This is a genomic window from Brevundimonas sp. Leaf168, from assembly GCF_001423685.1.
GTDB lineage: Bacteria > Pseudomonadota > Alphaproteobacteria > Caulobacterales > Caulobacteraceae > Brevundimonas > Brevundimonas vesicularis_C.
This window is the reverse complement of record NZ_LMOY01000007.1, coordinates 330,607-384,396: the sequence shown is the minus strand read 5'-3', so window position 1 is coordinate 384,396 and position 53,790 is coordinate 330,607. Positions and strand designations below refer to the sequence as shown.

At 67.8% G+C, this 53,790-nt stretch carries 63 protein-coding genes, 1 tRNA gene and 1 riboswitch (2 of these 65 cut by a window edge); of the genes, 39 read left to right on the top strand and 25 right to left on the bottom strand.

Annotated elements, in window-relative coordinates:
* The 13 genes from ASF81_RS06820 to ASF81_RS06760 form a co-directional block, all read left to right on the top strand.
* On the top strand, positions 1-796 hold the 3' portion of the coding sequence (locus ASF81_RS06820) for a methyl-accepting chemotaxis protein (RefSeq protein ID WP_055806632.1). It extends 1,136 nt beyond the left edge of the window; 796 of the gene's 1,932 nt are visible here — the last part of the coding sequence; its start codon lies off the left edge, out of view; it ends in the stop codon at positions 794-796.
* Positions 796-1,071 (top strand): STAS domain-containing protein, encoded by a 276-nt coding sequence (locus ASF81_RS06815; RefSeq protein ID WP_055806629.1) that lies wholly within the window; start codon positions 796-798, stop codon positions 1,069-1,071. The genes ASF81_RS06820 and ASF81_RS06815 overlap by 1 nt, the downstream gene beginning before the upstream one ends.
* Entirely contained in the window at positions 1,068-1,433 is a 366-nt protein-coding gene (locus tag ASF81_RS06810) for a response regulator (RefSeq protein WP_039246220.1), read from the top strand. Before ASF81_RS06815 ends, ASF81_RS06810 begins: the two co-directional genes overlap by 4 nt.
* Positions 1,434-1,462: 29 nt before the next feature.
* On the top strand, positions 1,463-3,697 hold the full coding sequence (locus ASF81_RS06805) for a chemotaxis protein CheA (RefSeq protein ID WP_055806625.1): 2,235 nt from the start codon (positions 1,463-1,465) through the stop codon (positions 3,695-3,697).
* Positions 3,698-3,700: 3 nt separating this feature from the next.
* Entirely contained in the window at positions 3,701-4,156 is a 456-nt protein-coding gene (locus ASF81_RS06800; RefSeq protein WP_039246217.1) for a chemotaxis protein CheW, read from the top strand.
* The gene (locus ASF81_RS06795) at positions 4,153-5,013 is read left to right on the top strand and encodes a protein-glutamate O-methyltransferase CheR (protein WP_055806622.1); all 861 of its coding nucleotides are present in this window, start codon (positions 4,153-4,155) and stop codon (positions 5,011-5,013) included. The genes ASF81_RS06800 and ASF81_RS06795 overlap by 4 nt, the downstream gene beginning before the upstream one ends.
* Complete coding sequence (locus ASF81_RS06790; protein ID WP_055806621.1) at positions 5,010-6,047, top strand: chemotaxis response regulator protein-glutamate methylesterase; 1,038 nt, start codon at positions 5,010-5,012, stop codon at positions 6,045-6,047. Before ASF81_RS06795 ends, ASF81_RS06790 begins: the two co-directional genes overlap by 4 nt.
* 15 nt (positions 6,048-6,062) lie before the next feature.
* A complete protein-coding gene (locus ASF81_RS06785; RefSeq protein WP_039246211.1) occupies positions 6,063-6,452 on the top strand; it encodes a response regulator in 390 nt (129 codons plus the stop codon).
* Complete coding sequence (locus ASF81_RS06780; RefSeq protein WP_055806618.1) at positions 6,449-6,991, top strand: chemotaxis protein CheD; 543 nt, start codon at positions 6,449-6,451, stop codon at positions 6,989-6,991. Before ASF81_RS06785 ends, ASF81_RS06780 begins: the two co-directional genes overlap by 4 nt.
* 2 nt (positions 6,992-6,993) lie before the next feature.
* Positions 6,994-7,338, top strand: a complete 345-nt coding sequence (locus tag ASF81_RS06775; RefSeq protein WP_045811565.1) for a hypothetical protein — start codon at positions 6,994-6,996, stop codon at positions 7,336-7,338.
* A 4-nt stretch (positions 7,339-7,342) separates the two neighbouring features.
* Positions 7,343-7,933, top strand: a complete 591-nt coding sequence (locus ASF81_RS06770; protein WP_045811566.1) for a response regulator — start codon at positions 7,343-7,345, stop codon at positions 7,931-7,933.
* On the top strand, positions 7,930-8,409 hold the full coding sequence (locus ASF81_RS06765; protein WP_055806615.1) for a hypothetical protein: 480 nt from the start codon (positions 7,930-7,932) through the stop codon (positions 8,407-8,409). Before ASF81_RS06770 ends, ASF81_RS06765 begins: the two co-directional genes overlap by 4 nt.
* Positions 8,410-8,617: 208 nt before the next feature.
* Positions 8,618-8,694 (top strand) — tRNA-Arg (locus ASF81_RS06760).
* Positions 8,695-8,713: 19 nt separating this feature from the next.
* On the opposite strand, the gene ASF81_RS06755 is transcribed toward ASF81_RS06760, so the two are convergent.
* The 11 genes from ASF81_RS06755 to ASF81_RS06715 form a co-directional block, all read right to left on the bottom strand.
* Positions 8,714-9,244, bottom strand: coding sequence for a 2'-5' RNA ligase family protein (locus tag ASF81_RS06755; protein ID WP_055806612.1), 531 nt, complete (start codon positions 9,242-9,244; stop codon positions 8,714-8,716).
* 2 nt (positions 9,245-9,246) lie between these two features.
* Entirely contained in the window at positions 9,247-10,188 is a 942-nt protein-coding gene (locus ASF81_RS06750) for a histone deacetylase (RefSeq protein ID WP_055806609.1), read from the bottom strand.
* Positions 10,189-10,262: 74 nt separating this feature from the next.
* The gene (locus ASF81_RS06745) at positions 10,263-10,952 is read right to left on the bottom strand and encodes a response regulator (protein WP_055806606.1); all 690 of its coding nucleotides are present in this window, start codon (positions 10,950-10,952) and stop codon (positions 10,263-10,265) included.
* Positions 10,952-13,636, bottom strand: coding sequence for a sensor histidine kinase KdpD (locus ASF81_RS06740; RefSeq protein ID WP_055806603.1), 2,685 nt, complete (start codon positions 13,634-13,636; stop codon positions 10,952-10,954). Before ASF81_RS06740 ends, ASF81_RS06745 begins: the two co-directional genes overlap by 1 nt.
* Positions 13,637-14,215 carry a K(+)-transporting ATPase subunit C gene (kdpC, locus tag ASF81_RS06735; protein ID WP_055806600.1) on the bottom strand — a complete coding sequence of 193 codons (579 nt, stop codon included), beginning with the start codon at positions 14,213-14,215 and terminating at the stop codon, positions 13,637-13,639.
* A 10-nt stretch (positions 14,216-14,225) separates the two neighbouring features.
* Positions 14,226-14,942, bottom strand: coding sequence for a TorF family putative porin (locus ASF81_RS06730; protein ID WP_055806597.1), 717 nt, complete (start codon positions 14,940-14,942; stop codon positions 14,226-14,228).
* Positions 14,935-15,090, bottom strand: a complete 156-nt coding sequence (locus ASF81_RS15010; protein ID WP_156363166.1) for a hypothetical protein — start codon at positions 15,088-15,090, stop codon at positions 14,935-14,937. Before ASF81_RS15010 ends, ASF81_RS06730 begins: the two co-directional genes overlap by 8 nt.
* On the bottom strand, positions 15,090-17,156 hold the full coding sequence (kdpB, locus tag ASF81_RS06725) for a potassium-transporting ATPase subunit KdpB (protein WP_055806594.1): 2,067 nt from the start codon (positions 17,154-17,156) through the stop codon (positions 15,090-15,092). Before kdpB ends, ASF81_RS15010 begins: the two co-directional genes overlap by 1 nt.
* Positions 17,157-17,174: 18 nt before the next feature.
* Positions 17,175-18,884 (bottom strand): potassium-transporting ATPase subunit KdpA, encoded by a 1,710-nt coding sequence (kdpA, locus tag ASF81_RS06720; protein ID WP_055806592.1) that lies wholly within the window; start codon positions 18,882-18,884, stop codon positions 17,175-17,177.
* A gap of 18 nt (positions 18,885-18,902) precedes the next feature.
* Positions 18,903-18,977 (bottom strand): potassium-transporting ATPase subunit F, encoded by a 75-nt coding sequence (locus ASF81_RS15640; RefSeq protein ID WP_368731202.1) that lies wholly within the window; start codon positions 18,975-18,977, stop codon positions 18,903-18,905.
* Positions 18,978-19,344: 367 nt separating this feature from the next.
* The gene (locus ASF81_RS06715; protein ID WP_055806587.1) at positions 19,345-19,710 is read right to left on the bottom strand and encodes a hypothetical protein; all 366 of its coding nucleotides are present in this window, start codon (positions 19,708-19,710) and stop codon (positions 19,345-19,347) included.
* 228 nt (positions 19,711-19,938) lie between these two features.
* On the opposite strand from ASF81_RS06715, the gene ASF81_RS06710 reads away from it, so the two are divergent.
* Genes ASF81_RS06710 through ASF81_RS06700 form a run of 3 tightly spaced genes read left to right on the top strand, consistent with a single transcriptional unit; the run spans position 19,939 to position 22,408 of the window.
* On the top strand, positions 19,939-20,274 hold the full coding sequence (locus tag ASF81_RS06710) for a hypothetical protein (protein WP_055806585.1): 336 nt from the start codon (positions 19,939-19,941) through the stop codon (positions 20,272-20,274).
* On the top strand, positions 20,274-20,954 hold the full coding sequence (locus tag ASF81_RS06705) for a response regulator transcription factor (RefSeq protein ID WP_055806580.1): 681 nt from the start codon (positions 20,274-20,276) through the stop codon (positions 20,952-20,954). Before ASF81_RS06710 ends, ASF81_RS06705 begins: the two co-directional genes overlap by 1 nt.
* A complete protein-coding gene (locus ASF81_RS06700; protein WP_082503477.1) occupies positions 20,951-22,408 on the top strand; it encodes a sensor histidine kinase in 1,458 nt (485 codons plus the stop codon). Before ASF81_RS06705 ends, ASF81_RS06700 begins: the two co-directional genes overlap by 4 nt.
* Here ASF81_RS06700 and ASF81_RS06695 read toward each other — a convergent pair.
* On the bottom strand, positions 22,405-23,103 hold the full coding sequence (locus ASF81_RS06695; RefSeq protein WP_055806578.1) for a Crp/Fnr family transcriptional regulator: 699 nt from the start codon (positions 23,101-23,103) through the stop codon (positions 22,405-22,407). The genes ASF81_RS06700 and ASF81_RS06695 overlap by 4 nt on opposite strands.
* 125 nt (positions 23,104-23,228) lie before the next feature.
* The gene (locus tag ASF81_RS06690; RefSeq protein WP_055806575.1) at positions 23,229-23,411 is read right to left on the bottom strand and encodes a hypothetical protein; all 183 of its coding nucleotides are present in this window, start codon (positions 23,409-23,411) and stop codon (positions 23,229-23,231) included.
* 128 nt (positions 23,412-23,539) lie between these two features.
* Here ASF81_RS06690 and ASF81_RS06685 point away from each other — a divergent pair, with 128 nt between their 5' ends.
* Complete coding sequence (locus ASF81_RS06685) at positions 23,540-24,397, top strand: DUF1206 domain-containing protein (protein WP_055807006.1); 858 nt, start codon at positions 23,540-23,542, stop codon at positions 24,395-24,397.
* Between the two features lie 66 nt (positions 24,398-24,463).
* Positions 24,464-25,129, top strand: a complete 666-nt coding sequence (locus tag ASF81_RS06680) for a DsbA family oxidoreductase (protein ID WP_055806572.1) — start codon at positions 24,464-24,466, stop codon at positions 25,127-25,129.
* A 73-nt stretch (positions 25,130-25,202) separates the two neighbouring features.
* On the opposite strand, the gene ASF81_RS06675 is transcribed toward ASF81_RS06680, so the two are convergent.
* The 4 genes from ASF81_RS06675 to thiC all read right to left on the bottom strand — a co-directional run bounded on the left by ASF81_RS06675 (position 25,203) and on the right by thiC (position 29,985).
* The gene (locus ASF81_RS06675; protein WP_055806569.1) at positions 25,203-26,096 is read right to left on the bottom strand and encodes a hypothetical protein; all 894 of its coding nucleotides are present in this window, start codon (positions 26,094-26,096) and stop codon (positions 25,203-25,205) included.
* A 371-nt stretch (positions 26,097-26,467) separates the two neighbouring features.
* Entirely contained in the window at positions 26,468-27,268 is an 801-nt protein-coding gene (locus ASF81_RS06670; protein WP_162237579.1) for a DUF3037 domain-containing protein, read from the bottom strand.
* A 10-nt stretch (positions 27,269-27,278) separates the two neighbouring features.
* Positions 27,279-28,055, bottom strand: coding sequence for a HipA family kinase (locus tag ASF81_RS06665; protein ID WP_156363165.1), 777 nt, complete (start codon positions 28,053-28,055; stop codon positions 27,279-27,281).
* Positions 28,056-28,155: 100 nt separating this feature from the next.
* Positions 28,156-29,985: a phosphomethylpyrimidine synthase ThiC gene (gene thiC, locus ASF81_RS06660; RefSeq protein ID WP_082503487.1), complete on the bottom strand. Its 1,830-nt coding sequence runs from the start codon at positions 29,983-29,985 to the stop codon at positions 28,156-28,158.
* 141 nt (positions 29,986-30,126) lie between these two features.
* Positions 30,127-30,236: riboswitch (TPP riboswitch) on the bottom strand.
* 133 nt (positions 30,237-30,369) lie between these two features.
* Here thiC and ASF81_RS06650 point away from each other — a divergent pair.
* Positions 30,370-30,777, top strand: coding sequence for a BLUF domain-containing protein (locus ASF81_RS06650; RefSeq protein ID WP_055806555.1), 408 nt, complete (start codon positions 30,370-30,372; stop codon positions 30,775-30,777).
* Positions 30,778-30,784: 7 nt separating this feature from the next.
* Here ASF81_RS06650 and ASF81_RS06645 read toward each other — a convergent pair whose 3' ends face one another.
* The gene (locus ASF81_RS06645; protein ID WP_055806553.1) at positions 30,785-31,162 is read right to left on the bottom strand and encodes a hypothetical protein; all 378 of its coding nucleotides are present in this window, start codon (positions 31,160-31,162) and stop codon (positions 30,785-30,787) included.
* A 4-nt stretch (positions 31,163-31,166) separates the two neighbouring features.
* The gene (locus tag ASF81_RS06640) at positions 31,167-31,997 is read right to left on the bottom strand and encodes a TIGR02587 family membrane protein (protein WP_055806551.1); all 831 of its coding nucleotides are present in this window, start codon (positions 31,995-31,997) and stop codon (positions 31,167-31,169) included.
* Between the two features lie 109 nt (positions 31,998-32,106).
* On the opposite strand from ASF81_RS06640, the gene ASF81_RS06635 reads away from it, so the two are divergent.
* The 9 genes from ASF81_RS06635 (at position 32,107) to ASF81_RS06595 (ending at position 41,627) form a co-directional block, all read left to right on the top strand.
* The gene (locus ASF81_RS06635) at positions 32,107-32,637 is read left to right on the top strand and encodes a hypothetical protein (protein WP_055806548.1); all 531 of its coding nucleotides are present in this window, start codon (positions 32,107-32,109) and stop codon (positions 32,635-32,637) included.
* Between the two features lie 95 nt (positions 32,638-32,732).
* Positions 32,733-33,731, top strand: coding sequence for a D-cysteine desulfhydrase (locus ASF81_RS06630; RefSeq protein WP_055806546.1), 999 nt, complete (start codon positions 32,733-32,735; stop codon positions 33,729-33,731).
* Between the two features lie 14 nt (positions 33,732-33,745).
* The gene (locus ASF81_RS06625; protein WP_055806543.1) at positions 33,746-34,006 is read left to right on the top strand and encodes a DUF3253 domain-containing protein; all 261 of its coding nucleotides are present in this window, start codon (positions 33,746-33,748) and stop codon (positions 34,004-34,006) included.
* Positions 34,003-35,208: a chromate efflux transporter gene (gene chrA, locus ASF81_RS06620; protein ID WP_200932899.1), complete on the top strand. Its 1,206-nt coding sequence runs from the start codon at positions 34,003-34,005 to the stop codon at positions 35,206-35,208. The genes ASF81_RS06625 and chrA overlap by 4 nt, the downstream gene beginning before the upstream one ends.
* Positions 35,205-35,882 carry an aspartate/glutamate racemase family protein gene (locus tag ASF81_RS06615; protein WP_055806538.1) on the top strand — a complete coding sequence of 226 codons (678 nt, stop codon included), beginning with the start codon at positions 35,205-35,207 and terminating at the stop codon, positions 35,880-35,882. Before chrA ends, ASF81_RS06615 begins: the two co-directional genes overlap by 4 nt.
* Positions 35,883-35,931: 49 nt before the next feature.
* The gene (locus tag ASF81_RS06610; RefSeq protein WP_055806535.1) at positions 35,932-36,885 is read left to right on the top strand and encodes a nucleoside hydrolase; all 954 of its coding nucleotides are present in this window, start codon (positions 35,932-35,934) and stop codon (positions 36,883-36,885) included.
* On the top strand, positions 36,882-37,727 hold the full coding sequence (locus ASF81_RS06605) for a ribokinase (RefSeq protein ID WP_055806532.1): 846 nt from the start codon (positions 36,882-36,884) through the stop codon (positions 37,725-37,727). The genes ASF81_RS06610 and ASF81_RS06605 overlap by 4 nt, the downstream gene beginning before the upstream one ends.
* Positions 37,728-37,783: 56 nt before the next feature.
* On the top strand, positions 37,784-39,043 hold the full coding sequence (locus ASF81_RS06600) for a hypothetical protein (protein WP_055806528.1): 1,260 nt from the start codon (positions 37,784-37,786) through the stop codon (positions 39,041-39,043).
* Positions 39,044-39,143: 100 nt separating this feature from the next.
* Positions 39,144-41,627, top strand: coding sequence for a S9 family peptidase (locus ASF81_RS06595; RefSeq protein WP_200932898.1), 2,484 nt, complete (start codon positions 39,144-39,146; stop codon positions 41,625-41,627).
* A gap of 4 nt (positions 41,628-41,631) precedes the next feature.
* Here the strand turns inward: ASF81_RS06595 and ASF81_RS06590 are convergent, their stop codons facing one another.
* A complete protein-coding gene (locus ASF81_RS06590) occupies positions 41,632-42,237 on the bottom strand; it encodes a hypothetical protein (protein WP_055806526.1) in 606 nt (201 codons plus the stop codon).
* A gap of 79 nt (positions 42,238-42,316) precedes the next feature.
* Positions 42,317-43,447 carry a zinc-dependent alcohol dehydrogenase family protein gene (locus tag ASF81_RS06585; protein ID WP_055806523.1) on the bottom strand — a complete coding sequence of 377 codons (1,131 nt, stop codon included), beginning with the start codon at positions 43,445-43,447 and terminating at the stop codon, positions 42,317-42,319.
* Between the two features lie 159 nt (positions 43,448-43,606).
* On the opposite strand from ASF81_RS06585, the gene ASF81_RS06580 reads away from it, so the two are divergent.
* Together ASF81_RS06580 and ASF81_RS06575 are read left to right on the top strand one after the other, a co-directional pair.
* Positions 43,607-44,041, top strand: a complete 435-nt coding sequence (locus tag ASF81_RS06580; protein WP_055806518.1) for a thioesterase family protein — start codon at positions 43,607-43,609, stop codon at positions 44,039-44,041.
* A 46-nt stretch (positions 44,042-44,087) separates the two neighbouring features.
* Positions 44,088-44,621, top strand: coding sequence for a MarR family winged helix-turn-helix transcriptional regulator (locus tag ASF81_RS06575; protein ID WP_055806515.1), 534 nt, complete (start codon positions 44,088-44,090; stop codon positions 44,619-44,621).
* Positions 44,622-44,643: 22 nt separating this feature from the next.
* Here ASF81_RS06575 and ASF81_RS06570 read toward each other — a convergent pair whose 3' ends face one another.
* Positions 44,644-45,552 carry a retropepsin-like aspartic protease gene (locus tag ASF81_RS06570; protein ID WP_162237578.1) on the bottom strand — a complete coding sequence of 303 codons (909 nt, stop codon included), beginning with the start codon at positions 45,550-45,552 and terminating at the stop codon, positions 44,644-44,646.
* Positions 45,553-45,609: 57 nt separating this feature from the next.
* On the opposite strand from ASF81_RS06570, the gene ASF81_RS06565 reads away from it, so the two are divergent.
* A complete protein-coding gene (locus tag ASF81_RS06565; protein ID WP_055806509.1) occupies positions 45,610-46,128 on the top strand; it encodes a PadR family transcriptional regulator in 519 nt (172 codons plus the stop codon).
* A gap of 15 nt (positions 46,129-46,143) precedes the next feature.
* Here ASF81_RS06565 and arsC read toward each other — a convergent pair whose 3' ends face one another.
* Both arsC and ASF81_RS06555 read right to left on the bottom strand, forming a co-directional pair.
* On the bottom strand, positions 46,144-46,548 hold the full coding sequence (gene arsC, locus ASF81_RS06560) for an arsenate reductase (glutaredoxin) (protein WP_055806504.1): 405 nt from the start codon (positions 46,546-46,548) through the stop codon (positions 46,144-46,146).
* Between the two features lie 5 nt (positions 46,549-46,553).
* Positions 46,554-46,889 (bottom strand): helix-turn-helix transcriptional regulator, encoded by a 336-nt coding sequence (locus ASF81_RS06555; protein ID WP_055806501.1) that lies wholly within the window; start codon positions 46,887-46,889, stop codon positions 46,554-46,556.
* 81 nt (positions 46,890-46,970) lie between these two features.
* Here ASF81_RS06555 and ASF81_RS06550 point away from each other — a divergent pair, with 81 nt between their 5' ends.
* On the top strand, positions 46,971-48,254 hold the full coding sequence (locus tag ASF81_RS06550; RefSeq protein WP_055806996.1) for an arsenic transporter: 1,284 nt from the start codon (positions 46,971-46,973) through the stop codon (positions 48,252-48,254).
* A gap of 4 nt (positions 48,255-48,258) precedes the next feature.
* Here the strand turns inward: ASF81_RS06550 and ASF81_RS06545 are convergent, their stop codons facing one another.
* On the bottom strand, positions 48,259-48,459 hold the full coding sequence (locus ASF81_RS06545; RefSeq protein ID WP_055753936.1) for a hypothetical protein: 201 nt from the start codon (positions 48,457-48,459) through the stop codon (positions 48,259-48,261).
* Positions 48,460-48,607: 148 nt separating this feature from the next.
* Here ASF81_RS06545 and ASF81_RS06540 point away from each other — a divergent pair, with 148 nt between their 5' ends.
* The 7 genes from ASF81_RS06540 to ASF81_RS06510 form a co-directional block, all read left to right on the top strand.
* Positions 48,608-49,381: a YebC/PmpR family DNA-binding transcriptional regulator gene (locus ASF81_RS06540; RefSeq protein WP_055753937.1), complete on the top strand. Its 774-nt coding sequence runs from the start codon at positions 48,608-48,610 to the stop codon at positions 49,379-49,381.
* Between the two features lie 84 nt (positions 49,382-49,465).
* A complete protein-coding gene (locus ASF81_RS06535) occupies positions 49,466-49,984 on the top strand; it encodes a hemerythrin domain-containing protein (protein WP_055753938.1) in 519 nt (172 codons plus the stop codon).
* 76 nt (positions 49,985-50,060) lie between these two features.
* On the top strand, positions 50,061-50,756 hold the full coding sequence (locus ASF81_RS06530) for an MgtC/SapB family protein (RefSeq protein ID WP_055806497.1): 696 nt from the start codon (positions 50,061-50,063) through the stop codon (positions 50,754-50,756).
* Positions 50,757-50,802: 46 nt separating this feature from the next.
* A complete protein-coding gene (ruvC, locus tag ASF81_RS06525) occupies positions 50,803-51,321 on the top strand; it encodes a crossover junction endodeoxyribonuclease RuvC (protein ID WP_055806494.1) in 519 nt (172 codons plus the stop codon).
* Positions 51,318-51,935 carry a Holliday junction branch migration protein RuvA gene (ruvA, locus tag ASF81_RS06520; protein ID WP_055806492.1) on the top strand — a complete coding sequence of 206 codons (618 nt, stop codon included), beginning with the start codon at positions 51,318-51,320 and terminating at the stop codon, positions 51,933-51,935. The genes ruvC and ruvA overlap by 4 nt, the downstream gene beginning before the upstream one ends.
* 13 nt (positions 51,936-51,948) lie before the next feature.
* The gene (gene ruvB / locus ASF81_RS06515) at positions 51,949-52,980 is read left to right on the top strand and encodes a Holliday junction branch migration DNA helicase RuvB (protein WP_055806489.1); all 1,032 of its coding nucleotides are present in this window, start codon (positions 51,949-51,951) and stop codon (positions 52,978-52,980) included.
* A gap of 57 nt (positions 52,981-53,037) precedes the next feature.
* Positions 53,038-53,790, top strand: the 5' portion of a protein-coding gene (locus ASF81_RS06510) for an alpha/beta hydrolase (protein WP_055806486.1). It continues 714 nt past the right edge of the window; the window shows 753 of its 1,467 coding nt (coding positions 1-753); its start codon is at positions 53,038-53,040; its stop codon lies beyond the right edge, outside the window.

Sequence of the window (53,790 nt, the reverse complement as noted above, 5' to 3'; positions counted from 1 at the left end):
TGAAATCACCGCCACGGTGAACAAGACCGCCTCGGGCGCCCGTCAAGCCTCCGACGTGGTTCAGGCCGCGCGCGGCGACGCCGAGAAGAGCGGCATCATCGTCCGCGACGCCGTCCAGGCCATGACCGCCATCGAAGGCTCGTCCACCCAGATCAATCAGATCATCGGCGTCATCGACGAGATCGCCTTCCAGACCAACCTTCTGGCCCTGAACGCCGGCGTCGAGGCCGCGCGTGCCGGCGAGGCCGGTCGCGGCTTCGCGGTGGTCGCCTCCGAAGTGCGCGCCCTGGCCCAGCGTTCGGCCGAGGCCGCCAAGGAGATCAAGACCCTGATCTCGGCCTCAACGGGTCAGGTCGGCTCGGGCGTCAAACTGGTCGGCGAGACCGGCGAGGCCCTGCAACGGATCGTGGACCGGGTCGCCGAGATCGACAGCCTGGTCACAGAAATCGCGGCTTCGGCCCAGGAACAGGCCGTCGGTCTGGCCCAGGTCAACACCGCCGTGAACCAGATGGACCAGGTCACTCAGCAGAACGCGGCCATGGTCGAACAATCGACCGCCGCCAGCCATTCGCTGGCCCAGGAGGCGGAGAGCCTGCAAGCCTCGGTCGCCCAGTTCCGCGTCGGGGCCTCGTCGCCGCGCGCCGCCGCGCCTGCGCCGGTTCGCACGCCCGCGCCCGTCGCCAAGCCCGCTGCTCGCTCCAGCCACATGGTCGCCGCGCTGAAGACCATCGGCCGTGGCGGCGCCGCGCCCAGGCCTCAAGTCACCGCCGCCGAAGACGGTTGGGAGGAATTTTGATGACTGAAACCCTCATCCTGTCCGATGTGCTGGACCTGAATGCGGCCGAGCCGCTGAAGGCTGAAGTGCTGGCCCTGCGCGGTCATCCGGTGGTCCTTGACGCCTCCGCGGTCCAGCGCCTGGGCGGCCTGTGCCTGCAGATTCTGCTGTCGGCGCGAAAGACGTGGGCGGCCGACGGCGTCAACCTAAGTTTAGGGTCTGTGTCCCAATATTGGACGGAACAATGGGCGGCCTACGGCGCGCCGGACTTCAACACCGAGGGGGCGTTGGCATGACCAAGACCGTTCTGACGATCGACGATTCACGCACCATGCGCGACATGCTGCTGATGGCGCTGGAAGACGCGGGCTATACCGTGATCCAGGCGGTGGACGGCGTGGACGGTCTGGAGACCTTGGCGTCCAAGGGCGCCGACGTCATCATCACCGACATCAACATGCCGCGCATGGACGGCTTCGGCGTCATCGAGGGCGTCCGCGCCGATCCGAACCACCGCACGACCCCGGTGCTGGTGCTGACGACCGAGAGCGACGTCGAGAAGAAGGCCCGCGCCCGCGCCGCCGGCGCCACCGGCTGGATCGTCAAGCCGTTCGACCCTGCAAAGCTGGTGGACGCCGTCCGCCGCGTCGCCGCCTGATCGCCTGAAGCCCGCCGGACCCCGACCTAATGGACGCCTTCGAAGCCATCAAAGCCACCTTCTTCCAGGAGTGCGACGAACTGCTCGCGGACCTGGAAGCCAAGCTGATGCTGCTTGAACAGGGTCAGACCGACCTGGAGACGATCAACGCCGTCTTCCGCGCCGTCCATTCGGTCAAGGGCGGGGCAGGGGCCTTCGGCCTGGAGGCCCTAGTCCGGTTCGCCCACGTCTTCGAGACCCTGATGGACGAACTGCGCGCGGGCCGTAAACCGTGCGACGCCATCACCATCAAGACCCTGCTGCGCGCCTCCGACGTATTGGCCGATCACATTCAGGCCGCGCAAGGGTTGATCCCTCCGGTGGACGAGGCGCGGTCCGCCGCCCTGGTCGCCGAAATGCAGGTCCTGACCCACGGCGGCGAGGCGCCGGTCGAGGTCGAGGAAGACGAGGATGACTTCGGCTTCACCCCCATGGCCTTCGACATGGCGCTGGACGAGCCTGCGTCCCTGCCCATCGCCGACCTGGGCGCGGACGCGCCGTCGGTCGGCTGGCGCATCGTGTTCAAGCCGATGGGCCGGATGTACGTCAACGCCAACGAGACCAGCCTGCTGCTGCGCGAGCTGGGTCGTCTCGGCCCGGTCACGGTCGTCGTGGACGACAGCGAGACGCCGACGCTGGACGCGCTGTCGATCGAGGACGGCTGCCTGACCTGGACCGTCGATCTGGCCGCCGCCGTCGATGAGGCGGCCGTGCGCGAGGTCTTCGACTTCGTCGAAAGCGACTGCGACCTGACCATCACGCCCCTGGGCGCTGGCGGCGCAACCGATATCGGCGCGTTCGACGACGAACCGGCCGCCGTCCTGCCCGCCAGCGACGATCTGGATATCGCCGCCCTGCTGGCCAAGGCTTCCGGCGCCGCCGAGCCGGCGGCCGAAGTGGTGCCCTCCGCCGCCTTGGAGCCCGAGCCGGCCCCGGCGCCGATCATCGCTACGCCCGTCGTTGAGCCCGTCGCCGCACCCGTGGCGGCGACCCCCGCGCCGGCTTCCGCCCCTGTCGCGCCCGCGCCGGTGACGATCCGTGTCGATCTGGACCGCGTGGATCGCCTGATCAACGTCGTCGGCGAACTGGTCATCCAGCAGGCCATGCTGTCGCAGCGCGTCCTGGAAAGCGGCCTTGCCCGGTCGTCCGGCATCGCGCTGGGCCTCGAAGATCTGGAGCTGCTGACCCGCGAGATCCAGGACAGCGTCATGGCCATCCGCGCCCAGCCGGTGAAATCGGTGTTCCAGCGTATGCCGCGCCTGGTCCGCGAAGTCGCCGACATGGTCTCCAAACAGGTCCGTCTGGTCACGGCCGGCGAGGACACCGAGGTCGACAAGACCGTGGTCGAACGCCTGGCCGAACCCATCACCCACATGCTGCGGAACGCCATCGACCACGGGCTGGAAACGCCCGAGGAGCGCGTCGCCGCCGGCAAGCCGGCAGAGGGCACGGTGCGTCTCGCGGCCCTGCACCGCTCGGGTCGGATCGTCATCGAGATTTCTGACGACGGCCGCGGCATCAACCGCGAACGCGTCAAGAAGATCGCCGTCGACAAGGGTCTGATCGCCGCCGACGCCCCCCTGACCGACGAACAGATCGACAATCTGATCTTCGCGCCGGGCTTCTCCACCGCCGCCGTCGTGTCCGACATCTCGGGCCGGGGCGTGGGCATGGACGTGGTCAAACGGTCGATCCAGGCCCTAGGCGGTCGCATCTCCATCAGCTCGGTTCCGGGCAAGGGCTCGACCTTCACCCTCAGCCTGCCGCTGACGCTGGCGGTGCTGGACGGCATGGTCGTCACCGCCGCTGAACAGACGCTGATCGCGCCGCTGCCGGCCATCGTCGAGAGCCTGACCCCGCAGGCCGTGGACCTGCATTTCGTCGGCGGCGTGGATCCCGTTATCCGCTTCCGCGACCGCTTCCTGCCGCTGATCGACGTGGCCCTGATCATGGGCTTCCGCGAACAACCGATGAACCCGACCGAAGGCGTCGCCGTGGTCGTCGAAACCGAAGGCGGCCAGCAGGCGGCCCTTCTTTTCGACGCCATCCAGGGCCAGCGCCAAGTGGTCATCAAGAGCCTGGAAACCAACTACCAGCAGGTCGAGGGCGTCGCCGCCGCCACCATCCTGGGTGACGGGCGCGTGGCCCTGATCCTGGATGTCGATGTGCTGGTCACCGACATGCGCCGCAAATCCGTCCGTCCCGACTTCAAGCTCGCGAGCTGAACCATGACCGAAGCCAAAGATCTCCAGCGTGAATTGATCGCCTTCCGCATCGGCAGTCAGGAATTCTGCGTCGATATCATGTCCGTGCGCGAAATCCGCGGCTGGACGCCGGCGACGCCTCTGCCCCGTTCGCCGGGATACATGAAGGGCGTCATCAACCTGCGCGGCACGGTCCTGCCGATCATCGATCTGGGCGCGCGCTTCGGCCTGACGACCTCGGAACCGACGGCGCGCCACGTCATCATGGTCGCCCATATCGGCGGCCGCATGGTCGGCCTGCTGGTCGACGCCGTGTCCGACATCCTGCAGATGAGCGAGGCCTCGGTCCAGCCGACGCCCGACGTCGCCAGCGATCAGGTCAAGACCTTCGTCAAGGGCATCTTCTCGATCGACGGCCGCATGATCAGCCTGATCGAACTGGATTACATCCTGCCGCAAGTCGAGGCCGAAGCCGCATGACCGCCGCCGCCGGCCGGGGATCCATCGTCGAGGGCGAGTTCGTCTTCACCGCCGAGGATTTCCGCCACATCGCCCAGATGCTGCACGCCCACGCGGGCATCGCCCTGAACGAGGGCAAGGCCGCGCTCGTGTATTCGCGCCTGGCCAAGCGGTTGCGCACCCTGGGTCTGACCAGCTTCCGCGACTACTGCGCCCTGGTCGAGGGCGTGGACGGCGTGGACGAGCGTCAGAAGATGACGGCGGCCCTGACCACCAACGTCACCCGCTTTTATCGCGAGCCGCACCATTTCGACGACCTGCGCGACCGGGTCATGCCCGAACTGGCGGCGCGCGCCCGCGCCGGCGGCCGGGTCCGTCTGTGGTCGGCGGCCTGCTCGAACGGGCAGGAGCCCTATTCGATGGCCCTGACCGTGCTTCAGGCCCTGCCCGAAGCGGCCGAGCTGGATGTGCGCATCCTGGCCACCGACATCGATCCCAACATGGTCGCCCAGGGCCACGACGGCGTCTATTCCGAAGAGGCGCTGGAGCCCGCGCCCGTCACCCTGTGGCGCAAATATTTCGACCGCGCCGATCGCGGCCAGTGGGTCGCCGGTCAGCAGTTGAAGCGTCTGGTCAGCTTCAAGGAACTGAACCTGATCGGCGACTGGCCGATGAAGGGCAAGTTCGACGTCATCTTCTGCCGCAACGTCGTCATTTATTTCGATGATGCGACCCAGGAACGGGTCTGGAAGCGGTTCACTCCGCTGATGAACCCCGGCGCGACCCTCTACATCGGTCACTCCGAACGCGTCTCCGGCCCGGCGACCAGCCAGCTTCAGACCGCCGGCCTGACGACCTATCGCCTGGGGTCTGCATGAGCCGCGTCCGCGTCCTCGTCGTCGACGACAGCCTGACCATGCGCGGGCTGATCTCGGCCGCCCTGAAGTCGGACCCGGAGATCGAGGTCGTCGGCACCGCCGCCGATCCCATCGAGGCGCGCGCCGCGATCAAGGCCCTGAATCCCGATGTCCTCACCCTCGACGTCGAGATGCCCAATATGAACGGGTTGGAGTTCCTGGAAAAGATCATGCGGCTGCGGCCCATGCCGGTGGTCATGGTCTCGACCCTGACGGCGGCGGGCACAGACGTGACCTTGGCCGCGCTGGAAATCGGCGCCGTGGACGCGGTGGCCAAACCGGCGGTCGCCAGCGTCGACGCCTTCCACGACCTGATCGGCAAGGTGAAGGCCGCCGCCCGTTCGCGCGTGCGCGCCCGCGGCGACACGCCCGCCGCCGCCGAGGCGCCGCGCGCCTATCACGCCGATCCCAATCAGATCCTCGCCATCGGTTCGTCCACCGGCGGGGTCGAAGCCCTGCTGACGGTGCTCAGCGGCTTCCCGCTGGATTGCCCGGCGACCGTCATCACCCAGCATATGCCGGCGACCTTCACCGCCAGCTTCGCCGCGCGCCTGGACCGCGTCTGCGCCCCAACCGTGACTGAGGCGGTGGACGGCGCCCCACTGAAGCCAGGCCATATCTATCTGGCCCCCGGCGGCGCAACCCATCTTGAGGTGTCCGGCGGCCTGACGCCCCGTTGCCGCCTGATTGCCAGCGATGCCGTCAACGGCCACCGCCCGTCGGTCGATGTGATGTTCGACTCCGTCGCCCGGCTGAAGCGTCCGATGACTGGCGTCATCCTGACCGGCATGGGCCGTGACGGCGCCAAGGGCCTCCTCGCCATGCGCCAGGCTGGCGGCCGCACCCTGGGCCAGGATGAGGCGACTTGCGTCGTCTACGGCATGCCCAAGGCCGCCTATGAAACCGGCGCCGTGGAGCGGCAGTTGCCGTTGCACCGCCTGTCCCCCGCCATTCTCGAACTGTGCGCCGATCCGGCTGCGCGGTCTGTCGCCTAATCGGGAGCGTAACCTATGCCCGCCGCCGCCTCACTTCACTGCCTGGTCGTCGATGATCAGATGACGATGCGCTCGTTGGTCCGCACCAGCCTGCAACAGCTCGGCGTGCGCGAAATCCGCGAGGCCGCCGACGGCGAAATCGCCTTGCGCGAGATCGTGTCCAAGCCCGCGCACCTGATCATCTCCGACTACAATATGCCGAACCTGGACGGTCTGGGCCTGCTGCGCGCCGTGCGCGCCCATCCCCCCACCTCCAAGACCGCCTTCATCATGCTGACGGGCCGCGCCGACCGCGAGCTGGTCCAACGCGCGGTGCAGTTCGGGGTCAACAACTACTTGGTCAAGCCTTTCACCGTCGCCCAGCTGAAGGGCAAGCTGGAAGCCGTTTTCGGTCCTCTGACATGAGTTTCGCCGCCCTGAAGGACACGGTCGAAAAGCGCGTTCACGTCGGTCAGGGCGAGCACTTCATCACGTCCGATCCCAATGTCGTGCTCAGCACCATCCTGGGGTCCTGCGTCGCCATGTGCGTGCGAGATCCGCTGGCGGGCGTCGGCGGCATGAACCACTTCCTGCTGCCCGAAGGCTCGGGCGCAGGCACCGACGCGGGACGTCGCTACGGCGCCTATGCGATGGAGCTTCTGATCAACGATATGCTCAAGGCCGGCGCCCGTCGCGATCGGCTGGAGGCCAAGCTGTTCGGCGGCGGCCGCATGTTCGACAGCCTGCGCGACGTCGGGCGCAGCAACGCCGACTTCGCCGAGAAATTCCTGCGCGACGAAGGCATTCCCGTCGTGGGCGGCAGTCTGCGCGGCGACGGCGGTCGGCGCCTGCACTACTGGCCCGTCACCGGCCGCGCCCTGCAGCGCGCTGTCACCGACGTCATCGCGCCCAAGCCCGTGCCCGTCATGGCCCCGGTCGACACCGGCGCCCTGGAACTGTTCTGAGCATGAGCGCCCCTCCCGAACACGCCGATCTGCTGGCCGCCGTCGCCGACGAGCTGATGCTGGTGCGCGAAGGCATCGACGGGATCGAGGCCCTGGTCAGCGATCTGGTCCGCCGCGCCCCGCCCGAGGAACGTCCCAACGCCCTGACCCAGGCCCAGGCCCTGGACGCCCTGACCCAGCGCCTCGAGGCTCTGTCCGGCGTCCTGCGCATGCTGGGCGGCGGCGCCAGCCCGTCCGAGGCCGTCAGCCGGCTGTCGCTGGCCGACATGGCCGGCCGCCTTCGTCCCGCCGCCGGCGAGCATCGCCCGCAATCGAACGCCGACGCCGGCGACCTCATGTTGTTCTGACGCCATGGCCAAGAGCGATCGGGTCAATCTGGCGCACACGACGGTCCTTCTGATCGACGACCAGCCCACGTCGCTGGATATGCTGGGTTCCATCGTCCAGGGCTTCGGCTGCAAGGAGCAGATCAAGTGCGCCTCGGCCCAGGCGGCCGTCGAACTGCTGGCGCGCCGCTCGGTCGATCTGATCCTGATCGACTGCATCATGCCGGACATGGACGGGTATGACTTCGTGCGCTGGCTGCGGCGCGACGCCCCCACCCCGACCCGTTATGTGCCCGTCATCATGATCCTGGGTCACGCCTCCCAGGCCAAGGTTCACCAGGGCCGCGACTGTGGCGCCAGCTTTATCGTCGCCAAACCTCTGTCGCCGTCTCTGCTGTTGAAACGGATCATCTGGCTGGGGGGCGAGGATCGGGATTTCGTCGAGTCCGAGCACTACATCGGCCCCGACCGCCGGGTGCACAACTACGGACCGCCTCCCGGCACCGATGGTCGTCGCGAAAGCGACCTGACCGGTGATCTGGGCGAGGCGGTCGAGGAAAACATGGATCAGGACGAGATCGACATGCTGATGAAGCCGATGAAGGTCAGCCTGTGACCGAACCTGTCGCCGCGCCCAAACCCTCCACCGTCCGCCGCGTCCACACCTCGCTCCAGCGTCAGATGGCGCGGCCGGGCGGCCGTCTGATCATCGAGGCCGAGTCGCGCGCCAACCAGGCGCTGGATGAACAGCGCGACCATGTCTTCACCCTGCTGACGGCCAACGTCGACGCCATCGAGGCCCTGTGCGCCACCCGCCCGCATGACGCTCCAGACCAAATCTACGCCTTCGCTTCCGCCATGGTCGACATGGCCGGCTATCTGGACGTCCCGACCTTCTTCGAGGCCGCCTTCAGCCTGTGCGAAATCGCCGACCGGATGAAGGGCGCCGGCGTCTGGTCCTGGCCGTCGGTCGAGGTCCACGTCCGCGCGCTTCGCCTGACCCTGGCCGCACAGGGCCAGACCAGCGCCGATTCCGACCGCCTTCTGGAGGGCCTGCGCGCCCTGACCGCCCACGTTCCGCCGATCGGTTAACGGCCGTTCCGTTCTGGCGGAACAAGGGCGAAACGAATCAGGACCGAATCGCTGACATCGCCCGTTTCGTCTTTTGTTCACCGCGACATCTTGTAGGTTAAGACCCCTTAACCACAAACGCCCGAGCCGCCACTTGCCGCCCCGCCGCCGGACTTTTTCGCCGCCCCGACTTCCCCCCGCCGCCCTGACCCGCTACGGCGTCGGGCGTGGCCCCGTAGCTCAGCTGCATAGAGCAAGGCTTTCCTAAAGCCGAGGTCGCAGGTTGGAGTCCTGCCGGGGTCGCCATCGCACTGTCGGGTGCATTCTAATCGTCGAGGGTCAGATTGCCCTCGAAAAGAATCCGATCAATCGCCTCCCACGGGCCGCCTAGGTAGCGCCAGACGAGCAGGCCTTCAGCGTGAATGTCGAAGGGTTCGAACTCCAGCTGAAGCTGCTCAAGCAGCTGTTTGGCGTCTGCGGGCTCGACCTTGTTCTGGATCGTGATGTGCGGTCGGAACGGGGCCTGGTCCTGGCGGGTTAGCCAGGGCGAAAAGGCCTCCGCGAGTTGTCTACGCAGTCGGTCCAGATCGGCGGACGCCAGGCGGTAGGCCACGCCACGCCCCAGGGGCCACGGGCCGCGCACATCGAGGCGGATGGGCGCCTGGCGTCGGCACGCCGACTTCAGCGTCTCCAACACGAAGTCTTCCTGCGCGCCGGGGAGGGCGTGGAACAGGGTCAGATGGGCCGGGACGACGTTGCGGTGGCGGGGAAAGTGCGCCTGACGCAAGCCGTCGAACCAGTCGAAGGCGCCGTCGTCCAGGGCTGCGGTGATGATGAGCGGCGGCGGGTCTGCCACGCTCAAGCCTCCCGCCGAGCCAGATCGCGCTGCCAAGCCTGGGCGGCCGCGCGGTGGAGTGTCGCGTGGCGGCGCGCCAGACGATCAATATCGTGGTCGTATCCACCGCCGATGACTCCGACGAGCGGCGCGACCGCCAGACAGGTTTCCAGCACATAGGCGTCGCGCTCAGCCAATCCCTCGTCGCTCAGCGACAGCCGCCCAAGCCGGTCGCTTTCGTGCGGATCGACGCCGGCGACGTAGAAGACGAGATCCGGCGTAACGCGTTGAAGCAGGTCGGGCAGAACGTCTTTGAGCCGGGCGACATAGGCCGCGTCGCCGGTTCCGTCGGGCAGGTCGATATCCAGATCGCTGGGCCCCCTCCGCACCGGAAAGTTCTTTTCGCCATGCATGGAAAAGGTGAAGACGCGGGGCTCGTGCTCGAAGATGAAGGCGGTTCCATCGCCCTGGTGGACGTCCAGATCGACCACCAGGACCGGTCCGACCTCGCCATTATCGATCAGGGCTCGCGCGGCCACGCCGACGTCGTTGAAGACGCAGAAACCGGCGCCGCCCATCGGGCCGGCGTGATGGCTGCCGCCAGCCGTGTTGCAGGCGAGGCCATGGCGAAGGGCGAGACGGGCCGCCGTCAGCGTGCCGCCGACGGCGGCCTGCGTGCGTTCGACGACGCTTTGGGTGATCGGCAAGCCGATGACCCGTTCGACCTTCGGCGGAACGCGGGTGTCCAGTACCTGGCGCACATAATCAGGATCATGCACGGCGGCGAGCAGGGAATAATCCGCAGGTTCGGGCTCCCACAGCCCCTCCGGTCCGATCAGCCCTTCCTCTCTCAGCACCTCCACCAAGCGCGCATACTTCTGCATCGGAAAGCGATGACCCGATGGCAGTTCGGCGCTGTAGGCCGGGTGATAGACGATCGGGGGGAGGGGGCCTGGTTCAGACATGGGTTCCGCAGACAACGCGCCGGCCTTTATGAGGCTGCATCGGAAAAGACAGTCGAAACCTCTCGTCGAAGGGCTCAGTCCGCCAGTCGGTACCCCACGCCCGGTTCGGTCACGAGAAGGACGGGCTGGGCCGGATCGGCTTCCAGCTTGTGCCGGAGCTGGCCCACGACGACGCGCAGATATTGAACGTCATCGGCGTGGCCGGCGCCCCAGATGGTCTTGAGCAGGTCGGCATGACCCAGGACCTTGCCGGCGTTGCGGGCGAGGTAGGCCAGGACGTCGTATTCCTTGGGGCGCAGCTTCACCCGCTCGCCGGCGCGGGTGACGATGCGGCGGTCCAGGTCGATGACGACATCGCCGGCCGTAACCACCCCGCCCGCGACCGGCCTCAGCGCGCCCTGACGCAGACCTGCCCGGATGCGCGCCAGCAGTTCGCCGACGCCAAACGGCTTTTCGACATAGTCGTTGGCGCCCAGGTCCAGGGCCGTGATCTTCTCGGCCTCGCGGTCGCGGGCGGACAGGACGATGATCGGCCCCTGATAGAAGTCGCGCGCCCGCGTCAGAACATCCTTGCCGTCCATGTCGGGCAGGCCGAGGTCCAGAACCACGGCGTCGGGGCTCCACAGGGCGATGGCGCGCAGGCCCTCCTGACCGCTGTCGGCGCGGCGGGGTTCATAGCCGGCGGCGTCCAGGGCAGGCGCCAGGAAGCGGTGGATCTGCGGCTCGTCGTCGATGACCAGAACCTGGGGGCGAACGGCGGACATCACAGCAGATCCGGGTGGGTGGCGATGGACTTGGGCAGGCTGATCAGGATGCGGGTGCCGCGCTTGCCGTCGGCGTCGTCCTGGATCGGGCTGGCGGCGGCGATACGGCCGCGCATGGCCTCGACGAACCCCTTGGCGATGGCCAGGCCCAAACCCGCCCCCTTGGCGCGATCGGTGGACTCCTCCATGCGGCGGAATTTGTCGAACACCCGTTCCAGCTCGGCGGTCGGGATGCCGCGTCCCTCGTCCTCGATGGAGATGACGACCGCGCCGCGATCCTCATAGGCGGCCAGTTCGATGGTCGTGCCGTCGGGACTGTAGGCGATGGCGTTTTCCAGGATGTTGACCACGGCCTGTTCCAGCAGACCCGGATCGGCCTCGATCATGCTGAGCTGAGCCGGAAAATCGCGCGTGACCTTGCGGTGGCCCAGGCGGCGGGACACCCGGTCGGCGGCGGCGTTCAGGATGTCGCGCACATCGCTCCAGTCGGTGCGCACGTTCAGGCCGCCGCCCTCCAGCCGGGTCATGTCCAAGAGGTCGCCGACATAGCGAGACAGGCGTTCGGCCTCCTCGCGGATGCTGAGCAGCAGGTCGTCGCGGACCTCGGGCTTCAGGGTTGCGCCATAGTCGATCAGGGTCGTCGCCGAGCCCAGGACGGTGGACAGGGGCGTGCGCAGGTCGTGGCTGACCGAGTTCATCAAGGCCGCGCGGAAACGATCGGCGCGGCGCAGGGTCTCGGTCTCCAGCGCCTGACCGGCCAGATCGGCGCGCTCCAGCGCCACGGCGCCCTGGTCCAGCAGGGCCATGGCCAGACGTTCCTCGTCCGAGCCCGCCGCCACGGCCGAGGCATCGATGCCCGCCACGCCGGCCCGGCCGCGCACGCCCTGCAAGGGCTGAAACCGCCAGTGAGTCTGCGGCAGGGTGCCGGTGCCGTGGCCCGTCACCTCGCCGTGGGTCCAGGCCCAGCGGGCGGCGGCCATGGCGTCGGGGGCCAGGGTCACGCCCTCGGGGCTGGCCGCCGTCAGTACGATGTCCTCGCCGTCGGGCAGAAGGACGACGGCGCCCGCTCCGGCGGCGGCTGACGCCTGTTCGGCCAGGCTGCGGGCCGTGGTCGCACGATCCTGGCCCGCCGACAGGGTCTGGCTGGCGGCCAGCAGGGCCGAGACGGCGGCGGCGCGCCGCTGGGCGGCTCTGGCCTGTTCGCGCACCCGCCCCGCCAGGGCGCCTGTGCCCAGGGCCACGCCCCAGAAAAGGACCAAGGTCAGGAAGTCGGTCGGCGAACCGATCAGGAAGCTGTAGCGCGGCTGAAGGAACAGGAAGTTGTAGGTCAAAAAGGCCAGGGTCGCCGCCGCCAGCGCAGGCCGCAGACCGTTCAGCACCCCCGCCGCCACCACCGCCGCCAGATAAATGACGCCCAGATCGACCCGCTCGAACCGGGTGTCCAGCAACAGGGCTGCGCCCGTCGCCGCCAGGACGAACCCCGCCCCGGCCGGATAACCGCGCCAGTCCAGCGCCGCCCGGACGCCCGACTTGGCCGCCGATTCGGGCACGGCCAGATCGCCCTCGGTCACGACGTGGACGGCGACGCCCTGGGCCTTGCGGAGCAGTTCGGTCGCCAGGGCCCGGCCGGTCCATTCGGCGAACCGCCCGCCGCGCGTCTTGCCGATGACGATCTGGGTGACGTTGTTGCGGTGGGCGTGATCCAGCACGGCGCGCACCACGTCGTCGCCGCTGATGGTCACGGGCCGCCCGCCCAGTTGTTCGGCCAGTTTGAAAGCCTCGGACAATCGTCCCGCCGACCGGGCGTCGGCGCGTGATCCGCTGGGCCGCTCGACATGGGCGACCGACCATGGGGCGTCCATCATCATGTCCGACATCCGCCGACCGGTCCGCACCAGGGAGGCGGTCATGGCGTCGCCGCCGACCAGAACCAGGATCCGCTCGTTCGCCGCCCACGGCCCTGATACGCCCCGTTCGCGCAGGTGGGTCAGAAGCTGGTCGTCCACCGTCTGGGCCGCGCGCCGCAGGGCCAGTTCGCGCAGGGCCGTCAGGTTCTCGATCTTGAAGAAGTTCTCGGACGCCAGCCGCGCCGTCTCGGGCACATAGACCTTGCCCTCGGCCAGACGCGCCCGCAGGTCCTCGGGCGTGATGTCGATGACCTCGATGTCGTCGGCGCCGGTCAAGACGCTGTCGGGCACCGCCTCGCGCTGGCGTACGCCGGTGATGCGCAAAATGACGTCGGACAGGCTTTCCAGATGCTGGATATTCAGCGTGGTCCAGACGTCGATGCCGGCGTCGCGTAGTTCCTCCACGTCCTGCCAGCGCTTGGGATGGCGCGAACCGGGCGCGTTGGAGTGGGCGTATTCGTCGACCAGCAACAGTTCGGGCCGTCGCGCCAGGGCGCCGTCGAGGTCGAACTCCATCAAGGCGCGGTCGCGGTGTTCAATGGGCGCGCGCGGCATGACGTCGAGCCCGCGCAGCAGGCTCATCGTCTCCTTGCGGCCGTGGGTCTCGACCACGCCGACGACGACGTCCAGACCCTCGGCCTTTCGACGGCGCGCGGCGCGGAGCATCTCATAGGTCTTGCCCACGCCGGGCGACATGCCCAGAAACACCTTCAGCCGCCCGCGCTTGCGGCGCGGAGCGGCTGAACTCGCGGGCGTTTCGGGCGCCGTTTCGGGCAATCAGCCCTCCGCGCCGAAGCGGGCGTCCAGCGCGCGGTTGGTCATCAGCACATTGACGTGCGGCTGGCCGATGAAGCCGAGGAAGGCCCCCTCGATGTGCGCGTCGATGATGCTCTGGACCTGCTGCACGGAAACGCCTCTGGCGCGGGCGATCCGCGCGGCCTGAAGCCGAGCGTAGGCCGGAGACACGTCCGGGTCGAGACCGGAACCCGAGGTCGTCACCGCATCGGCGGGGATGATACCCGGACCGTCCTCAGCGCGGATGGCCTGGGCGCTTTCGGCGACGCGGGCGGCCAGGTCCGGGTTCAGCGGCCCCATGTTGGAGCCGGACGAGGCGGCGGCGTCATAGCCGTCGCCCGCCGCCGACGGGCGCGGATGCAGATAGGTCGCGCCAACGAAAGGCTGGCCGATCAGGGACGAGCCGACGACCTGCCCGCCGGCGTCGCGCACCAGGCTGCCGTTGGCTTGGTCCGGGAAGGCGACCTGGGCGATGCCGGTGACGACCAGCGGATAGGCCAGGCCCAGCAGCAGGGTGAACAAGGCCGTCATGACGAGGGCCGGGCGAAGTTGGTTGACCATGGCCGTCGCCTCAGAAGGTCGCCTTCAGCGTGGCTACGGCGCGTGCGCCGTAGATGTCGCCGAAGTCGTGTTGATCGGTGTCGTGATAACGCAGGTCCACCGCCAGATTGTCGGTCAGCTGATAGGCCGCGCCCAGGTTCCAGGTGGTGTAGTCCAGGTCCGACGACACCCACTGACGGCCGACGGCGCCCGAGAGGGTCCATTTGTCGGCAGGGCTGACCGCGCCGTTGACCTCGGCATAGGTCGCCTCGTCCTCGGCCGCGCCGAAGAAGTCGGGCGAATAATAGACGGCGGCGCCCAGGGTGGCCGGGCCAAAGGCGCGCGAAGCGGCGGCTTTGAACTCGACATAGTCATAGTCGGCGCCGTCGGGCTGGCCAGCGTAGAGATAGCCGATCACCCCGAAGTCCAGCGCATAGCCGGCGACCTCGGGCCGATAGCCGGCATACAGATCGACCTCGGCGTCCGTGTCGTCGCCGAAATCGACGTTGGAGGCCCAGCCGCCGGCGTAGAAGCCGTTCCTGGTCAGATCGACGCCGGCCGAAAGGGCGGGGTTTTCCTGGGTCTGGCTGACACCGCGAAAGACGTAGTCGGAGGTGACGGCGACGTTAGCCGACACGTCCTGGGCCTTGGCTTCGCTGCACAGGCCCAGACCGGCGAGACCGACGATACAGGCGGCGGCGAACCAGGCGTCGTTGCGGCCCGAGGCGTTGGAGAAGGATTTACGCATTGGGTTTCTCTATTCGAACAGGATGAATGGCCATGGGGTTGGAGCGGGTGCGCGGATCGGTCTGCTGCAGCGTCGCCACGCCCCACATCACGGCGATGACCAGCACCGCCACGACGAGTTGCAGGATGCGAGAGACCTCCCGACGCATCACGCCAGACCCAGGCCGGAGATGAGCAGGTCGATCAGCTTGATGCCGACGAACGGGGCGATCAGGCCGCCCAGGCCGTAGATCAGCAGGTTGCGACCCAGAAGCGCGCCGGCGCCGATGGCCCGGTATTTGACGCCCTTCAGCGCCAGCGGGATCAGGGCGACGATGACCAGGGCGTTGAAGATCACCGCCGACAGGATGGCGCTCTCAGGGCTGTGCAGACGCATGACGTTCAGCGCGCCGAGCGATGGCAGGGCGACCACGAACATCGCCGGGATGATGGCGAAATATTTGGCCACGTCGTTGGCGACCGAGAAGGTCGTCAGGGCGCCGCGCGTGATCAGCAGTTGCTTGCCGACCTCGACGATCTCGATGACCTTGGTCGGGTCGCTGTCCAGATCGACCATGTTGCCGGCCTCGCGCGCGGCCTGGGCGCCGGTCTGCATGGCCACGCCGACATCGGCCTGGGCCAGGGCCGGGGCGTCGTTGGCCCCGTCGCCGCACATGGCGACCAGACGACCCTTGGCCTGTTCGGCCTTGATCAGGCGCATCTTGTCCTCGGGCGTGGCCTCGGCGAGGTAGTCGTCCACCCCGGCTTCGGAAGCGATGGCTGCGGCCGTCACCGGATTGTCGCCGGTGATCATCACGGTGCGCAGGCCCATCCGGCGCAGGTCGGCGAAGCGCGCCTTCACGCCCGGCTTGACCACGTCCTTCAGATGGATGACGCCGACCAGGGCGCCGTTCTGGGTCACGGCCAGGGGCGTGCCGCCCGAACGGGCGATCCGGTCCACAGCCTGGCGGAACTCGCCCGGGGCCGAACCGTCCGTCAGGTTCAGATCCTTCAGCACCGCATCGACCGCGCCCTTGCGCCAGCTGTCCTTGCCGACGTCCAGGCCCGACTGGCGGGTGACGGCGGTGAAGGGAATGGCGACGGCGCCGGCCGGCTGATCGACCGAGACGCCGGCGTTGCGGCCCAGCTCGACGATGGAGCGGCCCTCGGGCGTCTCGTCGGCGAGCGACGCCATGACGGCGGCGGCCAGGGCGGCCTCGGGGCGCACGCCCGGAACCGGGATGACTTCGGTCGCCATGCGGTTGCCGAAGGTGATGGTGCCGGTCTTGTCGAGCAGCAGGGTGTCGACGTCGCCTGCCGCCTCCACCGCACGGCCCGAGGTGGCCAGCACGTTCACCTTCAGCAACCGGTCCATGCCGGCGATGCCGACGGCGGACAGCAGGCCCCCGATCGTGGTCGGGATCAGGGTGATGAACAGGGCGCCCAGCACCATCGGGTCCAGATCGACGCCGGAATAGGCGCCCAGGCCCACCAGGGTCACGACCGCGATCAGGAAGATCAGGGTCAGGCCGGCCAGCAGCACGGCCAGGGCCAGCTCGTTCGGCGTCTTCCTGCGGTCCGCGCCCTCGACCATGGCGATCATGCGGTCGAGGAAGGTCGAGCCGGGCTTGGCGGTGATGCGCACCTTGATCCAGTCCGAGACGACGGTGGTGCCGCCGGTCACGGCGGACCGGTCGCCGCCGCTTTCGCGGATAACCGGGGCGCTCTCGCCGGTGATAGCGGCCTCGTTGACCGAGGCGACGCCCTCGATGATTTCGCCGTCCGAGGCGATCACGTCGCCGGCTTCGACCAGGATGATCGACCCGACCTCAAGCTCCGAAGCATTGGTGGGGACCACGCTGCCGGTCTTCGGATCGACGATCAGCTTGGCCTTGGTCGTGACGCGGGTGGCGCGCAGCGAATCGGCCGCCGCCTTGCCCCGCCCTTCAGCGATGCTTTCGGCGACATTGGCGAACAGGACCGTGGCCCATAGCCACAGCGCCAGCTGTACCGCAAAGCCCGCTGACTGACCGCTCGCGATGGCCGCAGCCGCCGAGAGCGTGGACAGAAGCGCCACGATCCAGGTGGTGAAGATGACCGGATTGTTGATCAGCTTTACAGGGTTCAACTTGACGAAGGCGTCGCCAACCGCGCGTCCGATCATCTGTCCCGAGAGGCCGCCCGCGAGAGGCGACGCACGGCCGCCCTCGCGGGGATCCAGAGTTACTTGTGTCATGTCAGGATGTCCGAAGGATCAGGCGCCGGCGACCGCCGCGAGCACCTGGAAGTGCTCGACGATCGGTCCCAGGGCGAGGGCGGGCAGGAACTGCAGGCCGCCGAGGATGAGGATCACGCCGATCAGCAGGCCGATGAACAGGCCGTTGTCGGTCGGCAGGGTGCCGGGGCTGGGCGCCAGCTTGGGCTTGACCACCAGACTGCCGGCGATGGCCAGGACGGCGACGGCCGGAATGAACCGCCCGAACAGCATGCCCAGACCCAGGGTCGTGTTCCACCAGGGGGCGTTGGCGGTCAGACCCGCAAAGGCCGAGCCGTTGTTCGCCGCCGCCGAGGTGTAGGCGTAGAGGATCTCCGACAACCCGTGCGGCCCCTTGTTCAGCAGGCCCGCAAGCGCCGTCGGGAAGACGGCTGAGATCGCCGAGAACCCCAGCACCGCCAGCGGCAGGATCAGCACCGCGATCATGGCGAACTGGATCTCGCGCGCCTCGATCTTCTTGCCCAGATATTCCGGCGTCCGCCCGACCATGAGGCCGGCGACGAAGACCGACAGCAGGGCCATCACCACCATGATGGCGATGCCCGAACCGATCCCGCCCGGCAAGATCTCGCCCAACTGCATCAGGAACATTTGCAAGGCTCCGCCCAGCGGCATGTAGCTGGCGTGCATCGAGTTGACCGAGCCGTTCGAGGCGCCGGTCGTGACGACGGACCAGACGGTGGAGGCGGGCGCGCTGAAGCGGACCTCCTTGCCCTCCATATTGACCGAGGCGTCCACTTGGGCGGCGACCAGGGATGGGGCCGGCTGGGTCTCGATCACATACATGGCCGCGCTGGCGGCGCTCAGCAGGATCAGGGCGGCCGCCGCCAGGGCGCGGATGTCGCGTCCCGCCATGGCGGTGCGACCGAAGGCGAAGAAGGCCGCCCAGCCCATGACGTTGATCGCCACGGCGGTCAGCAGATTGGTGATGGCGTTCGGGTTCTCGAACGGATGGGCGCCGTTGACGTTGAAGACGCCGCCGCCGTTGATGCCCAGCTGTTTGATCGCCACCTGGCTGGCCGCCGGGAACAGCGGCAAGGTCTGGGATCCGCCCTCGACGCCGGTCGCCGTCACATGGGCCGCCAGGCTCTGAACGATGCCGAGAGCCGACAGGGCCACGGCCAGGATCAGGGCGGCGGGCAGCAGGACATAAAGGGTCGTGCGTGTCAGGTCGGCCCAGAAGTTGCCGACGCCCTCGCCGCGATTGGCGACGAAGGCCCGCGCCAGGGCCGCCGCGATCGTCGCGCCCGTCGCCGCCGAGACGAAGTTCTGCACAGTCAGGCCGACCATCTGGGTGAAGGTCGACAGGGTCGCCTCCCCGCCATAGCTCTGCCAGTTGGTGTTGGTCACGAAGCTGACGGCGGTGTTGAAGGCCAGATGCGGCGACACGCCCGCGAACCCTTGCGGGTTCAGCGGCAGCACGCCCTGCAGACGCAAGATCGCGTACAGCAGGACAAAGCCCGCCAGATTGAAGGCCAAAAGGGCGCCGGCGTATCCCAGCCAGCCCTGGCTGCGTTTCGGATCGACGCCTGCCGCGCCGTAGAAGACGGCCTCGACCGGCTTCAGCACCGGATCCAGCCAGGTCCGCTCGCCATTCCAGACGCGCGACATATAAACGCCGATGGGCCAGCCGAGCATTACGGCCAGCCCAAGGGTCAGGGCGATCTCGCCCCATCCTTGAATGTTCATGATTTTAGTCCCGGTCCCTTAGAACCGCTCGGGCCGCAGCAGCGCCGCGACCATGTATACGGCGACGACCAGCGCCCCCGCCCCCCAGAGCATGGCGATCATCGTCACACCCGTTTCAACGCTGTGGCCAGCAAGGCGAAGACGGCGAACGCCCCCGCACCCACCGCCAGAAAAATCACATCGGCCAATCCGGCCTCCTCGCTCAAGTTCGAGCGGGGAACAGACCACCGGGCGGCATAATGGCGCGATGCGAGTCCGGGCCGCCGACCTAAAGGATTCATAAAACTAAGGAAGCTGGGTCGGTCGCAGCGCTGGCGACATTTGAAGCGCCCGCAACCCGACCTTCTGAAGCAAGGGCGTGCTTGAGGATGCGCCGCGCAGCGCCCGGCCGTTTGGCTTCAGATCAAATAAGAAAAGCGCGGCCTTGCGGCCGCGCTTCCAGGTGTCTTCGTCGAGATGATCAGCCCCGACGGTTGTCGTAATCGCGGCGTTCATAGCGGATCTGGGCCGAGAGGCGGTCGAAGCGACGGTCCAGGTCCTGGCGTTCCCAGGCGGTCAGGCCGCCGCGGCGGTAGTTGGCTTCCAGGCGCAGCAGGCTGTTGAACTCTCCGCGCAGACGGGTGGCCTCGCGGCGGCTCAGTTGGCCATTGCGGTAGCCCTGGTCGATGCGGCGGTCCAGGTTGGCCTGGCGGGCGTTGATCGACTGCCACGAGCCATAGCTGGCGTGGTGGGGCGGTGCCGGGCGGTGGTGATAGGATTGAGCGAAGGACGGCGCGGCGACCGAGGCGGCGGCCAGGGCGATGGCGGGGACGATGAGCTTGCGCATGGCGATCTCCTCAAATGTTCTGCCGGTCGGGGTGACCAGCGATGAGGCGATTTGAGCACCCGGCGACTGAGCCGGTTCTGAACAGGATCGATCAGGTTCGGTTCATCTGGATGAAAAAGACGTCAGGACGCCGTCTTCAGGATTGGTCGCCGGTTTGGAGCAGCGTTCGCTTTAAACTATACGACGTATTCAGCGCCCGTTCAGATGATCGGGACTAGATCGGTCACCATGTTTCGTAAACCCGCCCCTCTCCTGATCGCCCCTCCGGCCCTGGCCCTGGCTCTCGGTCTGGCCTTCGCGCCCGTCATGACGACGTCGGCGCAGGCCCAGTCGCGCGATCAGGACCAGCGCTCGCAGGACCGTGGTCCGCGCGTCAGTCCCGACGAGGCCCGTCGTCGTGGCGGCGAGGCCGGCGGCGGTCGCCCCATCGACACCCAACCGCGCCGCGACGGCAACTATTCCGTCCTGGTCGAACGCGACGGACGCGTGCGGGAGGTCGTGGTCGACGGCCAGACCGGACAGGCGCGTCCTGACAACAACAATCAACGTCGCAGGCCGAACTGATGCGCGTGCTTCTTGTCGAGGACGATGCGGATCTGTCGCGTCAGCTTAGGGCGGCGCTGGGCGACGCAGGTTATGCCGTGGATCATGCGCCGGACGGCGAGGAAGCTCATTATCTGGGCGAGAACGAGCCTTATGACGTCATCGTCCTTGATCTGGGCCTGCCCAAGATCGACGGCGTGTCGGTGCTGGAGCGCTGGCGGCGCGAGGGCAAGACGACGCCGGTCCTGATCCTGACGGCGCGCGGCGCCTGGTCGGACAAGGTGGCGGGCTTCGACGCCGGCGCTGACGACTATCTGACCAAGCCCTTCCATACCGAGGAGCTGCTGGCGCGTCTGCGGGCGCTGCTGCGCCGCTCGGCGGGCATCGCCTCGGCGACCCTGTCGTGCGGCGGCTTGCGGCTGGATCCCCGCGCAGCGCGGGCCAGCGTCAATGGCGAGCCCCTGCGCCTGACCTCGCTGGAATACCGGCTGTTGCACTACATGATGATGCATCAGGGGCGCGTCATCAGCCGCACCGAACTGGTCGAACACCTCTACGACCAAGACTTCGACCGCGATTCCAACACCATCGAGGTCTTCATCGGCCGGGTGCGCAAGAAGGTCGGATCGGATCGGATCGAGACCGTGCGTGGTCTCGGCTATCGGCTGACGCCGCTGGCGGGCGAATCCGACCCGGCGTGACCGAGGCGACGGCTTCGAAACCCAACGCCGACGGGCTCCACGACTGGGGGCGCTGGTTCGGTCGCCCCGGTCGCTCTTTGACCCGCCGGCTGATCTGGCTGGCCTCGGCTTGGATCGTGGTCGCTCTGGTCATTTCAGCGCTGGTGCTGACCCAGGCCTTTCAGGAATCCGCCCTGCGGCGTCTGGGCGCCATGCTGAATGAGACGATCGACGAGATCGTGGTCGGCGCCAGCCGCACGCCGCAGGGTGAAGCCATTCCGCAGATCCAGGACGCCAGAACTCTGCGGCTGCTGTCGGGCAAATACTGGCAGATCATGGAGGTTCGCCCCGACGGACAGCTGGTCAGCCTGGCGCGTTCGACCTCGCTGTGGCGCTATGACCTGGCACTGCCCGCCGACCTGCCCGCGCGCCTGGATGCGGCCTTCGGCGACGTCATCACCTTCAACACCACCGGCCCCAAGGACGACGCCGAGACGCGCGAGCCGCTGCGCGTCGCCGCCAGCATGAAGTCCATTCCCCGGCACGAACATCCGGTCATCTTCATCGCGGCGCTGGATCGTTCCGACGTCGACGCCGACACGCGCCAGTTCGCGCGCGTGACCTGGATCGCCTTTCTGATCCTGGGGCTGGGACTGGTATCGGCGGTGTTCATCCAGGTGCGCATCGGCCTGCGTCCCCTGTTCGACCTTCGCAACGAGATCGCGGACGTACGCAAGGGCAAGTCCGCCCGGATCGGTCGCTCCTATCCTCAGGAAATCCAGCCCCTGGCCGAGCAGGTGAACCGCCTGCTGGATCACAATCAGGAGGTCGTGGATCGCCAGCGCACCCACGTCGGCAATCTGGCCCATGCGCTGAAGACGCCGATCTCCGTCATGCTGGCCGAGGCGGGGACGAGCGAGGGCGATCTGCCAGAGCTGGTGCGACGCCAGACCAAGATCATGCAGGGCCAGGTCGATCACCACCTGCGCCGCGCCCGCGCCGCCGCCCGCGCCGCTCACGGTCTGGGCGAGACGACGCCCGTCGCCGAGGTGCTGGACGAGTTGGCGGTGATGATCGAACAGGTGTTCCGCGACAAGAACGTCGAGATCGACTGGCGCGCCCCAGACAGCCTGTCCTTCCTGGGCGAGCGTCAGGATTTGCAGGAAATCCTGGGCAATCTGATCGAAAACGCCGCCAAGTTCTCCAGGCGCCGGGTGCGCGTCTCCGCGGGCGGCAGCGGCCTGGGCCAGATGATCCTGGTGGTCGAAGACGACGGAACGGGCCTGCCAGCGGATCAGCGCGATACGGTCATGCAGCGCGGCGCGCGGCTGGACGAAAGCGCGCCGGGGTCGGGCCTGGGCCTGTCGATCGTGGACGACCTGACGCGCGCCTACGGCGGGCGGCTGATGCTGTCGGACAGCGACATGGGCGGGTTGAAGGCGGTGCTCGAACTGCCGGCCGCCCAGGTCGACTAGGCCTGCCGGTCTCCGCCCCGGCGGTAGCATTCGCAGGCCGCCCGTTCCAAGGCGGCGCGATCAAGCACCGTGATCCGGCCGCGCGAATAGGCGATGGCTCCCGCCTTTTGAAGCCCCTGCGCCGCCTCGTTCACCGTGGTCCGCTGCGAGCCCAGCATGGAGGCCAGATACTCCTGCGTCAGGTTCAGGGTGTCGCCCTCGACCCGGTCGTGGCAGCGCAGCAGCCATTTGGCGAACCGCTGCCCGGCGTGGTGCAGAGCGTTGCAAGCGGCCGACTGCTCCAACTCGCCCTGAAGTCGGGCCATGTATTCGGCGACGGCGTCACGAACGCCCGGCCGTTGAGCCGACAGGGCGCGGAACTTGGCGGCGTCCACCCGGCGCGCCGTCCCGGCGACCTGGGCCACGCTGCGGGTGTGGGCATGGTGCGGCACGACCGAGGCGACGACGCCCAGCACGCCTTCGCGCCCGATCATGACAGTCTCCACGGTGCGGCCGTCTTCCAGCACCGCGACCGAGGAGCAGAAGCCGCTGTCGATGAAATGCAGATGTTCGATAGCGTCGTCAGGCTCGCTGAACACATGGCCGGGCGCGAATTCCACCGGAGTGGCGATGGCGAGGAGAGCGTCGCGATCGTCGGGGTTCAGCCCTTGGATCAATCGGTTGCCAGGCGAGAGGCGGTTCATAAGTTCGCGCATAAGGCGATCTGAGCGCGGCGTCTGTCGAAACTCGACACAGCGTTGCTATATGTCACGCGGCTTTCTGGGGAAAAGTCGTGTCTTTACCGCGTTGTGTACGCGATCGGGCAGAGCGCAGTCGAGGCTCAGCGGGTGACGCGGCCGACCAGACGCCCGGCTTCCAGCACTTCGACACCCGCGCAGGAGGCATGGCGGGCCAGCTGCGATCGCGCGGCTTCCAGCGCCGTGGCGTCATCGGCGCCGTCGAAGAAGTCGAGCAGCGGACGGCGATCCGCCTCGTCGAAGAAGTGAAACTCGTAGATGTTCAAGCGAACGGCTCCCAACGATGCGAACCGTAGCGGCATACGCCCGGCGGTGTCTGTCGGATGTCGACACAGCGACAAGCGGAGCCTTTGCCTCGGCCGGGGCGTTAGGGCGGCCTGACGTGGGAGACATCATGAACGCCGCCAAGACCCTTCGCCTGCCGCCGCTGGCGACCCTAATCGAATGGGCGGCGCGGGTCGGCTATGGGGCGCGAGGCTTCGTTTACCTGTCGGCTGGAGCGCTGACCCTGCTGGCGGCGACGGACCGGATCGGCGATGCGGTGGGGACCAGCGGGGCGGCGGGCTGGCTGGCCGAGCAGCCGTTCGGCAAGGTCTGGCTGGTGCTGCTGGGACTGGGCCTGTGGGCCTTCGTCGGCTGGCGGGTGTTGCAGGCGGTGTTCGACGCGGATCACGAGGGCAGCGACCTGAAGGGCTGGACGACCCGGGCGGGTCAGGCGGTCAGCGGTCTGTTCTACGGCGTGCTAGCGTCGGGGGTGTTCGAATATCTGGACGAGTTCGGCGAGGCGACGAACGCCTCGGCGGCCCAGGCCGAGAGCGTAGCCGAGAACCAGGAGAAGGCGGCCATGCTGCTGGGGATGCCGTTCGGCGAGGTGCTGCTGATCGGGGCCGGGCTGGTGGTGCTGGGCGTCGGCGTGGGCAATATCGTCAGGGCCATCCGCGACGACTTCGACGACGCCCTGGCCTGCCCCAAGGCCTTCTGCGGCACGGCGACGGCGCTGGCGCGGGCGGGCTATGCGGCGCGCGGGTTCGCCTATCTGCCCTTGGGCGTGTTCGTGGTTCTGGCGGGGCTGCATGCGCGCTCGGGCGAGGTGACGACGACGGCGGCGGCGCTGGACGCGCTGGAGGCCCAGCCGGGCGGATCGTGGATCCTGGGGCTGACGGCGGCGGGGCTGATGGCCTTCGGCGCCTTCGCCTTCGTGGAGGCGCGCTGGCGCCGGATACGCCCGCCACGGGATTTGAGCCTGGGCTGAGACTTGTCGCGCGGCGCGGCGTCGCCATATCCTTATGCAACACACGCTGTTCCAGAAGGCCGCGCCATGAACGCTCCGCTCAAGACCCTGAAGATCGACTTCGTCTCCGACGTCGTCTGCCCCTGGTGCGTGGTGGGGCTGGGCGGGCTGGACACGGCCCTGGACGCCCTGAAGGACGAGGGGATCGCCGCCGACATCGCCTTTCAGCCGTTTGAGCTGAACCCCCAGATCGCGCCCGAGGGCGAGAACATCGTCGAACACATCGGCCGCAAATACGGCGCGTCGCCTGAGCAGTCCGCCGCCAACCGCGCCATGATCCGCGAGCGGGCGGGCGAGGTGGGCTTCGACATGCGCATGACCGACGACAGCCGCATCTGGAACACCTTCGACGCCCACCGGCTGCTGCACTGGGCGCACGAGACGGCGCCGGACAGGCAGAAGGCCCTGAAACAGGCGCTGTTCACCGCCCACTTCACCGAGAACAAGAACCTGACCGACGCCGGGGTCCTGACCACCGCCGCCGAAAAGGCCGGGCTGGACCGGGCCGAGGCGGGCGAGGTGCTGGCCTCGGGCCGCTACGCCCAGGCCGTGCGCCAGGCCGAAGACCTGTGGCGCGCACGCGGCATCACCTCGGTCCCGACCGTGGTGGTCGAGGGCAAATATCTGATCTCGGGCGGCCAGCCGGCCTCGGTGTTCGAAGAGGCCCTGCGCAAGATCGCGTCGGAGGTGTGAGGGGGGTGAATGGTGAGTGGTGAATCGTGAAAAGAGGCGCGCCTACTCACCAATCACCCCTCACGACTCACCTTCAGCCCGGCGGTTCGGCTTTAGACGCCGCCCCCGCAAAAACACCGTCTATTTCGTCTAAGTCGTCTGATCTCGGGGCCGGTTTCAGGTCGTCGAGCGCCTCGAGGCGGGCCATCAGGGCGTCGCGGCCGGCGTAGTCGCCGCGTTTGAGGGCGCAGGCTTCGCGGGCGATCTGGCCGACCTGTTCGGCGACGGCGGCGGCGCGTTCGCCCAGGTCGGGTTCCTTGGCCTGGGTCTGGGGTTGGGCCGGGGGCTTGGCAGGCGGCGGCGCGGGCGGGGAAGGCGGCGGGGCGGCCGCCATCCGGGTCAGGTCGGCGTGCAGCCGCACCCAGCGCGCGGCCTCCAGCGCGCGCCCGGCCTGAAGCGCCCGGTTCAGCCGCACCAGGGCGTGGGCCGCCATGGCCCCATAGTCGGGCAATCCGTCGGCCGTCTCGGCCTCCAGGTCGATCGGCTCGCGCAACGGATCGGGCTGATCCTCGCGCCGCCAGCCCTCGTCCCTGGCGCGGGCGCGAAAGGTGCTGACCGCCATGCCATAGACGGCGCTGACCTCCTCGGCCGTCGACCCCGCGAGATAGGCCGTGCCCGCCGCCTCCCACGCCTCTTTCGACAGGCGGCGATAGCCCCGGTTCTGCACCCGGTCGGCCGCGCGCGCGGCGGGGTCCGAGGTGACCAGATCGGGCAGCCGCAACAGGTGCATCGGCAGGCCGTGCGCGCGCCAGAAGGCCGCCTCGGCCTCGGGCGAGGAATCGTGATGCAGGGCGTCCCGATACGTCTGCTCCAGGCCCGCCTCGCGCAGGATGCGGATCTGATCCAGCGCCTGCTGGGTCATCGCATCGTAAAACGGATCGCGCGGCCCCTCGAACCCGCCGTCGTCATAGCTGTGGTCGTCGTCCATCCCATCCCCGGCCTGTCGCCCCGCGCCCGACACAGGACGCCCCGCCAGTCTAAGGCCGCTCCGAAGCGTGATAGGGTGGAGGCCGTCAATTTCGCGAAAGGCGAGGGATTTCAACGGCCGGGGCAGGGACGTCGTGCATAGGTAGGCGGGCTAGCTGTGCATTCCCTGCCTTTCGTCATTCCGGGCGAAGTCCAAGGAAGACCTGGAATGCCCCTGCGTCGAAGGCGATGTGGTCCGGACGAGGTGGTTGAGATTATGTGGTGTAGGCATTTCGCCCGACGGCACCGTTGGGCCCGGCGAGGAGGACGACGGTGGGAATTTGGAGACGAACTCCAATCCAAAAACTAGAAACGTTGCCGTGCGTAAGGCCGCTAGCCGTGAAGAGCAGCATTCTCGCGGATGTCATCGAGCAATGGGTCTAGGCTGTCCAAACGGTAAAGTCGGACGTGGTTCTCTTCAAGAAGATCACCCACAGCGTCGTAAAACTTATCCTCGTGCCTCGAGAAATCTCCAACGACAATCAAGCGCTTTCTATCTGGAGAGTTCTCAAAATGCTTCCAAAGGAGGCCGCCCTCAATAGCCCGGCGGCCAGTTTCTTTCATATCCTCCGAAGGGTTTCCGGAAATCCTGACCCCGTCGATAAGATTGTATGCCCCATTCTGATAACCGAAGGGTGCGTTAATCTGAATTCCTGCTTCCGGAATGTTTACTGCGGGAGGATTGTCCAAATACTGAACGATGCGTTTGGCGATAAACGCATTGCGCATACGCGTCGAAATACGCGCAGCCTTTTTCTTCGGCTCTTCATCTCCCACGAGGATCTTGAATAGATGCTGAAGTTGCTGCTCGGGGTCGTCCACTGCGACGGACCTCAACTCCGAGATCCGAAAATCATTTGCGAGCTTCCGAGACAGTTCATCGAGCGACTCAACCGAGCGACGCCGAGCAAACTCCATTTTAATTCGATTGCCAAATCCACGCTTTTCTTCTTCGAAACGTGCCTTCGGTATACCCTCAAAGATGCGTTCCATGCGTGCACTACCCTTCGCTATTGCCACATCAGCGAAGTCTAGAGCGGGGACGACGAGCAGAACGCCGAAGTTCAAGAACTCTTGGCGCTCTGGTTGCGGACTATATTGGAGCAGGGCGTAATAGCCAGAATGTCGCATCATCGTCCTCCTCTTAAACATCCAAGCCCAGTTGGGCGACCAATGTGCGAGGCGCTTCCCGCGAGACCAACTGCGCTCGGAAAATGATCACTTCGGCGAGCATGTTTCGTTCGCCGACCGTAATCCCCCATTCTTGGGGAATGGATTGCACTACCTGCCTGACAAAGGCGTCGTCAATCTGACCGAGCCGGGCGGCCTCCTCATGGAGATTGGTGTTTTCCAAGAATGGCGGAAATTCCGGAAAGAAGCCGTAAATGCGCTCGTCTGTTTGAACGTCGGGGTCGCCAATATCGGTCGTAAGCTCACCGTCTGTGAAGCAGTGAGTGTGGTCAATCGCGACGACATCATACGCTTTTCCTGCGGGGGCAAACGTGAGGTTTTCATAGTTGGGCGAGGGGTCAAGCGCATCCAGCGGCGGGCAACGATCCACATTCCGAACCCAAGTGTCGAACAGCACCAACTTAGCGAGGTCTTGAGGTCGTCGCAGCCTGCTTAAATACGTGTCAGTGCCATCAGCCGTCCGCAACTCTACCGTGCGCGAGGCGAACGCAGGCCCTCGCTGCACGACGCCAAGGCTCTTTAGGGGAAGCTCGAGATCATCGACTTGGACGATTGCAAAATCGGGGACCTTGAGGCCGAACCATGTCGCCAGTTCCGCGCAAACAAGCTCCGAGATAAGGCTACCGAGCCCTGCTGGATTACCCATTCCCTTTACGAATGCCAGACCTTCGTCCGTCGAAACTTCAGAAACACGCGTGCTCGTTTCTAGGGTCTGAACAACGCGATCCAAGCGTGTCGGCTGCCACCTTTGCCCACAGAAAGCCATACACTCGTCCAGCCCACCTAATATCTCCACGCTATGTGATCGTTGAGCGCGCAGCAACCTTGAGTCACACCTTCACCTCCACCACCCCGCCGCCGGCGCGGAACTTCGCGCTCATTTCGGCCATGCCGGCTTCGGCTTCCGACAGGGAGGCGCCGGCGTCGTTCTGGGCGGCGGCGGCGTTGCGGATGTCCTGGCTGATCTTCATCGAGCAGAACTTGGGACCGCACATGGAGCAGAAGTGGGCGGTCTTGTGGGCCTCCTTGGGCAGGGTGGCGTCGTGGTATTTGCGGGCGGTTTCGGGGTCCAGGCCCAGGTTGAACTGATCCTCCCAGCGGAACTCGAACCGGGCGCGTGACAGGGCGTCGTCGTGGGCGCGAGCGGCGGGGTGGCCCTTGGCCAGGTCGGCGGCGTGGGCGGCGATCTTGTAGGTGATGACGCCGTCCTTGACGTCCTGACGATCCGGCAGGCCCAGGTGCTCCTTGGGCGTGACGTAGCAGAGCATGGCCGTGCCGAACCAGCCGATCATGGCCGCCCCGATCGCGGATGTGATGTGGTCGTAGCCCGGCGCGATGTCGGTGGTCAGCGGGCCAAGCGTATAGAAGGGCGCCTCGTGGCAGTGCTTCAGCTGCTCGTCCATATTCTGTTTGATCTTGTGCATCGGCACGTGGCCGGGGCCCTCGATCATGACCTGGCAGCCCTTGGCCCAGGCGATCTTGGTCAGTTCGCCCAGGGTGCGCAGCTCGGCGAACTGGGCCTCGTCATTGGCGTCGGCGATGGAGCCGGGGCGCAGGCCGTCGCCCAGGCTGAAGCTGACATCATAGGCGCGCATGATGTCGCAGATGTCCTCGAAATGCTCGTAGAGGAAGCTCTCCTTGTGGTGGGCCAGGCACCACTTGGCCATGATGGAGCCGCCTCTGCTGACGATGCCCGTCACCCGCTTGGCCGTCATCGGCACGAAGGGCAGGCGCACGCCCGCGTGGATGGTGAAATAGTCCACGCCCTGTTCCGCCTGTTCGATCAGGGTGTCGCGGAACACCTCCCACGTCAGGTCCTCGGCGACGCCGTTCACCTTCTCCAGCGCCTGATAGATCGGGACGGTGCCGATGGGGACGCTGGAGTTGCGGATGATCCAGTCGCGGATGTTGTGGATGTTGCGGCCCGTCGACAGGTCCATGACGTTGTCGGCGCCCCAGCGGGTGGCCCAGACCAGCTTGTCGACCTCGTCGTCCACGGAGCTGAGAACGGCCGAGTTGCCGATGTTGGCGTTGATCTTCACCAGGAAATTGCGGCCGATGATCATCGGCTCGACCTCGGGGTGGTTGATGTTGTGCGGGATGATGGCGCGGCCGCGGGCGATCTCCTGCCGGACGAATTCGGGCGTCACGAAGTCGGGGATGGCGGCGCCGAAGTCCTCGCCGTCGCGGATGCAGGGGCTGTTCTGCTCGCGGCGCAGATTCTCGCGGATGGCGACATATTCCATCTCTGGCGTGATGATGCCGGCCTGGGCGTATTCGTACTGGGTGACCGGGCGGCCCTCGACGCCCTTGAAGACGCGGTGGTGGGAGGTGTCGAAGCGCGGGGCCAGATGGCGGCCGGACGCATGGCCGTTGTCCTCGGGCTTGACCTCGCGCGGATTGGCGACCGGCGCGATGTCGCCGCGATCCCGCTGCCAGCTGGATTTGACGTGGGGCAGGCCCTTCTTGATGTCGATCGTGACGGTCGGGTCGGTGTAGGGGCCCGATGAATCATAGATGGTCACCGGCGGCTCGTTGGCGGATGCGTGGACGGCGACCTCGCGGAAGGGGACGCGGATGTCGGGATAGAGCTCGCCGGCGACATAGACCTTGCGGCTGCCGGCCCGTTCGCCGGTCGGGATGGTTCCGGTCTCGCGCATGACCTCCTCGCGGGCGTCTTTCAGAGCCAACTCGACATTGGGCTCTTCGGGCAGGGCGGGCGGGGTGACTTGGATGTTCATGGCGGCCTCAAACGGTTTGAGGTCCGCCGACGTCGGGCGCGAGGGGTCCTGTGACGTCAGGACCGATAGCGTTACTCATCCCTTCGCCGGCATGACCCGGATCAGGTTCGACGGGTCAGAGGAGAAACCTCTATCTCAGCCGCTCGATTGCGACCCCCCGGAGAACGCGTGCAGGCTAACCCGCGTCGCGGCGGATGTCGAGTTGTCCGAAACCGCACATAAGTCCTTGTAGGCGCGGCGGATTTATTGGGCTATGCGCAAAGCTTGGGCCGGATGCCGGCGTCGGCGGAGTGAAACGAGGATATGAGCCTGAACCTGGAACGCGTCCTCTACACCAGCCGCGCGCGGGGCAATGCCGACAGCCTTATGATGCAGGTGGACATCCTGGCCACCTCGCAGCGGAACAATGCGCGCGACGGCCTGACCGGCGCGCTGCTGATCCACGACGGGCGGTTCCTGCAGGTGCTGGAGGGCGCGGCGCAGGATCTGGACCGGCTGATGACGCGGCTGGCGGGCGATCCGCGTCATGACGAGGTGGTGGTGATCGAGCGCAAGCCGATCCCGGCGCGCGGCTTTTCCGGCTGGGCCATGGCCAGCGTGCGCGTGACCCCGGCGCTGGAAGAGACGCTGCGGGCCACGGTGGACGGCGCCGGCGCGCCCCAGCAGACGGTCGAGCGGATGCAGGACGCGGTGCTGGCCCAGGCGGCCTGAACGCCCTCTAGGGCGCCGACCAGCCCTTGACCGAGACGGCCGCCGCGCGCGGATCGGCGTCGAAGCGGAGGTAGGCCTTGGCGTGGCCGTGGCCGGGGACGTAGTCCAGGCTGGCGGTCGCGGTCTGGTCGCCCAGAACCCCTTCGATATCCACTGCGGCGGCGGTGTCGTCGCCGTCGTTCTGGACACGGACGGTCGCGACCTGGCCTGCGGTCGTGACGTCCACGGCGACGATGCGGGCGCTGAGCGCGGGCGGGGCTGTGGGCTGGAGCGCCTCCCACACCACGATGCCGATGGCGGTCAGGGTGATGACGGCGCCGAGCAAGGCCATGCCCCATTGCAACAGAGGGCGGGTCGACGCGGCGGGCTTCTTCTTCGTGGGCATGGGGTCAGACCAACAGACGGGCGGCGGCGGCGCCGATGGCGGCGGGGAAGCCCAGGACGACCATGGTCTGGACCACGCCGGCGACGGCATGGCCGTCGGTGCGCCCGAACAGGAACAGGGTGAACAGGCTGACGGCCAGGGCGATGGCATAGCCGGGCAAGGTGAAATGCAGGAAGGCCTTGAGCGGATGATCGGCCTCTTCCTGACCGGCGAAGCCCGCCTTGAAGACGATCAGGTGGAGCAGAAGGATGGAGACGGCGATCAGGGCCAGGATGTGGGCGGGCGTGGCCTTGTAGGCGATCAGGATCATCTCCTCGGTCGGGGCGACGTTCAGCGCGAAGAACAGGGCTCCGGCCGCCATCAGGAACAGTTCTCCGAAATAGGAGGCCTGATCTTCATCGGTGTCGCCCCCGCCGTCCCCGCTGAGCTGACGCCGGGCCAGAAGCGCGCCCATGGCGCCGGGAATGGCCTGAAGCGCGACCATGCCCAGGCCCTCGCGCGGCGGCGCGTCCCATTCGACGACGCCGAACAGGATCAGCAGCACCGAGGCGGTGATGAAGCCGACCGCCAGGGCCACGGCGGTGTCCAGCGCATCGTTGACCGGCCCACGTCGCTTGGAGAAGCCGGCGTAATAGGCCAGGCCGTAAAGCAGCGGCAGGCCGGCGACGATGAAGGTCAGCAACCGCCAGCGGTCCATGATCACGCCCTGCGCCCACATCTCCATCGTCATCAACAGCGGGATGTTGAACACCAGGGCGCCGGCGAAGGCGCGCCCCAGATCGCGGACATAGGCGCGCTCGCGTTGCAGATCCAAAGGGGGCGCGGCGGCGGTCATGCGGCGGCAACGCTTGGACGCCGGCTTAGCTCCGGACCACTTGTCGAACGACGTTCAGGCGGCGTTCATTCGCAGCCAAGCTTGGTGTCAGCTCTAGGGAGAGGGAACGATGAAACAGATCAAGACGACCGCCGTGATCGCGGTTCTGGCGTGCGCGGGCTTGACGGCCTGCGCCTCGGTGGATGTCGGCGGCGCGCCGATGGCCCTGTCGCCCTCCATGGCCGAGCAGGCGCGGATCGGCAGCGTCACAACCACGACCGGCTGGCTGGACGCCGAGGACGACTTCGCCGACACCTTCAACGACGAGGTGCTGAACGAAATGGGGCTGTGCGCCGGCGGCCGGCATCGGCTGAACCTGAGCATCCAGGTCGAGGCGCTGAGCCGGGCGCCGCGCCTGGCCATTCTGGCCGGCGATCGCGCCGAACACCGGATGCGGGCGACGGCGGAACTGCGCGATCCGGCGCAGGGTGGTCAGGTGGTCGGGCGTTATCCGCTGGTCGTGACGGTGGATGCGGGGGCCGGGGTGCTGAACGCCTTGATGGATCGCCAGGCGGTCACGTCCCACGCCTTCGCCCAGGCCCTGTGCGACGCCGCCTTCGTCGCGCCGACGCGTGTGGCCGAGGCCGGCGCGCCGGGCTGAGGTCGAGGGCGGAGCGTAGGGGCCGCCAGCTTGGGTCCGGCGCTTTTGAATGTCACGGGCGCGGGCTATCAAGGCGGCGAACAGGAAACCGTCCCATGCATCTCGCCCGTTTCGCCCGCATCCGCCTGGCCCATCTGCCGACGCCGCTGGAGCCGCTGCCCCGCCTGTCGGAAGAGCTGGGCCTGGATCTGTGGATCAAGCGCGACGACTGCACCGGCCTGGCCGGCGGCGGCAACAAGACCCGCAAGCTGGAGTTCCTGCTGGGCGCGGCGTTCGAAGAAGACGCCGACACCCTGGTGACGCAAGGGGCGGTGCAGTCGAACCATGTGCGCCAGACGGCGGCGGCGGCGGCGGCCCACGGTCTGGCGTGCGAGATCATTCTGGAAGAGCGGACGGGGTCCAAGGCGACGGACTATGTCGGCAACGGCAACGTGCTGCTGGACCGGCTGTTCGGCGCGACCCTGCGCACCGTGCCGGGCGGGACGGACATGGTCGCCGAGCTGGAGAAGACGGCGGCCGAGGTGCGGGCGCGGGGCGGCAAGCCCTATGTCATTCCCGGCGGCGGATCGAACCCTACGGGTGCTTTGGGCTATGTCGATTGCGCGCGCGAGATCGTGATCCAGGCCGATGAGATGGATCTGGAGGTCCACCGCATCGTGACGGCGACGGGCAGCGCGGGCACCCACGCGGGCCTGGTCGCCGGGCTGGCGGTCATGGGGGCGGACATTCCCGTGCTGGGCATCGGGGTGCGGGCGCCCAAGGAGAGGCAGGAGGCGAACGTCTTCAAACTGGCCGAGGAGACGGCCGCCCTGCTGGGGCAGCCGGGACGGGTGACGCGCGAGCAGGTCGTCGCCGACTGCGACTATGTGGGCGAGGGCTATGGCCTGATCGACCAGGGGGTGATCGACGCCTTGACCCTGGCCGCGCGTCTGGACGGGATCGTGCTGGACCCGGTCTATTCCGGCAAGGCGATGAAGGGGCTGGTCGCCCTGGCGCGCGCCGGCCGGTTCAAGGGCGAGACGGTGGTGTTCCTGCACACCGGCGGGGCGCAGGGGCTGTTCGGCTATCAGACCGAGATCGAAGGCGCGCTGTAGAGGCGGCGCGCGTCATGGACCCCCGCGAGGCGGCGCTGGCGCTTCTGGCCGCCCGGTCCGAGGACGCCACCGTCTGCCCCAGCGAGGTCGCGCGGGTGGTCGCGGGCGAGGGCGGCGCGTGGCGCGAGGCGATGCCACAGGTTCACGCCGCGGTGGACGCCCTTGTGAACGAGGGCGCGGTGCGATTGAGCTGGAAGGGACGGCCGCTGGCGATGCGTGCGGGGCCCTATCGGATCGCGAGGGCTCGAGGCGGTGAAGACGGGGGCGGCGGGTGACGGGGCGCGAGATCGAACCTGTCCCGCCGGCGCTGTCTTTGGCGGCGGTGTTTTTGCGGTTCTTGCGGTTCGGGCTGCTGGCGTTTGGCGGGCCGGTAGCGCAGATCGCGATGATCCGGCGCGAGCTGGTCGATCAGGACCGTTGGATGTCCAGCGCGCGGTTCAACCGGCTGCTGGCGGTGCTGCAGGTCCTGCCGGGGCCGGAGGCGCACGAGCTGTGCGTGCATATGGGCATGCGGGCGCGGGGGCGGATCGGCGGTCTGCTGGCGGGCCTGGGCTTCATGCTGCCGGGGCTGATCCTGATGCTGGGGATCGGCTGGGCCTATGTGGCGCTGTCGCCGGTCGTGGACCTGCTGGCCGGGGCGTTCGTGGGGGTTCAGGCGGCTGTGGTCGCCGTGATCGCGCGCGCCGTCTGCAAGATCGGATCGCATATCTTGGAGGATCGCTGGCTGTGGGCCGTCGCCGTCGTCGGCTTTGTGGCGACCCTGGCGGGTGCGGCGTTCTGGATCGTGCTGGCGGCGGGCGGGGCGGCCTATGTGCTGGTTCGGGCCGGGCGGGTCGGCCTGGCCGTCGGGGTCGTGGTGCTGGCGGTCGTCACAGCCTTGGCGATGCACGGGCTGGGGGATGGCGGGCCGGTGTTTGGACAAACGGCTGGGCCGGCGGGCGACGTCGGCTGGGTCGCGATGTTCTGGACGGGGCTGAAGGCGGGGCTGCTGACGTTCGGCGGCGCCTATACTGCCATTCCCTATGTGCGCGCCGATACGGTGGGGCGCGGGCTGATCGACGATGGGGCGTTTCTGGACGGGATCGCCTTTGCGGGGGTGATCCCGGCGCCGCTGGTGATCTTTTGCACCTTCGTCGGCTTCGTGGTCGCGGGCTGGGGCGGGGCGCTGGCGATGACGGCCGGGGTGTTCGCGCCCGCCTTCGCCTTTTCGATGATCTTCTATGAGCGGCTAGATGCGGTGGTCGAGGACCGGCGGCTGCACGATGTTCTGGGCGGGGTCGCCGCCGCTGTCGTGGGGATCATCGCCGCGACCAGCGTGGAGCTGGGCTGGGCGACCTTGCAGCGGGCGCCGTCGATGGCGGCGGCTGCAGCGATCTTTGCGGGCGCCCTGGCGGTGGCGTGGGCCTGGAAGAGCCGCTACGCCGTGCCGGCAGTTCTGGCCGCCGCCGCGGTCGTGGGATGGGGCGTGATGCGATGAGCAAGGTTCTGGGCGTGATCGGCGGCATGGGACCGGCGGCGACGGTGGCGTTCTTGGCACGGGTGCAGGCGCTGACGCCGGCGGAAGGCGACGCTGATCACATCCGGGTGGTGATGGACCTGAACCCCCAGGTGCCCGATCGCAACACCCGGCCGGGCGAGGCCGAGGTGGTGCTGGGACAGATGGCCGAGGGGCTGGCGGCGGCCGGGGCCGAGGTGATCGCCATGCCCTGCAACACCGCCCATGCCCAGGCGGGCGGCATCCGCGCGGCGTGCGAGGCGAAGGGTCTGCGCTTCATCGACATGATCGCGGCGACGGCGGATGCGGCGGCGGCTTCTGGAGTGAAGCGGATCGGGGTGCTGGCGACGCCGGGGGGCGAGCGGCTTTACACGCAGGCGCTGGCGGCGCGCGGGGTGGAGCCGATGCTGCTGGAGGGGGCGGACCGCGAGGCCTTCATGGGCCTGGTCTATGGGGTCAAGCGCGGCGATGTCGGCGAGGGGGCGCGGGCAGGGATGTCGCGGCTGGCTCAAGGCCTGGCGGATGCGGGCGCGCATGGGCTGATCGCCGGCTGCACCGAGGTGCCGCTGCTGCTGAGGGCCGAGGATGCGCCGGTCCCCCTGACGGATTCGGCCGAGGTGCTGGCCCAGGCCTCCGTGGAGGCCTGTCAGGTGTGAGGCGCGGTTGCGGCTTGCTCCGCGCGGCCGGCCTGCCTAGTCATGGGCGGTGTCTATTCAGTCCCTGATCATCGATTGCGACCCCGGCGTGGACGACGCCGTGGCGCTGTTTCTGGCCTTCGCCGCGCCCGAGCTGGAGCTGCTGGCCGTCACCACGGTCGGTGGCAATGTCCCCGGCGCCAAAACCCAGCGCAATGCGCGCATCATCCGCCAGATCGCCGGGCGCGAGGACGTGCCGGTGTTCGGCGGGGCCGAGCGGCCGCTGAAACGTCCGCCGGCGGGCGCGGGCGAGTTTCACGGCGTCGAGGGTCTGGGCGATCTGGAGCCGTTCGAACCGACGGGGATCGTCGGCGACGGACCGGCCGCCAACGCCATCGTCGATCTGGTGATGAGCCGGCCGGAAGGCTCGGTCGCCATCGCCGTCCTGGGGCCGATGACCAATCTGGCGCTGGCGATGCGGCGTGATCGGCGGCTGGCCGAGCGACTGGGGCCGGTGGTCGTTATGGGCGGGGCGCGGTCGGAAGGCGGCAATGCCACCGCATCGGCCGAGTTCAACATCTGGGCCGATCCGGATGCGGCGGCGGTGGTGTTCGGATCGGGGTGTCAGGTGGTCGCCTTCGGCCTGGACGCGACCCATCAGGTGCGCGCGACCGAGGCCCGGATCGTGGCGATAGAGTCCATCGACAGCGAGGCCGCGCGGGCGGCGGCGTCAACGCTGCGGTTCTCGCAGCGGGTGGAGCGCGAGATCGTGGGCTGGGATGCAGCCCCCTTGCATGACCCGTGTCCCATCGCTTGGCTGATCAAGCCCGACCTGTTCGAGACGAAGCCCTGCCGGATCGAGGTGGAGACGGGTTCGGACCTGACGCGCGGCCATACGGCGGTGGAGTTCCGGATCGATCCGGCGACGGCGCGGCATCGCTGGGCGGTCGCGGCGGACGCGCAAGGGGTGTTCGACCTGATCGTCGCCAAGCTGCAGGCTCAGGCGCTGGAGGCCGCCGCATGAGGATCACTGTCGTCGGCTCGATCAACCTGGATCTGGTGGCCACGGCGCCCCAGCTGCCGGCGCCGGGCGAGACGGTGACGGGGGCGACCCTGGCGCGGCATCCCGGCGGCAAGGGCGCCAATCAGGCGCTGGCGGCCGAGAAACTGGGAGCCGAGGCCAGCCTGATCGGGCGGGTCGGCAATGACGCCATGGCCGGCGAGGCCCTGGCCCTGATGGAGGATCTGGGCGTCGATCTGGCGGGAGTGGAGGTGGATGTGGCGGCCCCGACGGGCGTCGCCCTGATCGCCGTCGATCCAACCGGCGAGAACCAGATCGTGGTCGCGGCCGGCGCCAACCACATGGTCACCCCTGAACAGCTGCCGCAGCGGATCGAGGGCGCGCTGATCGTGCAACTGGAGCTGCCGATCGAGACGGTGGAGGCGGCGGTGGGCCGGGCGACGGGCTTCGTCTGCGCCAATCTGGCGCCCGCCGCGCCGGTGTCGGAACTGCTGCTGCGCCGCGCCGACCTGATCGTCGTCAACGAGACCGAGGCGGCCTTCTATGGCGACGGCCTGCACCGGGGCGGGGGGCGGGTCGTCGTCACCAAGGGCGCGCGGGGCGCGGCCATGTATCAGCGCGGCGTCGAAATGGCCTGGGCGACCCCGCCGGCCGTCGAGGCGGTCGATGCGACGGGCGCGGGCGACGCCTTCGTCGCCGCCATCACGGTGGCTTTGCTGGAAGGCATGGACCCGGCCGAGGCCCTTCGCTTCGCCTGCGCCGCCGGAGCCTTCGCCGCGACCCGCCCGGGCGCGCAGCCCTCAGCGCCGGAGCGCGATCAGGTGGAGCAGTTGCTGAAGGGGTGAACGCGCCACACTTTCGCCCGACGCAACTCATGATTTGTGTCGTGACGGAGGGATGAATGCTGACACGACGAGGATTAGGGCTGGCGGCCGTTGCGACGGGCGCGCTGGCTGTGCGACCTGCTTGGTCGCAGACGCCATTGAGCGCCGAGCAGCAATTCATGGTCGAAGGGCGGTATCTGCCGCAGTATCTCGAGCTGAAGGCGCAGGCGGCTGCAGGCCGTCCGGCCGCCGGAGGCTTTCTGGCGCAGTATGCCGCCTTCCTTGGCGACGAGGCAACGGCGATCGGCGGCGATGAAAAGGATCGGCCGGCCGACGCCGACTTGCCAGACCTGTCGGACGCCGAGAGCCGCGATGCCCTGTCCGCCATCGTTGAAGCCGCGACAGATAGGCAAATCGTCATACTCAACGAGGCCCACAACATATCGGGCCATCGCGGTTTCGCGACGCGCGTCATGCGGGCTTTGAGGCCGCTGGGTTTCGACACCTTCGCCGCCGAGACCTTCCTTCAACCACAGCGAGAGGCGGCCCCTAGCATACGCAGATACAGGCGGGGAGATCCGTTGCATTCCGGTTTCGGATACTACATCGCCGATCCGGTTTATGCGGAGGCCGTAAGGGAGGCGGCGGAGCTCGGTTACACCTTCGCGGATTACGAATGGCGGTGGGACCAAAGGCCGCCAGCGACGGCGTCAGGTGACGAGCAGATAGCCGCGCGAGAAGCGGCGCAGGCCGACAATCTGGTCGAGGCGGTGCTGAAGGGCCGACCGGATGCGCGAATCTTCGTCTTATGCGGCTACAGTCATGCCATGGAGCTTGAAGGGCGCGGCGGCCTGTGGTTCGCCGCCCGGCTAAAGGCGCTGACCGACATCGATCCCCTGACCATCGAGCAGTCCTGGAACTGGCCTGCAACGCGGCCGCAAGCGGACGCGCCTCATGTCGCCGCTGTCTTGAAGCGCTTCCAGCCGACCGCGCCTATCGTTGTGTCGCGCAACGGGATCGCCTTCGCCAACAGCGATTTCGAAGGTCGAGTGGACCTGAGCGTCTTTCATCCGAGACTGGATCGCGTGGCTGGACGGCCGGGCTGGCTGGCGGCTGACCCCCTGCGAAAGGCGGTCGAAGTCTCGATCCCGGCTTTTGAAGGCCCGGCCCTTTTGCAAGCGCTGCATATGCAGGAAGGCATGGTCATCCCGGCCGACCACTTTCTGTTGGAGGCGGGCCAGGCGCGGGGGACCGTGATGCTCAGGCCCGGCGCCTATGTTCTGCGGTTGGAGACGACGCGCGGGATCGAACCGGCGTTCGGGGAAATCGTCGTCTGATCCCGCCAGCGACCTAATGACTGCCTGACCCAAAACGGGTTGGCGCCGGTGTGCGGGCAGGGTTAGGTCTGGGGTTCGGGATTTGTGGGGACTTCAGACGATGATGATGCGTGGACGTGGGGTTGGGCTGGTTCTGGCGGCGGTGCTGCTGAGCGGCGTGGCGGGTGGGGCGTTGGCCCAAAATGCGGGGGCCCAGAACGCGGCGCTTTCTGCGGGACCGATGGTCTATCAGCAGCCGCCGGCGCCGATCGCGGACATCCTGGACGCCAAGCCGACGCCGTCCTCGATGCTGAGCCCGGATCGGCGGACGCTGGTGTTGATGGACCGGTCCAATCTGCCCAGCATCAAGGCCCTGGCCGAGCCGATGCTGCGGTTGGCGGGGACGCGGATCAATCCGAGGAACAATGGCGCGGCCGAAAGCCGGGTGGCGTGGCTGACGGGTCTGAGCCTGCAGACGGTGGATGGCGGGCAACCTCGCGTCGTGGCCCTGCCCGACGGCGCGCGGTTCACGGCGCCGCGTTTCTCGCCGGACGCCAAGTCGCTGGCCTTCGTGCTGGACCGGCCGACGGGGCTGGAGCTGTGGGTGGTGGACGTGGCCTCGGCGCGGGCGCGCAAGCTGACCGATCCGGTGGTCAATATGACGGGCGGGACGGGTTATGAGTGGCTGCCCGACAGTTCGGGCCTGCTGGTCGAGGCGGTGCCGGCGGGACGCGGTCCGGCGCCGGACGTGACGGCGGCGCCCACGGGGCCGAACATCGAGGAGACGGCCGGGCGGGTCGCGCCGGTACGGACCTATCAGGACCTGTTGTCGAACCCCGGCGACGAGGCCCTGTTCGACCATTATTTCACCAGCCAGCTGACGCTGGTTCCGCTGAACGGCCGTGCCCGGACGATCGGGGCGCCGGCGGTCTATCTGGATGCGTCGGTGTCGCCGGACGGAAAATACATCCTGCATGAGATCGCCAAGCGGCCCTACTCCTATGCGGTGCCGGACGACCTGTTCCCGACCGAGATCGTGGTGACGGATCTGAACGGTCGCGTGGTGCGCACGGTCGCCGACCTGCCGCTGAGGGACGATGTGCCGACCGCCTTCGACGCCGTGGCGCCGGGGCCGCGCTCGGTCGAGTGGCGGGCGGATGCGCCGGCGACCCTGACCTGGGTCGAGGCGCTGGACGGCGGGGACATCCGCAAGGCGGCCGAGTTCCGGGACCGGGTCTTCATGCAGGCCGCGCCGTTCACGAGCGAGCCCGTCAAGTTGATCGACCTGAAGGAACGGTATGGCGGCGTCGTCTGGGGCCGGAACGACCTGGCCATCGTCAACAGCCGCTGGTTCAACACCCGGCATGAGACGCGCTTCGTGGTGGATCCGTCCAACCCCGGCGAGGGCCGGGTGTTGCTGGAGCGGAACTATCAGGCGCGCTACGACAATCCGGGCCAGCCGGTGACCCAGCCGAATGCGCAGGGCCGTTCGGTGATCCGCTTCGATCCGCAGGGGCGCATCCTGATGTCAGGCGCCGGGGCGACTCCGCAGGGCGAGTTCCCCTTCCTGGCCGCGATGGACCCGGCGACGGGACGCAGCGAACGGCTGTGGACCTCGGCCAATACGGACTACGAGGCGGTGGTCGGCTTCCTGGATGCGGACGGCAAGCGGGTGGTGACGCAGCGCGAGACGCGGCTGGATCCGCCCAATCTGCAGATCCGCGATCTGACGACGGGCCAGACGACGCGGCTGACCAACTTCCCCGATCCGGCGCCGCAGCTGGCCGAGGCGACGCGGCAACTGGTGACTTATGAGCGGGCCGACGGGGTCAAGCTGTCGGGGACGTTGTATCTGCCGGCTGGTTACGACAAGGACCGCGACGGGCCGCTGCCGATGCTGATGTGGGCCTATCCGGCCGAGTTCACCGATGCGGCGGTGGCGGGCCAGACGGTGGACGTACAGAACAGGTTCGTACGGCCCGGCGGGTCCAGCCATCTGTTCCTGCTGACCCAGGGCTATGCGATCTTCGACAACCCCTCCATGCCCATCATCGGCAAGGACGGGGCCGAGCCGAACGACACCTATGTCGAGCAGTTGGTCGCCGACGCGAAGGCCGCGGTCGATGCGGTGGTCAGCATGGGCGTGGCGGACCGCGACCGGATCGCCGTCGGGGGGCACAGCTACGGCGCCTTCATGACGGCGAACCTCTTGGCGCACAGCGATCTGTTCCGGACCGGGATCGCGCGGTCGGGGGCCTATAACCGCACCCTGACGCCGTTCGGCTTCCAGGCTGAGCAGAGGAACTATTGGGAGGCGACCGAGGTCTATACCGAGATGTCGCCCTTCACCTATGCGAACAAGCTGAACGAGCCGATCCTGCTGATCCACGGCGAGGCGGACGACAATTCGGGCACCTTCCCGGTCCAGTCCGAGCGCTTCTATGCGGCGCTGAAGGGGCTGGGCGCGACGGCGCGTTATGTCACCCTGCCATTGGAGGCGCACGGATACCGCGCGCGGGAATCGGTGGGCCACACCCTGTGGGAGATGACCCGCTGGCTGGACCAGTATGTGAAGAACGCCCCGCCGAAGCCGGCGGCGAACTGAGCGATCAGGGCTTGGACGCCGCGGCCTCCGCCGCGGCGTTGACGGCCGCGAGACGCGCGTCCTGCTCCGACTGGGGCGGGACGCCGAAGACGGCGCGCAGGCTGTCGGGGATCAGGGCGCGGTCGTAGGGTTCGAGGGTGGCGGGGGCGTCGCGGGTCTTGCGGGTCTGGGTGCCGTAGATCTGCGGCTTTTCGGTCATCTGCAGATAGCGATCCAGCGTCGCGGCGGCGATCCAGGCGCCTTCGGGCGAGCCTTTGGCCACGGCGGCGACGGCCAGGCTATGGGCCAGCAGATAATCCTCGGGCGTGGAGCCGTGCTGGAAGACGAAGGCGGCGGCGCGGTAGTCCTCGCCGGTGCTAAGCGCGCCGGCGTCCAGCAGGGCGCGGGTCTGGACCCGGCGCGCGGCGTCGGCGGCGAGCATTTCTGTGACGCGGGCGCGGTCTTTGAAAAAGTCCGGCGTCAGGTTCTGCCTTGCGGCCTGGTCGGCGGCGAAGATGGCCGCCATTTCCGCGTTGTTTTGAGGCGAGGTCTCCTGCGCCAGGGCCGGAACGGCGAAGGCGAGGACGACGGCCGACATCGCGGCGGCGCAGGACAGGCGAGACGGGCGCATGGGAGATCTCCGCTGAAGCTTGAGTGGACATTGGTCTGCGGATTTGCGGCCGAAACCGGGCGGCGGGATTACAGTGTCGTCAGGGTCTGACGATCAGTCGCACGACCTCGCCGGCGTGGAGGCGGTCGAAGCCGGTGTTGATGTCATCCAGGGGAATGACGCCGCTCATCAGGCGATCCACCGGCAGGCGGCCCTGGCGATACAGGGCGACGTAGCGGGGGATGTCGCGGCTGGGGACGCAGGTTCCGATGTAAGAACCCTTCAGCGTGCGCTCTTCGCCGACCAGGGAGACGACGTTGACGGCCAGCGCCGCATCGGGCGGCGGCAGGCCGGCGGTGACGGTGGTTCCGCCGCGTTTGGTCATCTTCCACGCCGCCTCCAGCGCCCGGACCGAGCCGGCCATTTCGAAGGCGAAGTCGGCGCCGCCGTTCGTCAGGGCGCGGACCTGATCGACCGCATCGGGGTCGGCGGCGTTGACGGTTTCGACCGCGCCGAGGGTGCGGGCGAGGGCCAGCTTGTCCTCGGACAGATCGACGGCGACGACGGGGCTGGCGCCCGAGGCCAGGGCGCCCAGCACGCTGGCCAGACCCACGCCGCCCAGGCCGATGACGACGACGCTCTGGCCCGCCTTGACGCCGGCTGTGTTCACCACGGCCCCGACGCCGGTCAGGACGGCGCAGCCGAACAGGGCCGCCTCTTCGAACGACAGGTCGGGATCGATCTTGACCAGGGAGCGGCGTGAGACGACGGCCCGCTCGGCGAAGGCGGAGCAGCCGAGGTGGTGGTTGACCGGCTCGCCCTCGCGGAAGATGCGGCGGGCACCGGACAACAGCTCGCCCCGGCCGTTGGCGGCGGCGCCCGGCTCGCACAGGGCGGGACGGCCGCCGGCGCACGGGTTGCAGTGGCCGCACGACGGCATGAAGACCATGACGACGTGATCGCCGATGGCGAGATCGGTGACGCCATCCCCCAGCGCCTCGACCAAGCCCGCCGCCTCGTGCCCCAGGGCCATGGGCAGGGGGCGGGGGCGGTCGCCGTTGATGACCGACAGGTCCGAGTGGCACAGGCCGGCGGCCTTGATCGCGACCAGCACCTCGCCGGGGCCGGGCGGGTCCAGCGTGACGGTCTGGACCGACAGGGGGCGGCTATCGGCATAGGGGCGGGCGGCGCCCATGTCAGACAGGACGGCGGCGCGAGTCATGAGGATCATGTGGTCAAGCTCATTCTTGCGCTAACGCCGCCGACGCGGTCGGCCGCTTCTTGAGCGCGTTCGTGATCAGACTGTTACCGATAGTCGCTTGACCTAACGTCGTCCAAGCTAGAGCGTCGGGATCGAGAGCGACGGTTCGCGTCGCCGAGGGAGACGACGATGCCGAAACGAGACGAGGGCGCGCTGGCGCAACGGGCGACCTACAAGGCCTTTCACATGGTCTCCACCCGCTGGGCCGACAACGATCAATACGGCCATATCAACAACGCCAAATTCTATGAGTTCGTCGACTCGGCGGTGAACGCCCATCTGCTGATCGCCAATGCGCTGGACGAGTCCATCGGCCTGGTGGTGGATTCGGGCTGTCGCTACACCTCGTCGCTGAAGTTCCCCGATGTGATCGAGGTCGGGATCAAGGTCGATGCGATCGGCACCTCCAGCGTCACCTACGGCTTTGCGGTCTTCAAGCGCAGCGTGGATGTTCCCGCCGCCATCGGCCATTTCGTCCACGTCTATGTCGATGCCGAAACCCGCCGGCCCAAGCCGCTGCCGGCGCGGCTGAGAAGCGTGGTGGAGAACCTGCGCGCGGGGTAGGCTGTCGCCCTTCGCCTGAAATCCAGCGCCTGTTTGCGTGATGCCAATGCCTTCCGACCCCGCCGATCTCGATGACGCCTTCTATCTGAGCCTTACGGAGGCGGATGCATCGACGACCGGGGACGATCCGCGCGGAAGCCTGGAACTGGTCGTGTCCATGCGCATCGCCTTCGTGGCCCGGGCGTGGATCACGCGGGCCAATGCGCTGTTTCGCGGCCGAGGCTATACGGCGGCGCAGCGCGCGCACCTGTATGTTCTGGCGTCCAAGCCCAAGGGGCTGACGCAGGCGGAGTTGGCGGCGATCCTTCGGATATCGGAGGCCTCGCTGTCACGCCGCATCAAGCTGTCGATCGAAGAGGGGCTGGTGTCGCGCCATCCGTTTTGCGGCGACGGACGGGCCAATCTGATCCGGCTCGAACCCAAGGGGCTGGAGGCGCTGAACGCCTCCGATCGCGTCGCGCGCGAAGACCGCACCCGACTGCTGGCGGGCGTGACGGACGAGGAACTGGCCATCACCGCCAAGGTCCTGAAGCTGTTGACGGACCGTATCCCGCAGACGCCAGAACGGTCCGACGCCTGACGACATCGGACCGCCCTGAACGTCAGTCGCCCGCCAGGACCCAGGTGCGTTCGTTGGTGGGGTCGAAGACGAACCTGAACTTGCGCATCATGGGCAGGCCGACATTGGGGGTTCCGCCCTCGATGAAGCGAAGCTTGGGGCTGTCGACCACGACGCCGCCGACCTTGACCGGACCATCGGCCTGGGCCTCGTACACCGGCTGGGTTCCGGCGGCCGAGGTCGCGATGCCGATCTTGCGCGGCTCGCCCTTCAGCTTGATCTGATTGACCAGAGACAGCGGCAACAGGAAGGCGCTGTCGTTGCCGGTGTCCAGTGTCGCCTCGACCGAGGCGCCCGGCAGGTCCAATGCTACGACCGGCAGTCGTTCGTCGTCGGAATAGGCGTGTCCTGGGCCTTCGGGGCGCTGGGGCGCATCGGGCGCCATGATGCGCAGCTCGCCTTTCGCCAGGTTCATCTCGACCAGTTTTCCGGGGAAACTGTTGGGACCGAAGATGCCGACTTCGTCCTCGTCCCTGAACTCGAAGACGGTGGCGGGGCCCTCGGTGATCGCATAGCCGCCCAGGGTCACGCCCTTCAGGCTGGTCGTATAGCCGGGCACCATCAGACCCGTGCTGCCGTCTCTGGACTGGGACGGTCCCACATTCGGCATGCCGATGTCGTCGGCGTAGGACTTGTAGATCAGATTGCCGTTGGTGCCGGTGTCGAAGACGACGGGCGCAGGATGGCCGCCGTTGATCCGCATCATCAGAAGCGCCCGGCCGTCCGAGACATAGAGCGGGATGCGGGCCACAGCGGCCGCCGGCGCCGACGCGGTCGCCTGAGGGGTCGCTTGAGCGACGGGTGCGGCTTGCGCCGCAGCGAGGCCAGCCGATAGGCTGACCCCGGCCAGGCAGGACGCCGCCATGGCGCGTTTGAACAGGGACCGGATCATGCATTCCTCCATGGACGTCGATAGTCCGATTAGGACTATTGAGTCGGATCGGGTCAAATGAACAATCGGCAAGGAAGCCTGACGGAGCTGGAAGGCGCCATCCTTTCGGAAATCCATCATCGCGGCGCCTCGACCGCCTTCAAGGTCCGCAAGGCGTTCCAAGAGTCGATGTCTCTGGAATGGAGGGGCAGCGCGGGCGCCGTCTATCCGGCCATTCAACGATTGACGGATCGTGGCGTGATCGACGCGGCCGAGACGGGCTCGGGCCGGGGCACGGTTCTTCTGTCCCTGACGCCGCAGGGAGTCGCGGTGATGGAAGACTGGATCTGCGACGCCGAGCGCGCCGCCAGCGTCGGTCTGGACCCCTTCCGCCTGCGCTCAGGCATGTGGGAGCGCCTGCCGCCTGTCCGAAAGGCTGAGGCAATGGCGGCCCTGAGGCGCACGGTGGAGGCGGAAATCGCCGCCCTGCGTCAGTATGTGGTGTCTCTCGACGCGATCGAGCGTCCTCGCATCGAACTGGCGATCAGCCTGCAGCTCAGCCGTCTGGACTGGCTGGACGGGCAACGCGCGTCATAGACCTCGCGCCCGCCCCTAGGCGTCGAGAATGACTTGGCCGTCTTCCTTGACGAAGGGCTTGGCGAGATGGTCCGGCAGCAGGTCCAGAACCGTCTCGGACGGGCGGCACAGCTTCACCCCCAGGGGCGAGACGACGATGGGGCGGTTCATCAGGATCGGGTGCGCCGCGATGGCGTCCAGCAGCTGGTCGTCAGACAGGCTTGTGTCGTCCAGACCGAGGTGGGCGTAGGGTGTGCCCTTTTCGCGCAGAATATCGCGCACCGATCCACCCATCCGCTCGACCAGTTGGGCTACCAACGCGCGGCTGGGCGGGGTCTTCAGATACTCGATCACATGCGGTTCGATCCCGACGTGGCGGATCAGGGCCAGGGTGTTGCGCGACGTGCCGCAGGCGGGGTTGTGATAGATGACGACGTCCATTGGCCTCAGTCGCAGCAGGGGGCCAGTTCGGCCAGCAAGGGTTGGCAAAGCTCGGCGCGGCCCTGGCAGCAGTCCTTGAGCAGGAACAGCACGACCTCGCCCAGTCGATCCAGATCGGCCCGGTAGATGATCGACCGACTGCGCCTCTGGGACGCGATCAGTCCGGCCCGCGACAGCACGCCCAGATGCGCCGACATCGTATTGGTCGGAACGGCGAGCCGGTCGGCGATCCCTCCGGCTGGCAGGCCGTCCGGCGCATGGCGGACCAGCAGCCGAAAGGCGTCCAGTCGCGTGGATTGCGCCAGGGCGGCGAGCGCGAGAATGGCGGGTTCGGATTCCATTATTCCAAGATACTGGAAATATGGTTTCGTGCAATCTAGAGGGGGCTCTGCGGTCGTCGGTCGGCCGAGATGGAGCCGCCCATGATCGTCGCCTTTCTGATCTTCGCGGTCACCATCACCCTGGTGATCTGGCAGCCGAAGGGCCTGCAGATCGGCTGGAGCGCGATGGGCGGTGCGGCGGCGGCGCTGTTGCTGGGCGTCGTCACCCTGGCCGACATCCCCGTGGTCTGGGACATCGTCTGGAACGCCACGGCGACCTTCGTCGCGATCATCATCATCAGCCTGTTGCTGGACGAGGCGGGCTTCTTCGAATGGGCGGCGCTGCATGTCGGGCGATGGGGCGGCGGCCATGGGCGCCGGCTGTTCGTCCTGTTCGTCCTGCTGGGCGCGGCGGTGTCGGCGGTCTTCGCCAACGACGGGGCGGCGCTGATCCTGACGCCCATTGTCATCGCCATGCTGCTGGCGCTCGGCTATGGCCCCAAGGCGACGCTGGCCTTCGTGATGGCGGCGGGCTTCATCGCGGATGCGGCCAGCCTGTCGCTGGTGGTGTCCAACCTAGTCAATATCGTCTCGGCCGACTTCTTCGACATCGGCTTCGACCGCTATGCGGCGGTCATGGCGCCGGTGAACCTGGCGAGCATCGCGGCGACGCTGATCGTGCTATTCGCGGTGTTCGGGCGCAACATTCCCAAGGCCTATGACGTCGAACGGTTAGCCGCGCCGTCCAGCGCGATCAAGGACCGGGCGACCTTCCTCTGGGGCTGGATCATCCTGGCGTTTCTGCTGATCGGCTTCTTCGTTCTTGAGCCGCGCGGGGTGCCGGTGTCCGCCGTCGCCGCGACGGGGGCGGTCGTCCTGCTGTTCGTGGCGGGGCGCGGCGCGGTCATCAGCACGACGAAGGTGCTGCGCGAGGCGCCGTGGCAGGTCGTGATCTTCTCTTTGGGGATGTATCTGGTCGTCTATGGGCTGGGCAACGCGGGTCTGACACGCCAGATCGCGGGCCTGCTGGACGGATTCTCGCAAGGCGGGGTCTGGGGCGCGGCCTTCGGAACCGGGTTCCTGACCGCCTTTCTGTCGGCCATCGCCAACAATATGCCGACAGTCCTGATCGGCGCCCTGTCGATTGACGCCTCGGGCGCGACGGGCGCGGCGAGGGAGGCGATGATCTACGCCAACGTCATCGGCAGCGACCTGGGGCCGAAAATGACGCCCATCGGCTCATTGGCCACATTGCTGTGGCTGCACGTCCTGGCGCGGAAGGGCGTGAAGATCGGGTGGGGCTATTATTTCAAGGTGGGCGTGGTGCTCACCCTGCCGGTCCTGGGCGTCGCCCTGGCGGCCTTGGCCTTACGCTTGAGCGTCTAGCGCCTTAGTCGTCCAGACGGCCGATCAGGAACAGGGCGCCGACGGCGGTCAGGGCGCCCAGGGTGAAGGCGGTGACGATGGCGCCGGTGGCGACGGCGGTGGAGACGGTGACCGGGCGGGCTTCGTACCACTCGACAATGTCGGCCTCGTGCAGGTCCTCGTCCATATAGCCTTCGGCTTCATAGATGGTGTCGTCTGCGGTCATGGCTTTACGCTCCGTCTGTCTTGCCCGGATCAATACGCCCAAACGGTACAGGTTCCACCCCTGTCGCCCCCGATCGGCGTATCGTGACAGGATGCCGCTCTTCGTTTAGGAGGCGCGGCTCAGGTTCAGAACGCTCAAAGACGATCCCATGGCCGGCCACTCGAAATTCAAGAACATCATGCACCGCAAGGGGCGCGCCGATGCGCAGCGCTCCAAACTGTTCTCCAAACTGTCGCGCGACATCACCGTGGCGGCCAAGTCGGGCCTGCCGGATCCGGCGGCGAACCCGCGTCTGCGCCTGGCGGTCAACAACGCCAAGGCCGAAAGCCTGCCCAAGGACGTGATCCAGCGCGCCATCAACAAGGCCGCCGGCGGCGACGTCGATACGATGGAAGAGGTCCGCTACGAGGGCCGGGGTCCGGGCGGCGTGGGCATCATCGTCGAGGCCCTGACCGACAACCGCAATCGCGCGGCGTCCAACATCGGCGCGGCCTTCAAGAAGAACGGCGGCGCCCTGAGCGAGATGAACTCGGTCGCCTTCATGTGGGACAAGGTGGGCAAGATCACCTACGCCGCCGAGGCCGGTTCGGAAGACGCCGTCATGGAGGCCGCCATCGAGGCCGGCGCCCAGGACGTCGAGAGCGACCTGGTCAAGCCCGACATCTATGAGGATGCGCCGGGCCACACGATCTGGACCGCCTTCGAGGATCTCAACGACGTCGCCGAGGCCATGTCCAAGGTGCTGGGCGATCCCAAGTCCACCGCCATCGTGTGGAAGCCGCAGTCCGAAGTGCCGGTGACCGGTGAGGCCGTCGGCACACTGTTCAAGCTGCTGGATGCGCTGGACGCCGAGGACGACGTGTCGGCGGTCTATTCGAACGAGGACATCTCCGACGAGGACGCGGCCAAGTACGCGGGCTGATCCCGAACGCACGCGAGTCGTTCGCACGGAACCGGGTCGTGCGCCGGGCGTAACGAGGCTTCACCGTTACGCCTGGAGCCCCCTATGGACATCACTCAGCTGATCCTCGACGACCATGCCGAACAGCGTCGGCTGTTTGCGATCATCGAACAGATCGACCCCAAGGACACCGATGCGCTGAGCGCCGTCTGGTCGCGGTTGTCGGCGTTCCTGGATGTGCACGCCGAGGCCGAGGAACGGTTCTTCTATCCCGAGCTGCTGAAGCAGGGCGAGGGCGCCAACGACGCCGAGGATGGCACGGTCGAGGGCGAGACCGAAGACGCCATAGAGGACCACAACAAGCTGCGCGACGCGGTCAAGGCGGTCGAAAAGCACAAGGTCGGGACCAAGGCCTGGTTCGACGCCGTGGGCGAGGCGAACGTCGTCAACTCCAAACACATGGGCGAGGAAGAGCGGCAGGGGCTGACCGACTTCCGCATGAACGCCGACGTCGAGACGCGCCATGAGCTGGCGGTGAAGTTCGCCGCCTTCGAGGCCGAGTACATCACCGGCGTAAAGCCGGTGAACAAGGACCCCGAGACCTATATCGAAAAGCACGGCTGAGGCGGACGCTGCGACCACGATGTCGCAGCATCGTCCGTCCAAGGAACATCCGCGCTCGCCCCATCGTTGAGCGCGGATGAATCTGGGTAGTCTGGAAGGCGCCGTCCTGCCGATCCTCGGCGCGGTGATCGCGGGCGGGGTCATCGGCTTCGAGCGCGAATGGCGGGGCCGGGCGGCGGGCCTGAGAACGCATATCCTGGTTAGCCTGGCGTCGGCCTTGCTGATGCTGGCGGCCATGTCGCAGGCCGATTGGGCGTTCCGCGCCCTGCCCGACGAGAACATCGTCACAGACCCGACGCGGATGGCGCACGGCGTGCTGACGGGGATCGGGTTCCTGTGCGCAGGCGTGATCTTCCGCACCGGCTTTTCGATCCACGGGCTGACTACGGCGGCGTCGCTGTGGATCACCTCGGCGATCGGCATTCTGTTTGGGGCAGGCCTCTATGCGCTGGGGACGGCGGCGACGGTGGTCACGGCGCTGATCCTGATCGGCTTGAGGCTGATCAGCGGGCGTTTGCCCGCGCGCACGGTGGTGGACGCCGAAGTGTGCTGGGAACGGCGCGAGGCGTCGCCGGAGCCGGCGATCGAGGCGGCGCTGAAAGCCATCGATGCGGACGCGCGACACGACCGGTTCGAGCTGATCGATGGACAGACCATTCGACGGACCTGGCGATTGAAGGCTGCCGAGGAAAGCCAGCTGAAGCGGCTGGCGGAACAGCTGTGCGCCATACCCGGCGTGGTCGCCTACAGCCTGGACCCGCGCGACGACTGAAACCGTTCATTGCCCGATAACCCTCTTTGCGGCATGAGGGGAACGGATGGCGAACGAACCTGTCAGAATCATCGGCTTGGACCCCGGCCTGCGACGCACCGGATGGGGGATCGTCGTGTCGGATGGCGCGCGCCTGAGGTGGGTGGCGCACGGCGTGGTGGCCCCGCCCGAGACCGCGCCGTTCAGCGAGCGGCTGCTGCATCTGTTCGAGGCGCTGGGAACGATCTGCGCCGACCACGGCTGCGAGGAGGCGGCGGTGGAAGAGGTGTTCGTCAATGTGAACCCGTCCTCGACGCTGAAGCTGGGTCATGCGCGGGCGGCGGTGATGCTGGCGCCGGCCAAGGCGGGCCTGACGGTGGCGGAATATTCGCCGAACCTGATCAAGAAGGCGGTGGTGGGCGCGGGCCATGCGGACAAGAGCCAGATCGCCTTCATGGTCAAACGGCTGCTGCCGACCGCGGGCGACGTGAAGGCGGATGCGGCCGACGCCCTGGCGGTTGCGATCACCCATGCGCAACTCCGGAAGCGATCCCTGCTGGAAGCGATGCACCGGGGGGCGGCGTGATCGGGCGGTTGAGAGGCGTGCTGGCCGAGGTCGGCGAGGCGGAATGCCTGATCGACTGCGCGGGCGTGGGCTATGTCGTGTCGTGCGGGGCGCGGACGCTGGGGCGGCTGCCGGCGCCGGGCGACGAGGCGACGGTGCATGTCCATTCGCAGTGGAGCGAGGATGCGGGGCCGCGCCTGTATGGATTTCTGACGCGCGACGAGCGGCGGGCCTTCACGACCCTGCTGGCTATTCAGGGCGTGGGGCCCAAGGCGGCGCTGGCGGTGCTGGACGTTCTGCCGCCCGGCGAACTGGCGTCGGCGGTGGCGCGCGAGGACAAGGCGGCGGTGGCGCGGGCCAACGGCGTGGGGCCGAAGCTGGCGCTGCGGATCGTCACCGAGTTGAAAGGCAAGGCCTTGGGCGACGCCAGCTTTGCGCCCGTCGCACCCGGCATGCACGTCGAGATCGCAACGCCCGTTCCCTCGATCACCGGCGAGGCCGTGTCCGCCCTGCTTGGGCTGGGCGTCGCCGAGGTCAATGCGCGCCGGGCCGTGGATCAAGCCTTGATCCGTCTGGGCGAAGAGGCGGAGCTGTCGGCGGTGATCCGCGCGGCGCTGCAGGAGTTGGGCCGATGAGAGCCGCATCGACATGACCCGCGTCATCTCCCCCGAGGCCGAGACCGGCGAATCCTTCGACCGCGCGCTGCGGCCGCAGACGTTGTCGGAGTTCGTCGGCCAGTCGCAGGCCAAGGGCAATCTGAAGGTCTTCATCGATGCGGCGCGCGGGCGGGCCGAGGCGCTGGACCATGTGCTGCTGTTCGGACCGCCGGGACTGGGCAAGACGACGCTGGCGCAGATCGTGTCGCGCGAGCTGGGCGTGGGGTTCCGGGCGACCTCCGGGCCGATCCTGGCCAAGGCGGGCGATCTGGCGGCGATCCTGACCAACCTCGAGCCGCGCGACGTCCTGTTCATCGACGAGATTCACCGCTTAAGCCCCCAGGTCGAGGAGATCCTGTATCCGGCCATGGAGGATCATGTGCTGGACCTGATCATCGGCGAGGGGCCGTCGGCGCGTTCGGTGCGGATCGACCTGGCACCGTTCACGCTGGTGGGGGCGACGACGCGGGCGGGCCTGTTGGCTACGCCGCTGAGGGACCGGTTCGGCATTCCGCTGCGGCTGGAGTTCTACACCCCCGACGAACTGACGGCGGTGGTGCGCGGCACGGCGCGCAAAATGGGCGTAGCCATCGACGAGGCGGGCGCGCGCGAGATCGCGTCGCGGGCGCGCGGCACGCCGCGCATCGCCGGGCGTCTGCTGCGCCGGGTGCGGGATTTCGCCTCGGCCGAGGGGGCGGAGACGATCTCGAAACTGGTGGCGGCGCGGGCGCTGGCGCGGCTGGAGGTGGACGAGGCCGGGCTGGACAGCCTGGACCGACGGTTCCTGAAGGCGCTGATCGAGAACTATGGCGGCGGGCCGGTCGGGATGGACACCTTGGCGGCCGCCATCGCCGAGGCGCGCGACGCGGTCGAGGACGTGATCGAACCCTATCTGCTGCAACAGGGCTTCATCATGCGCACCCCGCGCGGCCGCATGGCCTGCGCCAAGGCCTATGCGCATCTGGGCCTCAGCGCGCCGACGCAACCCTCCGCCGGACCCGTGCCCGGCGACCTGTTCGAATAGGCGTTGCCAAGCGGGGCGGGCGGGGGTTTGCTGGGGGCGAACCGGAGCCGTCGTCCCATGATCCTGCGCACCCTGGCCGTGATGGCGTTTGCGGCCGGCCTGACCGGTCTGGCGCCGCCTGCGCGAGCGGCGGCCCCTGTCTTCACCGACAAGGCCTGTCCCAGTGATTGGCCGACGGGCCTGCGCGAGGTGCGGTGCGGGACCCTGACGGTGGACGAGGCGCGCGACGGCTCGGTCAGCGATCGGCGCATCGACATCGCGGTGGTTATCTTCAAGGCCAGCGCGCCCTACAAGAACGCCGCAGGCCAGGCGCTGCCGCCAATGGTGATGTTCCACGGCGGACCGGGCGGGGCCCTGACGCCGGGAGCGGGACGGATGCTGGCGGCGCTTCGTCGCAATCCGGAGGCCTTTGCGGTGGATCAGGACGTGATCCTGTTCGACCAGCGCGGCGGCGGCGCGAGCAACCCGTCGATGGACTGTCCGGGCGTCGAACTGACCGATGCGGGGCCGCCGTCCGACAAGGACCGCGACGGGCTGATCGCCTGTCTGAAGGGCTATCAGGCGCAAGGGGTCGACCTGAACCAGTACAACGCCGCCGCCATCGCCGACGATGTGAAGGACATGGCCCAGGCCCTGGGTCTGACCAAGATCGACCTGTGGGGCGGATCGTACGGGCCGCGCATCGAGGCGGCGGTCATCACCCACCAGCCCCAGATCGTGCGCGCCGCCGTGATGGACAGCCCCTGGCCGCCCGAGGGCAACTGGGCCGTCGGAACGCCCGAACAGGTGTCGGCGGCGGTGAAGATCATC

Excerpts from the sequence above, each read along its gene's own strand:
- ASF81_RS06780 (WP_055806618.1), top strand. The coding sequence starts at position 6,449 with ATGAGTTTCGCCGCCCTGAAGGACACGGTCGAAAAGCGCGTTCACGTC.
- ASF81_RS06810 (WP_039246220.1), top strand. The coding sequence starts at position 1,068 with ATGACCAAGACCGTTCTGACGATCGACGATTCACGCACCATGCGCGAC.
- ASF81_RS06715 (WP_055806587.1), bottom strand. The coding sequence starts at position 19,710 with ATGCGCAAGCTCATCGTCCCCGCCATCGCCCTGGCCGCCGCCTCGGTC.
- ASF81_RS06535 (WP_055753938.1), top strand. The coding sequence starts at position 49,466 with ATGGACATCACTCAGCTGATCCTCGACGACCATGCCGAACAGCGTCGG.
- ASF81_RS06550 (WP_055806996.1), top strand. The coding sequence starts at position 46,971 with ATGATCGTCGCCTTTCTGATCTTCGCGGTCACCATCACCCTGGTGATC.
- ASF81_RS06615 (WP_055806538.1), top strand. The coding sequence starts at position 35,205 with ATGAGCAAGGTTCTGGGCGTGATCGGCGGCATGGGACCGGCGGCGACG.
- ASF81_RS06670 (WP_162237579.1), bottom strand. The coding sequence starts at position 27,268 with ATGATGCGACATTCTGGCTATTACGCCCTGCTCCAATATAGTCCGCAA.
- ASF81_RS06565 (WP_055806509.1), top strand. The coding sequence starts at position 45,610 with ATGAACAATCGGCAAGGAAGCCTGACGGAGCTGGAAGGCGCCATCCTT.
- ASF81_RS06775 (WP_045811565.1), top strand. The coding sequence starts at position 6,994 with ATGAGCGCCCCTCCCGAACACGCCGATCTGCTGGCCGCCGTCGCCGAC.
- ASF81_RS06585 (WP_055806523.1), bottom strand. The coding sequence starts at position 43,447 with ATGATCCTCATGACTCGCGCCGCCGTCCTGTCTGACATGGGCGCCGCC.
- ASF81_RS06540 (WP_055753937.1), top strand. The coding sequence starts at position 48,608 with ATGGCCGGCCACTCGAAATTCAAGAACATCATGCACCGCAAGGGGCGC.
- ASF81_RS06590 (WP_055806526.1), bottom strand. The coding sequence starts at position 42,237 with ATGCGCCCGTCTCGCCTGTCCTGCGCCGCCGCGATGTCGGCCGTCGTC.
- ASF81_RS06575 (WP_055806515.1), top strand. The coding sequence starts at position 44,088 with ATGCCTTCCGACCCCGCCGATCTCGATGACGCCTTCTATCTGAGCCTT.
- ASF81_RS06805 (WP_055806625.1), top strand. The coding sequence starts at position 1,463 with ATGGACGCCTTCGAAGCCATCAAAGCCACCTTCTTCCAGGAGTGCGAC.
- ASF81_RS06675 (WP_055806569.1), bottom strand. The coding sequence starts at position 26,096 with ATGGACGACGACCACAGCTATGACGACGGCGGGTTCGAGGGGCCGCGC.
- ASF81_RS06705 (WP_055806580.1), top strand. The coding sequence starts at position 20,274 with ATGCGCGTGCTTCTTGTCGAGGACGATGCGGATCTGTCGCGTCAGCTT.
- ASF81_RS06605 (WP_055806532.1), top strand. The coding sequence starts at position 36,882 with ATGAGGATCACTGTCGTCGGCTCGATCAACCTGGATCTGGTGGCCACG.
- ASF81_RS06730 (WP_055806597.1), bottom strand. The coding sequence starts at position 14,942 with ATGCGTAAATCCTTCTCCAACGCCTCGGGCCGCAACGACGCCTGGTTC.
- ASF81_RS06750 (WP_055806609.1), bottom strand. The coding sequence starts at position 10,188 with ATGTCTGAACCAGGCCCCCTCCCCCCGATCGTCTATCACCCGGCCTAC.
- ASF81_RS06635 (WP_055806548.1), top strand. The coding sequence starts at position 32,107 with ATGAAACAGATCAAGACGACCGCCGTGATCGCGGTTCTGGCGTGCGCG.
- arsC (WP_055806504.1), bottom strand. The coding sequence starts at position 46,548 with ATGGACGTCGTCATCTATCACAACCCCGCCTGCGGCACGTCGCGCAAC.
- ASF81_RS06625 (WP_055806543.1), top strand. The coding sequence starts at position 33,746 with ATGGACCCCCGCGAGGCGGCGCTGGCGCTTCTGGCCGCCCGGTCCGAG.
- ASF81_RS06680 (WP_055806572.1), top strand. The coding sequence starts at position 24,464 with ATGAACGCTCCGCTCAAGACCCTGAAGATCGACTTCGTCTCCGACGTC.
- ASF81_RS06815 (WP_055806629.1), top strand. The coding sequence starts at position 796 with ATGACTGAAACCCTCATCCTGTCCGATGTGCTGGACCTGAATGCGGCC.
- kdpB (WP_055806594.1), bottom strand. The coding sequence starts at position 17,156 with ATGACACAAGTAACTCTGGATCCCCGCGAGGGCGGCCGTGCGTCGCCT.
- ASF81_RS15010 (WP_156363166.1), bottom strand. The coding sequence starts at position 15,090 with ATGCGTCGGGAGGTCTCTCGCATCCTGCAACTCGTCGTGGCGGTGCTG.
- ruvC (WP_055806494.1), top strand. The coding sequence starts at position 50,803 with ATGGCGAACGAACCTGTCAGAATCATCGGCTTGGACCCCGGCCTGCGA.
- ASF81_RS06770 (WP_045811566.1), top strand. The coding sequence starts at position 7,343 with ATGGCCAAGAGCGATCGGGTCAATCTGGCGCACACGACGGTCCTTCTG.
- ASF81_RS06685 (WP_055807006.1), top strand. The coding sequence starts at position 23,540 with ATGAACGCCGCCAAGACCCTTCGCCTGCCGCCGCTGGCGACCCTAATC.
- ASF81_RS06710 (WP_055806585.1), top strand. The coding sequence starts at position 19,939 with ATGTTTCGTAAACCCGCCCCTCTCCTGATCGCCCCTCCGGCCCTGGCC.
- thiC (WP_082503487.1), bottom strand. The coding sequence starts at position 29,985 with ATGCGCGAGACCGGAACCATCCCGACCGGCGAACGGGCCGGCAGCCGC.
- ASF81_RS06630 (WP_055806546.1), top strand. The coding sequence starts at position 32,733 with ATGCATCTCGCCCGTTTCGCCCGCATCCGCCTGGCCCATCTGCCGACG.
- ASF81_RS06790 (WP_055806621.1), top strand. The coding sequence starts at position 5,010 with ATGAGCCGCGTCCGCGTCCTCGTCGTCGACGACAGCCTGACCATGCGC.
- ASF81_RS06785 (WP_039246211.1), top strand. The coding sequence starts at position 6,063 with ATGCCCGCCGCCGCCTCACTTCACTGCCTGGTCGTCGATGATCAGATG.
- kdpC (WP_055806600.1), bottom strand. The coding sequence starts at position 14,215 with ATGGTCAACCAACTTCGCCCGGCCCTCGTCATGACGGCCTTGTTCACC.
- kdpA (WP_055806592.1), bottom strand. The coding sequence starts at position 18,884 with ATGAACATTCAAGGATGGGGCGAGATCGCCCTGACCCTTGGGCTGGCC.
- ASF81_RS06650 (WP_055806555.1), top strand. The coding sequence starts at position 30,370 with ATGAGCCTGAACCTGGAACGCGTCCTCTACACCAGCCGCGCGCGGGGC.
- ASF81_RS06545 (WP_055753936.1), bottom strand. The coding sequence starts at position 48,459 with ATGACCGCAGACGACACCATCTATGAAGCCGAAGGCTATATGGACGAG.
- ASF81_RS06580 (WP_055806518.1), top strand. The coding sequence starts at position 43,607 with ATGCCGAAACGAGACGAGGGCGCGCTGGCGCAACGGGCGACCTACAAG.
- ASF81_RS06745 (WP_055806606.1), bottom strand. The coding sequence starts at position 10,952 with ATGTCCGCCGTTCGCCCCCAGGTTCTGGTCATCGACGACGAGCCGCAG.
- ASF81_RS06645 (WP_055806553.1), bottom strand. The coding sequence starts at position 31,162 with ATGCCCACGAAGAAGAAGCCCGCCGCGTCGACCCGCCCTCTGTTGCAA.
- ASF81_RS06640 (WP_055806551.1), bottom strand. The coding sequence starts at position 31,997 with ATGACCGCCGCCGCGCCCCCTTTGGATCTGCAACGCGAGCGCGCCTAT.
- ASF81_RS06695 (WP_055806578.1), bottom strand. The coding sequence starts at position 23,103 with ATGCGCGAACTTATGAACCGCCTCTCGCCTGGCAACCGATTGATCCAA.
- ASF81_RS06555 (WP_055806501.1), bottom strand. The coding sequence starts at position 46,889 with ATGGAATCCGAACCCGCCATTCTCGCGCTCGCCGCCCTGGCGCAATCC.
- ASF81_RS06800 (WP_039246217.1), top strand. The coding sequence starts at position 3,701 with ATGACCGAAGCCAAAGATCTCCAGCGTGAATTGATCGCCTTCCGCATC.
- ASF81_RS06530 (WP_055806497.1), top strand. The coding sequence starts at position 50,061 with ATGAATCTGGGTAGTCTGGAAGGCGCCGTCCTGCCGATCCTCGGCGCG.
- ASF81_RS06595 (WP_200932898.1), top strand. The coding sequence starts at position 39,144 with ATGATGATGCGTGGACGTGGGGTTGGGCTGGTTCTGGCGGCGGTGCTG.
- ASF81_RS06600 (WP_055806528.1), top strand. The coding sequence starts at position 37,784 with ATGCTGACACGACGAGGATTAGGGCTGGCGGCCGTTGCGACGGGCGCG.
- ASF81_RS06795 (WP_055806622.1), top strand. The coding sequence starts at position 4,153 with ATGACCGCCGCCGCCGGCCGGGGATCCATCGTCGAGGGCGAGTTCGTC.
- ASF81_RS06570 (WP_162237578.1), bottom strand. The coding sequence starts at position 45,552 with ATGATCCGGTCCCTGTTCAAACGCGCCATGGCGGCGTCCTGCCTGGCC.
- ruvB (WP_055806489.1), top strand. The coding sequence starts at position 51,949 with ATGACCCGCGTCATCTCCCCCGAGGCCGAGACCGGCGAATCCTTCGAC.